General features: G+C 75.0%; 49 protein-coding genes and 1 tRNA gene (1 of these 50 running past the window's edge). 42 read left to right on the top strand and 8 right to left on the bottom strand.

From position 1 onward, the window contains the following. The 3 genes from BMZ16_RS17960 to BMZ16_RS17950 form a co-directional block, all read right to left on the bottom strand. Positions 1–672: the 5' portion of a hypothetical protein gene (locus tag BMZ16_RS17960; protein ID WP_143082891.1), read on the bottom strand. The gene continues 24 nt to the left of window position 1, outside the view; 672 of the gene's 696 nt are visible here — the first part of the coding sequence; it begins with the start codon at positions 670–672; its stop codon lies beyond the left edge, outside the window. Between the two features lie 153 nt (positions 673–825). Then, positions 826–901: transfer RNA gene (locus BMZ16_RS17955), tRNA-Arg, on the bottom strand. Between the two features lie 98 nt (positions 902–999). Continuing rightward, positions 1,000–1,653, bottom strand: coding sequence for a FadR/GntR family transcriptional regulator (locus BMZ16_RS17950; RefSeq protein ID WP_089803083.1), 654 nt, complete (start codon positions 1,651–1,653; stop codon positions 1,000–1,002). A 193-nt stretch (positions 1,654–1,846) separates the two neighbouring features. Between BMZ16_RS17950 and argS the strand changes: the two genes are divergently transcribed. The 7 genes from argS (at position 1,847) to BMZ16_RS17910 (ending at position 10,920) form a co-directional block, all read left to right on the top strand. Next, a complete protein-coding gene (gene argS / locus BMZ16_RS17945) occupies positions 1,847–3,529 on the top strand; it encodes an arginine--tRNA ligase (RefSeq protein WP_089803201.1) in 1,683 nt (560 codons plus the stop codon). Continuing rightward, positions 3,526–4,908, top strand: coding sequence for a diaminopimelate decarboxylase (gene lysA, locus BMZ16_RS17940; RefSeq protein ID WP_089803081.1), 1,383 nt, complete (start codon positions 3,526–3,528; stop codon positions 4,906–4,908). The genes argS and lysA overlap by 4 nt, the downstream gene beginning before the upstream one ends. A gap of 185 nt (positions 4,909–5,093) precedes the next feature. Next, the gene (locus BMZ16_RS17935) at positions 5,094–6,182 is read left to right on the top strand and encodes a heme/hemin ABC transporter substrate-binding protein (RefSeq protein WP_255366796.1); all 1,089 of its coding nucleotides are present in this window, start codon (positions 5,094–5,096) and stop codon (positions 6,180–6,182) included. Further along, entirely contained in the window at positions 6,179–7,255 is a 1,077-nt protein-coding gene (locus tag BMZ16_RS17930; RefSeq protein ID WP_089803077.1) for a FecCD family ABC transporter permease, read from the top strand. Before BMZ16_RS17935 ends, BMZ16_RS17930 begins: the two co-directional genes overlap by 4 nt. Further along, positions 7,252–8,079 (top strand): heme ABC transporter ATP-binding protein, encoded by an 828-nt coding sequence (locus tag BMZ16_RS17925; protein WP_089803198.1) that lies wholly within the window; start codon positions 7,252–7,254, stop codon positions 8,077–8,079. Before BMZ16_RS17930 ends, BMZ16_RS17925 begins: the two co-directional genes overlap by 4 nt. A gap of 49 nt (positions 8,080–8,128) precedes the next feature. Further along, complete coding sequence (locus BMZ16_RS17920) at positions 8,129–8,815, top strand: hypothetical protein (RefSeq protein WP_089803075.1); 687 nt, start codon at positions 8,129–8,131, stop codon at positions 8,813–8,815. An 80-nt stretch (positions 8,816–8,895) separates the two neighbouring features. Next, a complete protein-coding gene (locus tag BMZ16_RS17910) occupies positions 8,896–10,920 on the top strand; it encodes an HtaA domain-containing protein (protein ID WP_177199774.1) in 2,025 nt (674 codons plus the stop codon). A 115-nt stretch (positions 10,921–11,035) separates the two neighbouring features. On the opposite strand, the gene BMZ16_RS17905 is transcribed toward BMZ16_RS17910, so the two are convergent. Further along, positions 11,036–11,692, bottom strand: a complete 657-nt coding sequence (locus BMZ16_RS17905; protein WP_089803070.1) for a biliverdin-producing heme oxygenase — start codon at positions 11,690–11,692, stop codon at positions 11,036–11,038. A 260-nt stretch (positions 11,693–11,952) separates the two neighbouring features. On the opposite strand from BMZ16_RS17905, the gene BMZ16_RS17900 reads away from it, so the two are divergent. The 23 genes from BMZ16_RS17900 to BMZ16_RS17790 all read left to right on the top strand — a co-directional run bounded on the left by BMZ16_RS17900 (position 11,953) and on the right by BMZ16_RS17790 (position 33,730). Further along, the gene (locus BMZ16_RS17900) at positions 11,953–13,269 is read left to right on the top strand and encodes a homoserine dehydrogenase (RefSeq protein ID WP_089803068.1); all 1,317 of its coding nucleotides are present in this window, start codon (positions 11,953–11,955) and stop codon (positions 13,267–13,269) included. Between the two features lie 35 nt (positions 13,270–13,304). Further along, positions 13,305–14,396 carry a threonine synthase gene (thrC, locus tag BMZ16_RS17895; protein WP_089803066.1) on the top strand — a complete coding sequence of 364 codons (1,092 nt, stop codon included), beginning with the start codon at positions 13,305–13,307 and terminating at the stop codon, positions 14,394–14,396. A gap of 5 nt (positions 14,397–14,401) precedes the next feature. Continuing rightward, positions 14,402–15,355, top strand: a complete 954-nt coding sequence (gene thrB, locus BMZ16_RS17890; RefSeq protein WP_089803063.1) for a homoserine kinase — start codon at positions 14,402–14,404, stop codon at positions 15,353–15,355. 347 nt (positions 15,356–15,702) lie between these two features. Next, entirely contained in the window at positions 15,703–17,790 is a 2,088-nt protein-coding gene (gene rho / locus BMZ16_RS17885) for a transcription termination factor Rho (protein ID WP_089803197.1), read from the top strand. Positions 17,791–18,181: 391 nt separating this feature from the next. Next, entirely contained in the window at positions 18,182–18,397 is a 216-nt protein-coding gene (gene rpmE, locus BMZ16_RS17880; RefSeq protein WP_089803061.1) for a 50S ribosomal protein L31, read from the top strand. A 161-nt stretch (positions 18,398–18,558) separates the two neighbouring features. Continuing rightward, a complete protein-coding gene (gene prfA, locus BMZ16_RS17875) occupies positions 18,559–19,623 on the top strand; it encodes a peptide chain release factor 1 (protein ID WP_089803195.1) in 1,065 nt (354 codons plus the stop codon). Continuing rightward, on the top strand, positions 19,620–20,576 hold the full coding sequence (gene prmC, locus BMZ16_RS17870) for a peptide chain release factor N(5)-glutamine methyltransferase (protein ID WP_255366795.1): 957 nt from the start codon (positions 19,620–19,622) through the stop codon (positions 20,574–20,576). Before prfA ends, prmC begins: the two co-directional genes overlap by 4 nt. Next, positions 20,573–21,304, top strand: coding sequence for an L-threonylcarbamoyladenylate synthase (locus BMZ16_RS17865; RefSeq protein WP_255366794.1), 732 nt, complete (start codon positions 20,573–20,575; stop codon positions 21,302–21,304). The genes prmC and BMZ16_RS17865 overlap by 4 nt, the downstream gene beginning before the upstream one ends. Beyond that, positions 21,301–22,413, top strand: a complete 1,113-nt coding sequence (locus tag BMZ16_RS17860) for an MraY family glycosyltransferase (RefSeq protein ID WP_089803059.1) — start codon at positions 21,301–21,303, stop codon at positions 22,411–22,413. Before BMZ16_RS17865 ends, BMZ16_RS17860 begins: the two co-directional genes overlap by 4 nt. Continuing rightward, positions 22,410–22,856 (top strand): hypothetical protein, encoded by a 447-nt coding sequence (locus BMZ16_RS17855; protein WP_089803056.1) that lies wholly within the window; start codon positions 22,410–22,412, stop codon positions 22,854–22,856. The genes BMZ16_RS17860 and BMZ16_RS17855 overlap by 4 nt, the downstream gene beginning before the upstream one ends. Before the next feature lie 161 nt (positions 22,857–23,017). Then, positions 23,018–23,803, top strand: coding sequence for a F0F1 ATP synthase subunit A (atpB, locus tag BMZ16_RS17850; RefSeq protein ID WP_089803191.1), 786 nt, complete (start codon positions 23,018–23,020; stop codon positions 23,801–23,803). A 101-nt stretch (positions 23,804–23,904) separates the two neighbouring features. Continuing rightward, positions 23,905–24,135 carry an ATP synthase F0 subunit C gene (gene atpE, locus BMZ16_RS17845; RefSeq protein WP_089803054.1) on the top strand — a complete coding sequence of 77 codons (231 nt, stop codon included), beginning with the start codon at positions 23,905–23,907 and terminating at the stop codon, positions 24,133–24,135. Beyond that, complete coding sequence (locus BMZ16_RS17840; RefSeq protein ID WP_089803052.1) at positions 24,132–24,713, top strand: F0F1 ATP synthase subunit B; 582 nt, start codon at positions 24,132–24,134, stop codon at positions 24,711–24,713. Before atpE ends, BMZ16_RS17840 begins: the two co-directional genes overlap by 4 nt. Next, positions 24,713–25,525 carry a F0F1 ATP synthase subunit delta gene (locus BMZ16_RS17835; protein ID WP_089803050.1) on the top strand — a complete coding sequence of 271 codons (813 nt, stop codon included), beginning with the start codon at positions 24,713–24,715 and terminating at the stop codon, positions 25,523–25,525. Before BMZ16_RS17840 ends, BMZ16_RS17835 begins: the two co-directional genes overlap by 1 nt. Positions 25,526–25,594: 69 nt before the next feature. Further along, positions 25,595–27,223 carry a F0F1 ATP synthase subunit alpha gene (gene atpA / locus BMZ16_RS17830; RefSeq protein WP_089803048.1) on the top strand — a complete coding sequence of 543 codons (1,629 nt, stop codon included), beginning with the start codon at positions 25,595–25,597 and terminating at the stop codon, positions 27,221–27,223. 2 nt (positions 27,224–27,225) lie between these two features. Next, positions 27,226–28,122, top strand: a complete 897-nt coding sequence (locus BMZ16_RS17825; RefSeq protein WP_089803046.1) for a F0F1 ATP synthase subunit gamma — start codon at positions 27,226–27,228, stop codon at positions 28,120–28,122. A gap of 70 nt (positions 28,123–28,192) precedes the next feature. After that, the gene (atpD, locus tag BMZ16_RS17820; protein WP_089803044.1) at positions 28,193–29,680 is read left to right on the top strand and encodes a F0F1 ATP synthase subunit beta; all 1,488 of its coding nucleotides are present in this window, start codon (positions 28,193–28,195) and stop codon (positions 29,678–29,680) included. A gap of 46 nt (positions 29,681–29,726) precedes the next feature. After that, positions 29,727–30,014, top strand: coding sequence for a F0F1 ATP synthase subunit epsilon (locus BMZ16_RS17815; protein ID WP_089803042.1), 288 nt, complete (start codon positions 29,727–29,729; stop codon positions 30,012–30,014). A gap of 30 nt (positions 30,015–30,044) precedes the next feature. After that, the gene (locus tag BMZ16_RS17810; protein WP_089803040.1) at positions 30,045–30,491 is read left to right on the top strand and encodes a DUF2550 family protein; all 447 of its coding nucleotides are present in this window, start codon (positions 30,045–30,047) and stop codon (positions 30,489–30,491) included. A 27-nt stretch (positions 30,492–30,518) separates the two neighbouring features. Further along, positions 30,519–31,214 carry an endonuclease NucS gene (gene nucS, locus BMZ16_RS17805; protein WP_089803038.1) on the top strand — a complete coding sequence of 232 codons (696 nt, stop codon included), beginning with the start codon at positions 30,519–30,521 and terminating at the stop codon, positions 31,212–31,214. 139 nt (positions 31,215–31,353) lie between these two features. Then, positions 31,354–32,016: a TetR/AcrR family transcriptional regulator gene (locus BMZ16_RS17800; protein ID WP_089803036.1), complete on the top strand. Its 663-nt coding sequence runs from the start codon at positions 31,354–31,356 to the stop codon at positions 32,014–32,016. After that, positions 32,013–32,453 carry a hypothetical protein gene (locus BMZ16_RS17795; RefSeq protein ID WP_089803033.1) on the top strand — a complete coding sequence of 147 codons (441 nt, stop codon included), beginning with the start codon at positions 32,013–32,015 and terminating at the stop codon, positions 32,451–32,453. Before BMZ16_RS17800 ends, BMZ16_RS17795 begins: the two co-directional genes overlap by 4 nt. A gap of 29 nt (positions 32,454–32,482) precedes the next feature. Continuing rightward, positions 32,483–33,730: an N-acetylglucosamine-6-phosphate deacetylase gene (locus BMZ16_RS17790; protein WP_089803031.1), complete on the top strand. Its 1,248-nt coding sequence runs from the start codon at positions 32,483–32,485 to the stop codon at positions 33,728–33,730. Positions 33,731–33,836: 106 nt separating this feature from the next. Here BMZ16_RS17790 and BMZ16_RS17785 read toward each other — a convergent pair whose 3' ends face one another. After that, positions 33,837–36,698, bottom strand: coding sequence for a glycoside hydrolase family 3 C-terminal domain-containing protein (locus BMZ16_RS17785; protein WP_255366793.1), 2,862 nt, complete (start codon positions 36,696–36,698; stop codon positions 33,837–33,839). 324 nt (positions 36,699–37,022) lie between these two features. On the opposite strand from BMZ16_RS17785, the gene BMZ16_RS17780 reads away from it, so the two are divergent. Genes BMZ16_RS17780 through BMZ16_RS17770 form a run of 3 tightly spaced genes read left to right on the top strand, consistent with a single transcriptional unit; the run spans position 37,023 to position 40,716 of the window. Further along, positions 37,023–38,678: an extracellular solute-binding protein gene (locus tag BMZ16_RS17780; protein WP_089803027.1), complete on the top strand. Its 1,656-nt coding sequence runs from the start codon at positions 37,023–37,025 to the stop codon at positions 38,676–38,678. A gap of 5 nt (positions 38,679–38,683) precedes the next feature. Then, positions 38,684–39,709: an ABC transporter permease gene (locus BMZ16_RS17775; RefSeq protein ID WP_369822669.1), complete on the top strand. Its 1,026-nt coding sequence runs from the start codon at positions 38,684–38,686 to the stop codon at positions 39,707–39,709. After that, positions 39,706–40,716 (top strand): carbohydrate ABC transporter permease, encoded by a 1,011-nt coding sequence (locus BMZ16_RS17770; protein ID WP_089803023.1) that lies wholly within the window; start codon positions 39,706–39,708, stop codon positions 40,714–40,716. Before BMZ16_RS17775 ends, BMZ16_RS17770 begins: the two co-directional genes overlap by 4 nt. A 50-nt stretch (positions 40,717–40,766) precedes the next feature. Here the strand turns inward: BMZ16_RS17770 and BMZ16_RS17765 are convergent, their stop codons facing one another. Continuing rightward, the gene (locus BMZ16_RS17765) at positions 40,767–41,774 is read right to left on the bottom strand and encodes a LacI family DNA-binding transcriptional regulator (RefSeq protein ID WP_089803021.1); all 1,008 of its coding nucleotides are present in this window, start codon (positions 41,772–41,774) and stop codon (positions 40,767–40,769) included. A 281-nt stretch (positions 41,775–42,055) separates the two neighbouring features. On the opposite strand from BMZ16_RS17765, the gene BMZ16_RS17760 reads away from it, so the two are divergent. From BMZ16_RS17760 to BMZ16_RS17735, 6 genes are all read left to right on the top strand, one after another. Next, a complete protein-coding gene (locus tag BMZ16_RS17760; RefSeq protein WP_089803190.1) occupies positions 42,056–44,122 on the top strand; it encodes a beta-galactosidase in 2,067 nt (688 codons plus the stop codon). Continuing rightward, a complete protein-coding gene (yicI, locus tag BMZ16_RS17755; protein ID WP_089803019.1) occupies positions 44,119–46,392 on the top strand; it encodes an alpha-xylosidase in 2,274 nt (757 codons plus the stop codon). The genes BMZ16_RS17760 and yicI overlap by 4 nt, the downstream gene beginning before the upstream one ends. 147 nt (positions 46,393–46,539) lie before the next feature. Beyond that, positions 46,540–47,988, top strand: coding sequence for a GH1 family beta-glucosidase (locus tag BMZ16_RS17750; RefSeq protein ID WP_089803016.1), 1,449 nt, complete (start codon positions 46,540–46,542; stop codon positions 47,986–47,988). Positions 47,989–48,097: 109 nt separating this feature from the next. Further along, a complete protein-coding gene (locus BMZ16_RS17745) occupies positions 48,098–48,403 on the top strand; it encodes a hypothetical protein (RefSeq protein ID WP_089803014.1) in 306 nt (101 codons plus the stop codon). Continuing rightward, positions 48,400–49,278 (top strand): HAD family hydrolase, encoded by an 879-nt coding sequence (locus BMZ16_RS17740; protein WP_089803188.1) that lies wholly within the window; start codon positions 48,400–48,402, stop codon positions 49,276–49,278. The genes BMZ16_RS17745 and BMZ16_RS17740 overlap by 4 nt, the downstream gene beginning before the upstream one ends. Positions 49,279–49,334: 56 nt before the next feature. Beyond that, positions 49,335–50,081, top strand: coding sequence for an alpha/beta hydrolase (locus BMZ16_RS17735; RefSeq protein ID WP_089803012.1), 747 nt, complete (start codon positions 49,335–49,337; stop codon positions 50,079–50,081). Positions 50,082–50,103: 22 nt separating this feature from the next. On the opposite strand, the gene BMZ16_RS17730 is transcribed toward BMZ16_RS17735, so the two are convergent. Both BMZ16_RS17730 and BMZ16_RS17725 read right to left on the bottom strand, forming a co-directional pair. After that, positions 50,104–50,625 (bottom strand): hypothetical protein, encoded by a 522-nt coding sequence (locus tag BMZ16_RS17730; protein ID WP_369822665.1) that lies wholly within the window; start codon positions 50,623–50,625, stop codon positions 50,104–50,106. Positions 50,626–50,632: 7 nt separating this feature from the next. After that, complete coding sequence (locus BMZ16_RS17725) at positions 50,633–52,816, bottom strand: coiled-coil domain-containing protein (RefSeq protein ID WP_089803010.1); 2,184 nt, start codon at positions 52,814–52,816, stop codon at positions 50,633–50,635. A gap of 344 nt (positions 52,817–53,160) precedes the next feature. Here BMZ16_RS17725 and BMZ16_RS17720 point away from each other — a divergent pair, with 344 nt between their 5' ends. From BMZ16_RS17720 to BMZ16_RS17710, 3 genes are all read left to right on the top strand, one after another. Further along, complete coding sequence (locus tag BMZ16_RS17720) at positions 53,161–55,122, top strand: hypothetical protein (RefSeq protein WP_089803008.1); 1,962 nt, start codon at positions 53,161–53,163, stop codon at positions 55,120–55,122. Next, a complete protein-coding gene (locus BMZ16_RS17715) occupies positions 55,119–56,180 on the top strand; it encodes a DUF8094 domain-containing protein (RefSeq protein ID WP_255366791.1) in 1,062 nt (353 codons plus the stop codon). The genes BMZ16_RS17720 and BMZ16_RS17715 overlap by 4 nt, the downstream gene beginning before the upstream one ends. A gap of 142 nt (positions 56,181–56,322) precedes the next feature. Continuing rightward, a complete protein-coding gene (locus BMZ16_RS17710) occupies positions 56,323–57,258 on the top strand; it encodes a tetratricopeptide repeat protein (protein ID WP_089803182.1) in 936 nt (311 codons plus the stop codon). The last annotated feature ends 413 nt before the right edge of the window (positions 57,259–57,671 follow it).

The following is a 57,671-nucleotide window of genomic DNA, read 5'->3' as shown; positions in this document are numbered from 1 at the left end:
GAGGGGCGCGACCACCGCGGTCGCGGCCCCCGCCGCGTCGCCCGTGCCGTCCTGCGGGAGGCACGCCTGCAGGGCGTTGTAGAGCAGGACGAACCCCGCGAACGCGGCACCGGCGGCCAGGAAGCGGTTCGTCCGCGGCCGGACGTCCCGGCCGAGCACCTGCCGCTGGGCGTGGGGGTCCAGCACGGCCCCGCGGTGGACGTCCACCACGCCGCCGCCCGCGTCCTGCACGGTCAGCACCACGTCCGGCGCCCGCAGCTCGGCGTGCGCGACCCGGTCGCCCACGGCGAGCGGGTGGCGGGGCGATCCCAGGACGTGGAGGACCTCGGCGACGTCCGCCCGGGCGACCTGCAGACGACGGGGTCGACCGTCCAGCGTGACGAGGACCTCCTCGCCCGCGCGCAGCGTGGCCGGGTCCAGCCGCTCGGGCAGGTCCACGGGGTAGGAGAGCGTCACCGTCCTGGTGCGTGAGCCGTACGTGTAGGCCAGGCGGTGGTCGGCGCCGCCGTCGTCGCGCAGGTGCCACTCCTCCCACGTGGAGAAGCGCCCGGTCGCGGCGTCGCGCGCCCGGTAGCAGACGAAGCCGCGGGCGGTGGCCCGCCAGCCGGGCCGTCGCCCCAGCGGGCGGCCCAGGCGGACGCGGGTACGGGGGACGGGCTGGTGGAGGAGCACGGCCACCGACGGTAGCCACCCGCCCGTGCCCCGGCCTGCGCGGTCACCCGGTCGTGCGGGCGCGTCCCCCGTCCGGTCGCAGGCGCACGGGTCGGTGGGCGGCCCCGGACGCGCGAGAGCCCCACGGCCGGGAACGGCGGTGGGGCTCTCGTGTGGTGCGCCCGAAAGGATTCGAACCTTCGACCTTCTGCTCCGGAGGCAGACGCTCTATCCGCTGAGCTACGGGCGCGCGGCGATGCCCGAGACTACCAGCACCCGCGGGGGCGTGAGGTCACGCGCTCGCGGACCCGGCAACCCCCGCGCGGCGCGCCCCGGTGCCGCGGCCGGTCAGCCGTCCTCGAGGAGGCCGGACAGGTAGCCGCTGGTCTCGGCCGCCGCCCGCTCCGGGTCCCCGGCCACGATCGCCTCGATCAGGGAGTCGTGTGCGTCGGCCGCGTGCACGTCGGTGACGAAGTTGAACCGGATGTTGTCGCCGATGGCCTCGATGAGGTTGTCGTACAGCGAGCGCAGCACCGGGTTGCCGGCCGTCCGCACGATCGCGCGGTGCAGCGCGAGGTCGGAGGCGACCATCTCGTCCAGGTCCCCGCCCTCGTAGGCCGCGGCCCGCGCGTCCCGCTTGCCGAGCAGGTCCGAGGCGTCGTCGGCGGTGCGGCGGCGCGCGGCCAGGCGCGCGGCCTCCATCTCCAGGGCACGCCGCACGGACACGACGTCCCGCTGGCGGGCGTCGGCGATCTGGCGGCCCATCGTCACGGCCAGCTCGGAGGACGACAGCACGTACGTGCCGGAGCCCTGGCGCCGCTCGAGCAGCCCGGCGTGCACGAGGGACTGCACCGCCTCGCGCACGGTGTTGCGGCCCACGCCCAGCAGCTCCACGAGGGACGGTTCGGGCGGGATGCGGGTCCCGACGGCCCACTCGCCCGAGCCGATGCGCGATCGCAACGCCTCGACGGCGGTGTCGATCAGTCCGGTGCGTCGCGCCATGGGCGGTGGTCTCCTCGTCGTCGGCGGCGGGGCGTGCGCCGCCGGCTTCGCGGCCCCGGCGCCCTCGCCCGAGTCAACACGTCCGACGACCGGACGACCAGTCCCTCGGCGCGGGGCACGCCGTGTCGTGCGGGTGGCCGTCGGCGGTGGGCACGGTCACGGTGCGCCGGTCGTCGTCCCCTACCCTGGAACCGTGACTCCCGACCAGCTCGCCGACGCACTGCGCGGCGCTCTCGTGCACGCCGTCGACGACGGCACGTTCACCCTCGACCCGGCCGCGATCCCGGCTCGCGTGCACATCGAGCGACCCCGCCAGCGCGAGCACGGCGACTGGTCGACGAACGTCGCGCTGCAGCTGGCGAAGAAGGCGGGCGTCAACCCCCGCGCGTTCGCCGAGGAGCTCGCGCGGCGCCTCGCCGACGTGCCCGGCATCGCCGCGGTGGACATCGCCGGCCCCGGGTTCCTCAACATCCGGCTCGACGCCGCTGCCGCGGGCGAGCTCGCGCGCGGGATCGTCGAGCAGGGCGCCGGCTACGGCACCAACGACACCTTCGCCGGCCTGCGGATCAACCTGGAGTTCGTCTCGGCCAACCCCACGGGTCCGCTGCACATCGGCGGCGTGCGCTGGGCGGCGGTCGGGGACGCGCTGGCCCGCGTGCTGACCGCGTCGGGCGCCGACGTCACGCGCGAGTACTACTTCAACGACCACGGCGCGCAGATCGACCGGTTCGCGCGCTCGCTCGTCGCCCGTGCCCGGGGCGAGGAGGCCCCGGAGGACGGCTACGGCGGGCAGTACATCACCGAGATCGCGGACCAGGTCGTCGCGGACGCGCTCGCGGCCGGGGAACCGGACCCGCGCACGCTGCCGGACGACGACGCGCGCGAGGCGTTCCGTGCCCGCGGCGTCGAGCTGATGTTCGGCGAGATCAAGCAGTCGCTGCACGACTTCGGCGTCGACTTCGACGTGTACTTCCACGAGGACTCGCTGCACGAGTCCGGCGCCGTGGACCGCGCGGTGGAGCGCCTGCGGGCCGGTGGGCACATGTTCGAGAAGGACGGCGCGCTGTGGCTGCGCACCACGGACCTCGGGGACGACAAGGACCGCGTCGTCATCAAGTCCGACGGTGAGGCCGCATACATCGCCGGGGACATCGCGTACTACCTCGACAAGCGCGAGCGCGGCTTCGACCGTGTCGTCATCATGCTGGGCTCGGACCACCACGGGTACGTGGGTCGCATGATGGCCGTGTGCGCGGCGTTCGGGGACACCCCGCACGTCAACCTCGAGATCCTCATCGGCCAGCTGGTGAACCTCGTCAAGGACGGGGAGCCGGTGCGCATGTCGAAGCGCGCGGGCACGATCATCACGATCGACGACCTCGTCGAGGCCGTCGGGGTGGACGCCGCGCGCTACGCGCTGTCGCGGTCGTCGTCGGACCAGCAGATCGACCTCGACCTCGACCTGCTCGCCAAGGCCACGAACGAGAACCCCGTCTACTACGTGCAGTACGCGCACGCCCGCACCGCCGCGGTGGCCCGCAACGCCGCCGAGGCGGGGGTGCGTCGCGAGGACGGGTTCGACGGCTCGCTGCTCGACCACGAGTCGGAGGCCAAGCTGCTGGGTCTGCTGGCGGACTTCCCGCGGGTCGTGGCCCAGGCCGCGGACCTGCGCGAGCCGCACCGCGTCGCGCGGTACGCCGAGGACGTCGCCGGGGCGTACCACAAGTGGTACGACCAGAAGCGCCGCGTCGTGCCGTGGGGCGACGAGGAGGTCACCGACGCGCACCGCACGCGGCTGTGGCTCAACGACGCGACCCGGCAGGTCCTGGCCAACGCGCTCGGCCTGCTCGGGGTGGGCGCGCCGGAGCGGATGTGACCGCCGGGCCGCTCGGCCCGCCCTGGTCCTGCGGCGTCGTGCGCGGCGCCGACGGTGCCGTGCGGGTCGCCGGCGTCGACGTGCGGGACCTGGCTGCGACGTACGGCACTCCCGCGTACGTCGTCGACGAGGCGGACCTGCGGGCCCGCGCGCGGGCGTACCGCACGGCCTTCGAGGCCGCGTGCGCCGAGGTCGGCACGGGCGTCGACGTCTACTACGCCGGCAAGGCGCTGCTGACGCGCGCCGTCGCGCGCTGGGTGCACGAGGAGGGCCTGCGCGTCGACACCGCCAGCGGCGGCGAGCTCGCCGTGGCGCTGGCCGCGGGTGTGCCGGGCGCGGACATCGGCCTGCACGGCAACAACAAGTCCGACGACGAGCTGCACGCCGCGCTCGACGCGGGCGTGGGGCGCATCATCGTCGACTCGCTGGTCGAGGTGGACCGGCTCGCGGCCCTCGTGCGCGCGCACCGCGGCGCGGACGGTGCACCGGCGCCGGTGATGGTGCGCGTGACGACCGGCGTGCACGCCGGCGGGCACGAGTTCATCTCCACGGCGCACGAGGACCAGAAGTTCGGGCTGTCGCTGGCGGCCGGACCGGACGGCGGCGACAGCCCCGCCCTGGCCGCGCTGCTGCGCGTCCTGGACCACCCCGAGCTGCACCTGCTGGGCATCCACTCCCACATCGGGTCGCAGATCCTCGACGCGTCGGGCTTCGCGGTGGCCGCGCAGCGGGTGCTCGCGCTGCGCGCGGAGCTCGCGGAGCGCACGGGCGTGCTCGTCGACGAGGTGGACCTCGGCGGCGGGTACGGCATCGCCTACCTGCCCGGGGACGTCGCGCTCGACCCCGACCGCATCGCGAAGGAGGTCGCGCAGGCGGTCGCCGACGCGGCGCGTGAGCTGGGCACCCCGCTGCCGCGGCTGTCGATCGAGCCGGGCCGGGCGGTCGTCGGGCAGGCGGGCCTCACGCTGTACACGGTCGGGACCGTCAAGCCCGTGCGCCTCGACGACGGGCGCGTGCGGACGTACGTCTCCGTGGACGGAGGCATGAGCGACAACATCCGCCCCGCGCTGTACGGCGCGCAGTACCACGCGGAGGTCGTCTCCCGGGTCTCGGACGCCGAGCCGGTGCTCGCGCGGGTGGTCGGCAAGCACTGCGAGAGCGGCGACATCGTCGTCCACGAGGTGACGCTCCCGGGCGACGTCCGGGCGGGGGACCTGCTGGCGGTGGCCGCCACGGGGGCCTACGGGCGGTCGATGGCGTCGAACTACAACCTGCTGACCCGCCCGCCGGTGGTCGCGGTGACCGCGGGGGAGTCGCGGGTGCTCGTGCGTCGCGAGACGGTCGCTGACCTGCTCGCCCTGGACGTCGCGGAGTCCTGACCGCCGGTGCACCGCGCGTGCGGTGCACACCGCGGGCGGCGTCGCCGCAGGTCACGGGCGCACGGCAGCAGGACGTGTGTCCTACTCCACGCCGCGGAATCCTTGGTAGGTGAGCCTTACCTGAGTTAGGTTCACCTGGCGGCGCGCTCACGTGCCGCGTCCCCCGGACGAAGGCGGTGAACGGCGTGCGCGCGCGTGCCACCCTGCTCGCGACGGTGGCGGCGCTGGTCGTCACCCTCACCACCGGCTGCGCCGGCACCGCAGGCCCCGTCGCCGCCGCGGCCGACGGCGGACGCCGGCTGGCCGACGTCACCCCCGTCGACGACCCGCGGGCGGTCACCGGCCCGTCCACCGCCGTCGTCGCGGACGCCGCCGTCCGTCCCGTCGTCGAGGACCCCGAGCCGCAGCTGCCCGTCACCGTGACGGACGCGCAGGGCACCGCCGTCACGGTCACCGACGCCTCGCGCATCCTCGCGCTCGACGTCTACGGCACGCTCGCGCGCACGGTCTTCGAGCTGGGGCTCGGCGACCGCGTGGTCGGCCGGGACCTGTCGTCGGGCTTCGCGGAGATCGCCGACCGCCCGCTCGTCACGGCGGGGGGCCACGACCTGTCGGCCGAGGCGATCCTCGACCTGGCGCCGACCGTGATCGTCACCGACACCACGCTCGGTCCCTGGGACGTCGTGCTGCAGGTGCGCGAGGCCGGGGTCCCCGTGGTCGTCGTCGACTCGCACCGCGACGTGCACGGTGCGCCCGACCTCGTGCGGCAGGTCGCCGCCGGCCTCGGCGTCAGCGCCGCGGGCGAGCAGCTCGCGCAGCGCACGCAGACCGAGATCGACGCCAAGGTGGCGCAGGTCGCGCAGGTCGCGCCCGCGGACCCGGCCGACCGGTTGCGCATCGTCTTCCTCTACGTGCGCGGTCAGGCGGGGATCTACTACATGTTCGGCGAGGGGTCGGGCTCCGGTGCGCTCATCGAGGCGCTCGGTGGCGTCGACGTCGCGCACGAGATCGGCTGGCGCGGCATGCGACCCGTCAACGACGAGGGCCTGGTCGCGGCGTCGCCCGACGTCATCCTCATGATGACGGACGGCCTGACCTCCGTCGGCGGCGTCGACGGCCTGCTCGACCGCCTGCCCGCGATCGCCAGCACGCCCGCGGGTGAGCGTCGGCGGATCGTCGACATGGACGGTTCGCAGGTCCTCAGCTTCGGTCCGACCACGGCCGACGTGCTCGACGCCCTCGCGGTCGCGCTGTACGCGCCGGGGCAGCCGTGAGCGCGCCCGCCGGCGCCGTCGCCGCGCCGCAGCGGGGCACGGCCTGGCGCCGCAGCGCGCTGTTCGTCGGGCTGGCCGTGGCGCTCGTGGTCCTCGCGGTCGTCGCCGCGGGGACGGGCCAGCTGCGCGTGCCGCCGGCCGAGGTGCTCGGCTCGGTGCTGCACCGCCTGGGCCTGGACGTCGGGCCCCTGCCCGCGCACGAGCACGGCGAGCAGGCGCTGTGGACGATCCGCTTCCCCCGGGTCGTCATGGCGATGCTCGTGGGCGCGGCGCTGGCCACCGGCGGTGCCGTGCTGCAGGGCGTCTTCGGCAACCCGCTCGCCGACCCCGGTATCGTCGGGGTGTCCTCCGGTGCCGCCGTCGGTGCGTGCCTCGTCATCGTCACCGGGTGGGCGTTCGCCGGGCCGTGGACGATCGCGCTGCTCGCGTTCGTCGGTGGTCTGGCGGCCACGCTGCTGGTGTACCTGACCGCGCGGGGCGGAGGCCGCACCGAGGTCGTCACGCTCGTGCTCACGGGGGTCGCCGTCAACGCCGTCGGCGGAGCCGCGGTCGCGTTCCTGACCTTCCTGGGTGACACGCAGGCGCGCGAGCAGATCGTCTTCTGGCAGCTCGGGAGCCTCAACGGCACGCGCTGGGTGTACGTCGCCGTCGTTGCCCCTCTCGTCCTCGTCGGGCTCGTCGTCGCCGTCCTCATGAGCCACCGCCTCGACCTGCTCGCGCTCGGCGAGCGCCCGGCGCGGCACCTCGGTGTCGACGTCGAGCGGCTGCGCGTCGGTGCCGTGGTCGTCGTGGCCGTCCTCACGGCCGCCGCGGTGGCGTTCTGCGGCGTCATCGGGTTCGTCGGGCTCGTCGTCCCGCACCTCGTCCGGATGCTGGTGGGGCCGTCGCACGCCGTGCTCGTGCCGGCCTCGGCGCTCGGGGGAGCGGTGCTGCTCGTCGGCGCGGACCTCGTGGCGCGCACCGCCGTCCCCTACGCCGACCTGCCCATCGGGATGCTGACGGCGCTCGTGGGCGGTCCGTTCTTCTTCTGGCTGATCCGCCGGACCCGCCGATCGGCCGGGGGGTGGGCATGAGCGTCCTGCGCGCCGAGGGCGTCCGCGTCGCGTACGGCGCCCACACGGTGCTCGACGGCGTCGACCTCGAGGTCGCCGCCGGTGAGGTCGTCGCGCTGGTCGGGCCGAACGGCGCCGGCAAGTCGACGCTCCTGTCGGTGCTCGGCGGCGACCCGCGTCCCGACGCGGGGCGCGTCCTGCTCGACGGCGTCGAGCTGCAGGCGCAGGACCTGCGGCGGCTCGCCCGGCGGCGGGCGGTCATGCTGCAGGAGACGCGGCTGTCCTTCCCGTTCCGGGTCGAGGAGGTCGTGCACATGGGTCGGCACCCGTGGCGCGGCACGCCGCAGGAGGACGGCGACGACGCCGTGGTCGCCGCGGCCATGGCGGACGCGGACGTCGTCCACCTGGCGGCCCGCACGTTCCCCACGCTGTCCGGGGGCGAGAAGGCCCGCACGTCGTTCGCCCGGACCCTCGCCCAGCAGGCGCCCGTGCTGCTGCTCGACGAGCCCACGGCCGCGCTGGACGTCCGCCACCAGGAGGCGCTGCTCGCGCGCGTGCGGCACGCCGCGCAGGAGGGTGCCGCCGTCGTCGTCGTGCTGCACGACCTCACCCTCGCCGCGGCGTGGGCCGACCGCGTCGTCGTGCTCGCCGACGGGCGCGTCCGGGCGGACGGCGCACCGGCGGACGTCCTGACGTCGGACCTGCTCTCGGCCGTCTACCAGCACCCTGTCGACGTGTGGCGCCGACCTTCGGGCGTGCCCGGCGTGCCCGCCGACATCGTCGTCCTCCCCGTGCGCGCGCCCCGCGGTGCCACGCCCTCCGCCTTCACCGAGGAGACCCCATGACCCACGTCCTGCGTCGGCCGCGCCCGCGGCTGCGCCGTCGACGGCGTCCGTGACCGTCGACCGCGTCGACGGCCTGCCTGCCGGCGAGCCCACGTCCCTGCAGGTCACCGGGTCCGGCTTCCAGGTCGTCACCGGCGGCTTCGGCGGTCTGTACGTGCTGTTCGGGTGGGTCGACGACCCCGAGGGCGGCACGTGGCGGCCCAGCCAGGGCGGTGTGACGGGCACGGACCTGCGCTACGCCGTGGACGAGGCGGCGCGCGACAACGCGGGTCACCAGGTCTTCGTCGCGTTCCCCGGCTCGCAGACGGCGGTCGAGGCGAACGGCGGCACCCTCGGCGAGGACGGGTCGTTCAGCGCCACCGTCGCCGTCCCGGGTGCCCGGTTCGCCGCGCCGGACGCCGAGGGCGGCACGAGCGAGATCGACTGCCTGCAGGTCACCTGCGGCGTCCTGACGATCGGCGCCCACGGCGTCGAGAACGCCACCAACGAGACGTTCACCCCCGTGACCTTCGCGACCGACGACGCGCCCGCGACGCCGACGGCGGAGCCGTCCGCGACCGAGCAGGTCGAGCCCGCGGAGAGCCCGACCGCCGAACCGACGGTCGCTGCCGCGGTGGTGGACGGCGACGCCGACGGCTCGACCCTGCCGCCGGCGCTCGCCGCCGGGGGTGCGGTGCTGGTCGCGGCCGCCGGTGCCGTGTGGTGGCGTGCGCGACGTCGCGGCGCCGCCGCGTGACCCCCGCGACCTCCCTGACGCCGGCCGGGCCACGCGCCGCCGGCACCCGCTCGCACGTCCGTCCCCGAGAGAGGAACACGATGTACCCACGAAGGACGGTTCGCGCCGCGCGCGCGGCCACCGGAGCGCTCACCGCGCTCGTCCTGGCCGCCGGAGGCCTCGCCGCCGCCGCGCCCGCGTCGGCCGAGCCGAGCCCCGCACCGGCCCCTGCGGTGCAGGTGTCGCGGACGGAGCTGCCGGTCGAGGGCGTGACGACGGTGACGGTCGAGGGCACGGGCTTCCTGCCGTCGCTGGCGACCGGTGCGCGTCCGCCGCTGGCGGGTCGTGCGGCCGGTGCGTACGTCGTGTTCGGTGCGTTCCCCGAGGTGTGGCAGCCGTCGGTGGGTGCGTCGTCGGGCGCGCGGAAGGCCGCGGCGACGAGCTGGGCGGTCCCGGCGGACTCGATGGCCCTGATCGGTGGTCCGGCCGCGGGTGCGATCGAGCTGCGGGAGGACGGGTCGTTCACCGCGACGCTGCAGGTCGACAAGGCGGAGCTGGACGCGAAGTCGCCGGTGGCCGGTGCGCGGTACGGGATCTACACGTACGCGGGTTCGGGTGCTGCGGTGGCGGCGTACGAGACGTTCACGCCGCTGACGTTCGTCGAGCCCACCCCCGAGCCCACCCCCACCCCGGAGCCCACGCCGACGCCCGAGCCCACCCCCACCCCCACCCCCACCCCGACACCCGCCCCGGAGCAGCCCGCGGGCCCGACGGTGACGGTCGACCGCGTCCTGCGGACCGACGGCTCGCTCGACCTGACGGTGCGCGGCACGGGGTTCGGCGCGGGAGTCGCGGCGAACGGCCTGTACGTCGCGGTGGGCCCCAAGCTGGGCGACGCGTGGTACCTCGACGCCTCGACGTTCCAGGCCGCGACGTGGGTGAACCCGCGCGTGACGACCTCCGTGGGTGACATGGCACCGCTCGCCGCGGACGGCACCTTCGCGGTCCGGTTCACCGGCGTCCGCCCGGCCTACGCCAGCGACGGCGTCACGTACGACCACGCCACCACGCCGTTCCACGTCGTCACGATGGCGGCGCACGGCTCGAGCGACCGGTCGCTGGACACGAGTACGCCGCTGTCGTTCGACGGCCTGCCGCAGCTGCCCGCTGTGCCGCCGGCACCCACGCCGGCTCCGGCTGCGCCCGCGCCGCTGGTCGTCGAGGGGCTGACGTCCGGGACCGTCACCGCGGGCGGTGAGCTGAGCCTCACCGCCGGCGGATTCCGCCCGGGCGAGACGGGCATCCGGCTGGAGCTGCACTCCACCCCCGTCGTGCTCGCGCGCGGGCTGACCGCCGACGCCTCCGGCGTCGTGACCGTCCAGTTCACCGTTCCCGCGTCGACCCCCGCCGGGCGTCACACGCTCGTGCTCGTCGGTGCGGACCAGACGCTGCGGCAGTCGATCACGGTCACGGCCGCGCAGCCCCGGTGCGTCGCGCGCTCGGTCAGCGGGGCCACCCTGACGTGGGGCGTGCGGGACAGCTTCCGCACGTACGTCGCCGGCCCGGTGGCGCGCGGCACCGTCACGCCCTCCGGCGTGTCGGGCAGCGGGCCGTGGACGTGGTCCGGCGGCACCGGCCGCTTCAACGCCGACGCCCCGGCGGGCGCCGCCGCGTGGTCCGGACGCGTCGCGTTCTCGGGTCACGGCGGCACCCTGGCGCTGACGATCGCCGACCCGCGGGTGCAGGTCACCAGTGCCACGTCGGCCGTGCTCACCGCCACGGTCACCAACGGCGACGGCACGTCGCGCGTGACCCTCGCGACGCTCGCACTGTCCGCGGGGCAGCGGACCGTGGGTGACGGCCGGGTGGCGTACAGCGGCGTCCCGGCGACGCTCACGGCGGCCGGTGCGGCGGGCTTCGCAGGCTTCTACACGGCCGGCGAGGCGCTCGACCCGGTGTCGTTCACGCTGCCGCTCGGCGGGCAGGTGGAGTGCGACGCGAGCACGGGGCTCGCGACGACCGGTGCCGACGCGCTGTCGGGCGTCGGTGCGTCGGCCGCGTTCGTGCTGCTCGGGGCTCTCATGGTCGGCGTCGCGCGCCGGCGCCGGGGGACGACGACCGCCTGAGGTCAGGACGACTGACGGGGGTGGCGCCGCTCGGCGCCGCCCCCGTCCGTCGTCCGCCCGCGGACGCGAGGACCCCGGCGCGTCGAGCGCGCCGGGGCCCTGCGGGGCGCCGGGCTCAGCCGAGGTGCACGGCCGCGAGGTCGGCGAACACCGCCCGGTTGAGCCGGAAGGCGATGCGGGCCTCCTCGACGACCTCGTCGCGCTGCGCGGGCGTCAGGGGCAGGGCGTCGAGCCGGTCGCGGTACACGTCCTTGAACGGCTTGAGCTTGTGGATCTGGGGGAAGTCGTAGAACGACACGCCCGCGCCGCTCAGGCCGTGGTGGCGCTCGATCATGCGCTTGAGGATCTGGCCGCCGGACAGGTCCCCGAGGTAGCGCGTGTACGCGTGCGCGGCGTAACGGGGCAGGTCGTCGCCGACGGCCTCGAGACGCGCGACGTAGTCGGCGGTGGCGGGCAGCACCCGCACCTGGGCGCGCCACCCGTCGCCGAGCAGGTGCGCGAGGTCGGCCTCGATGGCGGGCACGCGGACCAGCTCGGGGAAGACGAGGTCCCCGTGCGTGCCGGCCGCGACCAGCCGGTCGCCGGCCGCCTCCAGCGCCCGGTACACGGCGTGCTGCTGGGCGGCGAGGTCGACGTACCCGGCCAGCGGGAGCGTGCCGCCCATGAGGTGCTCGACGAACGCGGACCGCTCGGCGTCCTCGTGGTCCTGCCGGGTGCCGGCGCGCAGGGCGGCCGACAGCGTGTCGACGACCTCGGGGGTGGTGGCGGTCATGGATCGGCTCCTGGTACGCGGCGTGGTGCCCGGACTTGCTGACACTCTGTCAGGACGCACCGTAGCCGAGGTGAGCCTCACCTAACAAGATCGCCGTCCAGGTCCGTGGCGTGTCCGCGACGCCCGGAGCGCGGACCTCCGGGACGGCGTCCGTCGCGTGCGCCCTATCCTGGGCCTCGACCGGCCCCGAAAGGCCGGTCGGACGCACGACCCCCACGACCTCCGGCGGCCGTCGGCCGCCCCGCTCGGAAGGCACCTGCGTGGCCCTCACCCCCGGCACCCACCCGCCCCTGCGCGTCGCCGTCCTCGGCTGCGGCGTCGTCGGGACGGAGGTGGTCCGCCGCCTGGTGACGGAGGCCGACGAGCTCGCCGCCCGCGTCGGTGCCCGGCTGGAGCTGGTCGGCGTCGCGGTCCGCTCGCTCGACGTCGAGCGCGACGCCGTCGTCGACCGGGCGCTGCTGACGACCGACGCCGAGTCCCTGGTCGCCGAGGCCGACGTGGTCGTCGAGCTCATGGGCGGCATCGAGCCCGCGCGCACCCTCGTGCTGCGGGCCGTCGAGCACGGCGCGTCGGTGGTCACCGCCAACAAGGCCCTGCTCGCGCAGGAGGGGCCCGCGCTGTACGACGCCGCCGACACCGCGGGCGTCGACCTGTACTTCGAGGCCGCCGTCGCCGGTGCCATCCCGATCGTCCGGCCGGTGCGCGAGTCGCTCGCGGGCGACACCGTGCAGCGGCTCCTCGGCATCGTCAACGGCACCACCAACTACGTGCTCGACTCGATGACCACCACCGGGCAGGGCCTGGACGAGGCGGTCGCCGAGGCGCAGGCCCTGGGCTACGCGGAGGCCGACCCGACAGCCGACGTCGAGGGCTACGACGCCGCCGCCAAGGCCGCGATCCTGGCGTCGCTCGCGTTCCACACGCGGGTCGCGCTGGACGACGTCGACCGCTCGGGCATCACGTCCCTCACGGCCGACGACGTCGCCTGGGCCGGGCGCACGGGGCACGTCCTCAAGCTGCTGGCCGTGGCCGAGCGCGCCCGCACCGCGGAGGGTCGCGACGGGGTGCTGGTCCGCGTGCGTCCCACGCTCGTGCCCGAGGGTCACCCGCTCGCCGGGGTCCGGCAGGCGTTCAACGCCGTCTTCGTGGAGGCCGAGGCCGCGGGCGAGCTCATGTTCTACGGCCGCGGTGCGGGCGGTGCGCCCACGGCCTCGGCCGTCCTCGGCGACCTCGTCTCCGTGGCGCGGCACCGCGTGCTGGGCGGCAAGGGGCCCGTCGAGTCCTCGCACGCGGACCTGCCCGTGCTCGACGGCGGCGAGGCCCGCTCGCGGTACCAGGTCCGCCTCGAGGTCGACGACCGCCCGGGCGTGCTCGCCCGGGTCGCGGCCGAGCTCGCGGCGCAGGACGTCTCCATCGAGTCGGTGCGCCAGACGCTGCAGGCCACGGCCGGCGACGCGGCGGCCACGCTCGTCATCACGACCCACACCGCACCGGAGCGTGCGCTGCGCTCGACCGTCGACGCGGTCGCCGCGCTGGACGTCGTGCGCGCCGTCGTGTCCGTGCTGCCGGTGCTCTGAACACCCCACCCCACCCACCCGAGGAATCGCATCCCATGGCCCACCAGTGGCGCGGCGTCATCGCCGAGTACGCCGACCGCCTGCCCGAGCACGTCCAGCAGCGCATCGTCACGCTGGGGGAGGGCGGCACGCCGCTCGTGCCCGCACCCGCGCTGTCGCGGCTCACGGGCGCCGACGTGCACGTCAAGGTCGAGGGCATGAACCCGACCGGCTCCTTCAAGGACCGGGGCATGACCACGGCGATCTCCGCCGCGGCCGCGCGGGGCGCGCAGGCGGTGGTGTGCGCGTCCACGGGCAACACCTCGGCGTCCGCCGCGGCGTACGCGACCCGTGCGGGCATGGTCTGCGCCGTCCTCGTGCCGGACGGCAAGATCGCGATGGGCAAGCTCAGCCAGGCGATCGCGCACGGCGCCCGGCTGCTGCAGGTCGACGGCAACTTCGACGCCTGCCTGATCGCCGCCCGCAAGCTCGCCGAGGCGTACCCGGTCGAGCTCGTCAACTCGGTGAACCCCGACCGCATCGAGGGCCAGAAGACCGCCGCGTTCGAGATCGTCGACGCGCTGGGCGACGCCCCCGACATCCACTGCCTGCCGGTCGGCAACGCCGGCAACATCACGGCGTACTGGCGGGGCTACCGCGAGTACGCGGGCCTCGACGCGGGCGCGGCCCTCCCGGCCGTCGCCGGCCGCACCCCGGCGATGTGGGGCTTCCAGGCCGCGGGCGCCGCCCCGATCGTGCTGGGTCACCCCGTCGACGCCCCCGAGACGATCGCGACCGCGATCCGCATCGGCAACCCCGCGTCGTGGCAGCAGGCCGAGGAGGCACGCGACGTGTCGGGCGGTGTCATCGAGTCCGTCACGGATGAGCAGATCCTCGCCGCGCACCGCGTGCTGTCGGCCGAGGTCGGGGTGTTCGTCGAGCCCGCGTCGGCCGCGGGCGTCGCCGGGCTGCTCGCGCGCGCCGAGCGCGGTCTGGTCCCGGCCGGTGCGCGCGTGGTCGTCACGGTGACCGGCCACGGTCTGAAGGACCCGCAGTGGGCGCTGCGCACCGCGGACGGTGACGAGGTGCAGCCCGTGCGCGTGTCGGCGGACGTCGTGTCCATCGCCGACGCGCTCGGTCTGGGCTGAGCGTCGTGCGGCTGCGCGCGGCGCACGTGCGGGTCCGGGTCCCCGCCACCTCCGCCAACCTCGGTCCGGGCTTCGACGCGCTCGGGCTCGCCCTGGGCCTGCACGACGAGCTCGAGGTGCGCGCCCTCGGTACCCCGGGCGTGCGCGTCGAGGTCGAGGGCGAGGGTGCCGGGACGGTCCCGGACGACGAGACGCACCTGGTGGTCCGGGCGCTGCGGGCCGCGCTCGACCACGTCGGCGCGCCGCAGACCGGCCTGCACCTGGTGTGCCACAACCGGGTGCCGCACGGCCGCGGGCTCGGTTCGTCGGCCGCGGCGGTCGTGGCCGGCGTGCTGGCGGCCCGCGGGCTCGTCGCCGACCCGGACGCGCTCGACGACGACGTGGCGCTCGCGCTGGCCACGGGCCTCGAGGGGCACCCCGACAACGCGGCGCCCGCGCTGCTGGGTGGGCTCACGGTCGCGTGGGCCGACGACGCCGACGACGCGTCGGTCCCGCGGGTGCACGCGGCGCGCCTGGCCGTCCACCCCGACGTCGCGCCCGTGGCGATCGTCCCGCCCGGGCACCTCTCGACCCGTGCGGCGCGCGGGGTGCTGCCGGCGCAGGTGCCGCACGTGGACGCCGCCTGGCAGGCCGGCCGCTCGGCGCTGCTGGTCGAGGCGCTCGGCAAGCGGCCGGACCTGCTGCTGCCGGCGACGGGCGACCGGCTGCACCAGGAGTACCGGCGCCAGGTGATGCCCGCGTCCCTCGCGCTCGTCGACGCGCTGCGCGCGCAGGGCGTCGCCGCTGTCGTCTCCGGTGCCGGCCCGACGGTGCTGGCGCTCGCGCGGCGCGTCGGGGACGGCGCGACCGACGCCGACGCTGCGGTGTCGGCCGCGTTCGGTGGCGTCATGGCGGGGTGGCGCGTGCTGCCGCTGCCGGTCGACACGCGGGGTGCGTCGGTCGTCACGCTGCTGGACTGAGGGCGGGGGCGGCGGGGACGCGCGCGGGTGAACGCCGCCGGACCCGGCCCGGGGGCGGTGTGCCCGGTGCTACGCTTTCTCCCGTTCCCCGGACCTCGTCCTCCGGCCCCCTGTGGATCCTGTCGGTGACTCGGCGTGGACCGCCCACGGTCCTCGACTCCCCGTCCACCTCCTGGAACCCCGCCGGACGGTCCATCGAGTCGACGACGAGGGGAACATCCAGCCCGCGCGAGCAGACGTCGTCGTACGCAGCGCGCGTGGCACCGCTCCGCCTGGTCTTGCACGACCGGGCGCAGGCCTCCTCCCGGGCGGACCGGGTGGGCCCCGACGAGGGGGAAGGATCCTTCGTGACAGACACCATCGACGCCGCCGCGGCCACCGCGGGCGGCTCGGGTTCCGGCAGCATCTCCGCGATGCGCCTGCCGGAGCTCCAGGCCCTGGCAGCACAGCTCGGCGTGAAGGGCACGAGCAAGATGCGCAAGGGCGACCTGGTGCAGGCGATCTCCGCCGCGCGCTCCGGTGAGCGCCCGCAGGCCGCGGAGCCCCGTGCGACGACGCGCCGGGCGCAGGCCGTCGCGCAGGAGGCCCCCGTGACGTCGGAGCCCGCGCCGCAGCGCGCGGAGCCGTCCGTGCCCGTGGACGTGCCGGCCGTCGACCTGGCGCCCGTGGAGCGGCCGGCACGTGCCCGGCAGCGCACCGGGGGCCGGGACGCGCTCGCCGGGCTGGAGGCCGCGCTCGACGCGCGCCTGACCCCGCCGGAGCAGCGCGAGGAGCGCGGGTCGCGCGCGGAGGGCGCCGGCGAGCGCCGGTCCCGCCGGGCCGGACGCGGGGCGGGTGCGCCCGTCGCGGTCGAGCCCGCGGACGACGCCCCGGTCGAGCGGCAGCGCGCCGAGCGTCGCCCCGACGACCGCGTGCGGGACGAGCGGCAGGACGACCGTGCGGCGGACCGTCAGCGCGGCGACCGGCAGCGGGACGACCGGTCGGCGGGGGACCGCCAGCAGGCGGAGCGCGCCTCGGCCGACCGCCAGCAGGCCGACCGTCAGCAGGCCGACCGTCAGCAGGCCGACCGTCAGCAGGCCGACCGTCAGGGCGGCGACGACCGGCAGGACGACGAGGAGCGCGGCGGCCGGCGCCGCCGGTCGCGCGACCGGTTCCGTGATCGCGACCGTGACCGCAAGCGCGGTCGCACGGGCCGCGGCACCCAGGGCGACCTGGGCGGCCTCGACGAGATCGAGGTCACCGAGGACGACGTCCTGGTGCCCGTCGCGGGCATCCTCGACGTGCTGGACTCCTACGCCTTCGTGCGGACGACCGGCTACCTGCCCGGGCCGAACGACGTGTACGTGTCGCTCAACCAGGTCAAGAAGCACGGCCTGCGCCGCGGCGACGCGATCACCGGCGCGGTCCGGCAGCCGCGTGAGGGTGAGCAGGCGCCGCAGGGCGGCCGACCCAACAAGTTCAACGCGCTGGTCCGGCTCGACACGGTCAACGGCATGGACCCCGAGGTGGCGCGCCAGCGTCCCGAGTTCACCAAGCTGACGCCGCTGTACCCGCAGGAGCGGCTGCGTCTGGAGACCGAGCCCGGTCGCCTGACGCCGCGCGTCATCGACATCGTCGCGCCCATCGGCAAGGGCCAGCGCGGCCTCATCGTCGCGCCGCCCAAGGCCGGCAAGACGATCGTCATGCAGCAGATCGCCAACGCGATCTCCGCGAACAACCCCGAGGTCCACCTCATGGTCGTGCTCGTCGACGAGCGCCCCGAGGAGGTCACGGACATGGAGCGGACGGTCAAGGGCGAGGTCATCGCCTCGACGTTCGACCGCCCCGCGTCGGACCACACGATCGTCGCGGAGCTGGCCATCGAGCGGGCCAAGCGGCTCGTCGAGCTGGGTCAGGACGTCGTCGTGCTGCTCGACTCGCTCACCCGCCTGTCGCGGGCGTACAACCTCGCGGCGCCCGCGTCGGGTCGCATCCTGTCCGGTGGGGTGGACGCCTCGGCGCTCTACCCGCCGAAGCGGTTCTTCGGTGCCGCACGCAACATCGAGAACGGTGGCTCCCTGACCATCCTGGCCTCCGCGCTGGTGGAGACGGGCTCGAAGATGGACGAGGTCATCTTCGAGGAGTTCAAGGGCACCGGGAACATGGAGCTGCGGCTGTCGCGCTCGCTCGCGGACAAGCGCATCTTCCCGGCGGTGGACGTCAACGCGTCCGGCACCCGCCGCGAGGAGGTGCTCATGAGCAACGACGAGCTGAAGATCGTCTACAAGCTGCGTCGCGTGCTCGGTGCGCTCGACCAGCAGCAGGCGATCGAGCTGCTGCTCGGCAAGCTGCGTGAGACGAAGTCGAACGTCGAGTTCCTGCTGCAGGTGCAGAAGACGACGCCGGGCCACAACGGCCCCACCCTCGAGGAGGGCGTCAGCCGCACGGTCGTGTGACCGGCGACCGTCGCCGGACGGCCCCGCACCCCCGAGGTGCGGAGCCGTCCGCGTCCCGTCCCGTCGTGCCAGCTGGATCGACCTGCGACCCCGGACGCTGCCCGTCGGGGCGTCGGGGCGTCGGGGCGTCGGGGCGTCGGGGCGTCGGGGCGTTGCGGCGGTGGTCGGGCCGTCCCGGGGACGCGCTGGTCACCTGGTACCGGGAGGCCGCCGCCCAGGGGCGGAACACCCGCGGCGCGGCCTCCTGACGGCACCGCGGACGGCTGCCGGGTGCCGCGTCCGGGAAGTTTTCGCGCTCGCCCACGGTTCTGGCACAATGGTCCGTCGGTCTGCGGTTCACCGGCGCGGGACGCGCGTCCGGACCCGGAGACAAACCCCAAGGAGAACTCCCGTGAAGTCTGGCATCCACCCGGAGTACGTGGTCACCGAGGTCACGTGCACCTGCGGCAGCTCGTTCGTCACGCGCTCGACGGTGACGAGCGGCAAGATCCACGCCGACGTCTGCAGCGCCTGCCACCCGTTCTACACGGGCAAGCAGAAGATCCTCGACACCGGTGGCCGCGTGGCCCGGTTCGAGGCCCGTTACGGCAAGAAGTCGGCCAACTAGCTCCTCCGCAGCGCCGGTGCACCCGGCGGACGACGGCCCTCCATGGTCGTGTCCGCCGGCGCACCGGCGCTGTCGCTTTGCGCGCGCCCGTCCGGTGCGCGCGCCGGGGGCCGGTCGCAGTGGGAAGGCAGCACGTGGAGCAGCTCGACGCCGTGGAGGCGATGCTCGCGGAGCACGCCCAGATCGAGCGGGACCTGTCGGACCCCGCCGTGCACGCCGACGCCGCCCGTGCCCGGCGGCTCGGACGCCGGTACGCCGAGCTGGGGCGCGTCGTGCAGGCCTACCGCCAGTGGCGCGCCGCGGCCGACGACGCCCAGGCGGCCGGCGAGCTGGCCGCCGAGGACCCGGCGTTCGCCACCGAGGTGCCCGCCCTGCAGGCGGCGGCCGACGAGGCTGCGGAGCGGCTCCACCGCGTCCTGGTCCCGCGGGACCCCGACGACGGCCGTGACGTCATCCTCGAGATCAAGGCGGGGGAGGGCGGCGAGGAGTCCGCCCTGTTCGCCGGTGACCTGCTGCGGATGTACACCCGGTACGCCGAGCGGCAGGGCTGGAGCGTGCAGGTCCTCGACGCCACGCCCTCGGACCTGGGCGGCGTGAAGGACGCGCAGGTCGCGGTCAAGGCCCGCACCGCCGGCCCGCCGGAGGACGGCGTCTGGGCGCACCTGAAGTACGAGGGCGGGGTGCACCGCGTGCAGCGGGTGCCCGTCACGGAGTCCCAGGGCCGCATCCACACGTCGGCCGCGGGCGTCATGGTCTTCCCCGAGGCCGACGACGAGGGCGACGTCGACATCGACCCGAACGACCTGCGCATCGACGTCTACCGGTCGTCCGGGCCGGGCGGGCAGTCCGTCAACACCACGGACTCCGCGGTGCGGATCACCCACCTGCCCACGGGCATCGTCGTGTCGATGCAGAACGAGAAGTCGCAGCTGCAGAACCGTGAGCAGGCGCTGCGGGTGCTGCGGGCCCGGCTGCTCGCGGCCCGTCAGGAGGAGGCGGCCGCGGCGGCGAGCGAGGCGCGCCGCTCGCAGGTGCGCACCGTGGACCGCTCGGAGCGGATCCGGACCTACAACTTCCCGGAGAACCGGATCGCGGACCACCGCACCGGCTACAAGTCGTACAACCTCGACCAGGTGCTGGACGGTGACCTGGGTGCGGTGATCGCCTCGGCGGTCGAGGCCGACGAGGCGGCCCGCCTGGCCGCGGCCGGCGGGGGAGCGGCGTGACGGGCGCGACCCGGGGCGCCGACGCAGCACCGCAGGGTGCCGCGTCCCGCGACGCGACGCCCGGCCTGCGCGCGTACGTCGACGGCGCGACGGCGGTGCTCGCCGAGGCCGGTGTGCCGTCCGCGCGGCACGACGCGCTGGCGCTGGCCGCCCACGTGCTCGGCCTGCCGCGCGTCGAGCTGGTGCTGCCCCCGCCGCTGCCGGCCGGGTTCGCGCGCGACTACGCCGCCGTGGTCGAGCGCCGCCGCGGGCGCGAGCCGCTGCAGCACATCGTGGGCAGCACGGTCTTCCGCTACGTCACGCTGCGGGTCGCGCCCGGCGTCTTCGTGCCGCGTCCCGAGACCGAGACGGTCGCGCAGCTCGCCGTCGACGAGGCCGCGGCCCTGGCGGCCGAGGGCCGGCAGCCCCTCGTCGTGGACCTGTGCACGGGGACCGGTGCGATCGCCGTGTCGGTGGCGACGGAGGTCCCCGCTTCCCGCGTGGTCGCGGTCGACCTGTCCGCCGACGCGGTCGCCCTCGCCGGTGCCAACGCCCGCGCCGCGGGCGCCGACGACCTGCGCGTGCTGGCCGGTGACGTGCGGGACCCGGGGCTGCTGGCGGAGCACGACGGAGCCGTGGACGTTCTGGTGTCGAACCCGCCGTACATCCCGCCGGACGCGGTCCCGCTGGACCCCGAGGTGCGCGACCACGACCCGGACCTCGCCCTGTACGGCGGCGGGTCCGACGGCCTCGACGTGCCGCGTGCGGTCGTCGCGGCCGCGGCCCGGCTGCTCGCGCCGGGGGGCCTGCTCGTCATGGAGCACGCCGAGGTGCAGGGTCCCGCCGCGCGCGCCGCCGCGCAGGCCACCGGGGTCTTCGAGGACGTACGGACCGTGGCCGACCTCACCGGGCGCCCGCGCACGCTCGTGGCACGGCGGGTCGGGCCCGCGGTCGTGGGAGACTCGCCCGCGTGAGCCTCATCCGGATCAAGGACGCGACCGACCCCGCGACCTGGGGCCCCGCGATCGACGAGGCGGTCAACGCCGTCGGCCGCGGTGAGCTGGTCGTCCTGCCCACCGACACCGTCTACGGCATCGGCGCCGACGCGTTCGCGCCGCGCGCCGTGCAGGCCCTGCTCGACGCCAAGGGGCGCGGCCGCCAGATGCCCCCGCCGGTCCTCATCCCCGACGTGCGGACGCTCGACGGCCTGGCCACCGACGTGCCGGACGGGGTGCGTGCGCTGGCCGAGGCGTTCTGGCCCGGCGGCCTCACCGTGATCCTGCGCGCCCAGCCGTCGCTGGCGTGGGACCTGGGGGAGACCAACGGCACCGTCGCGCTGCGGATGCCCGACCACCCGGTCGCGCTCGCGCTGCTGCGTCGCACGGGACCGCTGGCCGTGTCCAGCGCCAACCTCACCGGCCGCCCGGCCGCCACCACGGCGGCCGAGGCGTACCGCCAGCTGGGCGCCAAGGTCCCCGTGTTCCTCGACGGCGGCACCAGCCCCGGCGGGGTGGCGTCCACCATCGTCGACGCGACCGGTGACGCGCTGCGCATCGTGCGCCTCGGGGCGCTGGACGTCGCGACGCTCGCCGCGGTCGCCCCCGTCATGGCACCCCCGCCGCCCGAGCGCCCGGGCACGGCCACGGACGGTCCCACCGGCACGGACGGTCCCACCGCCGCCCCGGAGGCCCCCGCACCGTGAGGGTCTACCTGCTCATCATGGTCATCGCGGCCGTGGTCACGTACCTCACGACGCCGCTCGCACGCTGGTGCGCGCTGCGGTGGGGTGCGATCACGGCGGTGCGCGACCGTGACGTGCACGCGATCCCCACCCCGCGGCTGGGGGGCATGGCGATGTTCGCCGGGCTGCTGGTGGCGCTGCTGATGGGATCCCGGCTGCCGTTCCTCGAACCGGTGTACGCCAACCCCCGGCCGATCTTCGGGGTCGTCGGCGGCGCGGCCCTGGTGTGCGCGCTGGGGGTCGCCGACGACATCTGGGACCTGGACTGGCTGACCAAGCTCATGGGCCAGGTGCTGGCCGCCGGGTTCCTCGCCTGGCAGGGCGTCCTGCTCTACCAGCTGCCGATCGGCGGGGTGCTGACCGGGTCGTCGCGCATGGCGTTCTTCGTCACCGTCGTCTCCGTGATCGTCGCCATGAACGCCGTCAACTTCGTCGACGGGCTGGACGGTCTCGCGGCGGGTGTGCTGGCGATCGGCGGCGTGGCCTTCTTCCTCTACGCGTACCTGCTGACCGTCGACACCAGCAGGGACGACTACTCCAACCTGGCGGCGCTGGTGGTCGCGGCCCTCGTGGGCGTCTGCCTCGGCTTCCTGCCTCACAACCTGTACCCGGCGCGCATCTTCATGGGCGACTCGGGGTCGATGCTGCTCGGCTTCGTGATGGCCGCCGCCGCGATCGTCGTGACGGGGCAGATCGACCCCGCCGCGGTGGTCGACCGCGTGCAGTTCCCGGCCTACGTGCCGATCCTGCTGCCCGTCGCGGTGCTGGTGCTGCCGCTGCTCGACATGGGACTGGCGATCGTGCGGCGCGTCCTCAAGGGGAAGAGCCCGTTCCACCCCGACCGCCTGCACCTGCACCACCGGCTCCTGGCGCTGGGGCACAGCCACCGGCGTGCGGTGCTCATCATGTACATCTGGACGGCCGTGCTCGCCTTCGGCGTCGCCGCCCTCGCCGTCCTGTCGACCACCACCGTGATCGTCGCCACCGGCGTCGGCGTGGTGGTGGCGACGGCCCTGACCCTCGGCCCGCTGCGCGGGCGCACCCCGGAGCCCGTGGAGGCCCAGCCATGACGACCAGCAACTCCGCCACACCCCCGTCGGACCCGACCGCGGCGGTGTTCCGCCGTGCGCTGCGCGACACCGGCCTGCTGCTCGGCGGGCTCGCGGTCGTCGGTCTGGGTGCCGGTGCGCTGCTGGCCGGTACGCCCGGCGTGTGGGGCGCGCTGATCGGCGTCGGCCTCGCGCTGGTGTTCTCGGGGACCACGGTCGTCGCGATGCTGCGGACGCTGCACTCCCCGCCGGCCACGATGGCGGCCGTCGTCATGGGCACCTGGCTCGCCAAGGTGCTCGTCGTGGTGGTCGTCCTCGCGCTGCTGCGCGACCACGACTTCTACTCCCGCGGTGTGCTCGCCGCGGTGCTGGCGCTGGGCGTCGTGGGGGCCGCCGTGCTCGACTTCCGGGCGGTCCAGACGGGCCGTGTTCCCTACGTGGAGCCCGACGCCCCGGCACGGTGACCTGCGTCACCACATCGAGCGTCCCTGCAGGCCGGACCTAGGTCATGCATGGGTTAGGCTTCCACCATCCACGACGGCCAGGTGCTGCTGGTGTGCCCGCGACGAGGCGGCACCGGCCATCACGACCACAGGAGACCGCCCTGTCCAGCATCGCGACGATCCTGCCGCTCGCCGCGGACGAGAACGTCTTCCACACGCCCTCGATCGCGGACTTCTTCCCCCCGGCCATCCTGTTCGAAGGCACGATCTTCGAGTTCAACAGGATGCAGCTGGTGCGGGTCGTGGCCGTGGTCGTTCTGCTGACGATCATGATCGTCGCCGCCCGCAAGGCGCGGCTGGTGCCGAGCCGCGGGCAGAACGTGATCGAGCTGCTGCTCGACTTCGTCCGCGTCAACGTCGCCGAGGACATCATCGGCAAGGAGAAGGCGCACAAGTACGTCGCCTTCCTGACCACGGTGTTCTTCGCGATCCTCGCGTTCAACATCACGGGGATCATCCCCGGGCTGAACATCGCCGGGAGCTCGCTGATCGGCCTGCCGATCATGCTCGCCCTGTGGGTGTACGTCATGTACCTCGGTGCGGGGATCCGGGCCCACGGGTTCGGCGGCTTCCTCAAGGTCAGCCTGTTCCCTCCGGGTGTCCCGCCGTTCCTCTACGTCCTGCTGACGCCGGTGGAGTTCCTCACGGTCTTCATCCTGCGACCGGTGACGCTGGCCATCCGACTCATGGCGAACATGGTCGCCGGCCACCTCATGCTCGTGCTCTGCTTCGCGGCCACGGACTACTTCGTCCGCTCCATGTCGGGCATGACCCTGTTCGCCGTCCCGAGCCTGCTCGGTGGTTTCGCCATCACCCTGTTCGAGGTGTTCGTCTCGGCGCTGCAGGCCTACATCTTCGTCGTCCTGGCGGCTGTGTACATCAGCCTGTCGATCTCGGACGAGCACTGACACCACGCCCCGCGGGCGCGTGGTCCCGCACGTGATACGAGCCCCCGGCCGACCGGCCGGGGACCCAACGGAAGGAACGAGCCACCGTGGCAGACACCAGCATGATCCTTGCCGCCGCTGACGCCGTCTCCGGGAACATCGCGACCGTCGGCTACGGCCTCGCGGTGCTCGGCCCCGGCATCGGTCTGGGCATCCTCATCGGCAAGACCGTCGAGGGCATCGCGCGCCAGCCCGAGGTCGCCGGCCAGCTGCGCACCACCATGTTCATCGGCATCGGCTTCGTCGAGGTCCTCGGCCTCCTCGGCCTCATCACCGGGTTCCTCTTCACGTGAGCGGCGCCGCGGTCCCCGCGGGCGTCGTGACGGCCGCGGGGGAAGAGGTCGAGGGCATCCGGCTGCTCATCCCCGCCGGCTACGACCTGTTCTGGTCGACGCTCGTCCTGGTGGTCATCGGCGTCGCGTTCTACAAGCTGGTGCTGCCGAAGTTCCAGGCGGTGCTGGACGAGCGCACGGCGAAGATCGAGGGCGGGATCGCGAAGGCCGAGTCGGCCCAGGCGGAGGCGGCAGCGCAGCTCGAGGAGTACCAGAAGCTGCTCGCCGACGCTCGTGCCGAGGCTGCACGCATCCGCGAGGACGCGCGCACCGAGGCCGGGCAGATCCTCGCCGAGTCGCGCGTGCGCGCCCAGGAGGAGGCGGCTCGCATCGCCGAGACCGCCCAGCGCCAGATCGAGGCCGAGCGCCAGCAGGCCGCGGTGTCGCTGCGCGCCGACGTCGGCACGCTCGCCACGCAGCTCGCGTCCAAGATCGTGGGCGAGTCGCTCGAGGACGAGGCGCGCCGCTCGCGCGTCGTCGACCGGTTCCTCGACGAGCTCGAGGCGGGCGCCACCACGAGCGCAGGCAAGGGGAACTGATGCGCGGGACCAGTCGGGCCTCGCTGGAGGCGGTGGAGAACCGGTTCACGCCGGTCGTCCGCGCCGCCGGCGGTCAGGCACGCAGGATCAGCGAGGAGCTCTTCGCCCTCGTGGACGCGCTCGACTCGTCGAGCTCGCTGCGTCGCACCCTCGCCGACCCGTCGGTCGAGGGCGACCCGAAGAGCGCGCTGGTCGCGCGGGTGCTCGACGGTGCGGACCCCCGCACCGTCGAGATCGCCCAGGCGCTCGTGCGGTCCCGGTGGTCGTCGGACGCCGACCTCGCGGGCGCGACCGAGCGGATCGCCTTCCGGGCGCTGCTGTCGTCCGCGGAGGCGGACGGCACGCTGGGCCTGGTGGAGGACGAGCTGTTCGGGTTGACCCGGTCCCTGGCCGGTCAGCGCGAGGTGCGTCGCTACCTGCTCGACGACGCGTACCCCGCGCAGGCCCGCGGCGAGCTGGTCGACCGGATCCTCGGCGACCAGGGCACCGCGACCACCCGTGCGGTGGCGCGCCGCGCCGCGGTCGCGCCGCGCGGACGCCGGTTCGTCACCACGCTCAACCACGTCGGTGACCTGATCGCGGAGCTGCGCAGCCGCGAGGTGGCCACGGTCGTGGCGGCCGCACCGCTCACCCCGACGCAGACGGACCGTCTCGCCGCCCTGCTGGGGCGCGCGCTCGGGCGGCCCGTCCAGGTGAACGTCGTCGTCGACCCCCACGTCGTGGGCGGACTGCGCGTGCAGGCCGGTCCCGACGTCATCGACTCGACCGTCCTCTCCCGACTCGCCGACGCCCGCCGGCAGCTGGCCGGCTGACCCACGCCGGAGCACCGGCCCACGACACACCGCACGCGCGAGGCGCGTGCGTCAGATGAGGAGAACGCCATGGCTGAGCTGACGATCCGGCCGGAGGACATCCGCTCCGCGCTGGACAGCTTCGTGAAGTCCTACGAGCCGAAGGGACCGGCGACCGAGGAGGTCGGCCGGGTCGCGCTCGCCGGCGACGGCATCGCGCAGGTCGAGGGCCTGCCCGGCGCGATGGCCAACGAGCTGCTGAAGTTCGAGGACGGCACGCTCGGCCTGGCGCTCAACCTCGACGTCCGCGAGATCGGCGTCGTCGTCCTGGGCGAGTTCACCGGCATCGAGGAGGGCCAGGAGGTCCGCCGCACGGGTGAGGTGCTCTCGGTCGCCGTCGGCGACGGGTACCTCGGTCGTGTCGTGGACCCGCTCGGCCAGCCGATCGACGGCCTGGGCGAGGTCGCGACCGACGGTCGCCGCGCCCTGGAGCTGCAGGCGCCCGGCGTCATGGCGCGCAAGTCGGTGCACGAGCCGCTGCAGACCGGCCTCAAGGCGATCGACTCGATGATCCCGATCGGGCGCGGGCAGCGTCAGCTGATCATCGGCGACCGCCAGACCGGCAAGACGGCCATCGCGATCGACACGATCATCAACCAGAAGGCCAACTGGGAGACGGGCGACCCGAGCAAGCAGGTCCGCTGCATCTACGTCGCGATCGGCCAGAAGGGCTCGACCATCGCCTCGGTGCGCAGCGCGCTCGAGGAGGCCGGTGCGCTCGAGTACACGACGATCGTCGCCGCCCCCGCGTCCGACCCGGCGGGCTTCAAGTACCTCGCCCCGTACACCGGCTCGGCCATCGGCCAGCACTGGATGTACCAGGGCAAGCACGTCCTCATCGTGTTCGACGACCTGTCGAAGCAGGCCGAGGCGTACCGCGCCGTGTCGCTGCTGCTGCGCCGCCCGCCGGGCCGCGAGGCGTACCCCGGTGACGTCTTCTACCTGCACTCCCGCCTGCTCGAGCGTTGTGCGAAGCTGTCGGACGAGCTCGGCGCGGGCTCGATGACGGGTCTGCCGGTCATCGAGACCAAGGCGAACGACGTCTCGGCGTACATCCCGACCAACGTCATCTCCATCACCGACGGCCAGATCTTCCTGCAGTCGGACCTCTTCAACGCCGACCAGCGCCCCGCCGTCGACGTCGGCATCTCGGTGTCCCGCGTCGGTGGTGCCGCGCAGGTCAAGGCGATGAAGCAGGTCTCCGGCACGCTGAAGCTCGACCTGGCGCAGTACCGCTCGCTCGAGGCGTTCGCGATGTTCGCGTCCGACCTCGACGCGGCGTCGCGCGCCCAGCTGACGCGTGGTGCGCGCCTCATGGAGCTGCTCAAGCAGGGCCAGTACTCGCCGTACCCGGTCGAGGACCAGGTCGCGTCGATCTGGGCCGGCACCAAGGGCAAGCTCGACGACGTCCCGATCGAGGACGTCCGTCGGTTCGAGACCGAGCTGCTCGACCACCTGCGTCGCAACACCGACGTCCTGTCCACCATCGCCGACTCGGGCAAGCTCGACGACGCGACGGAGCAGGCGCTGGCCGGTGCGATCGACGAGTTCCGGCTGGGCTTCCTGAAGTTCGACGGCACGCCGCTCGTCGGCGGCGACGTGGAGGACGCTGACGTCGAGGTCGAGCAGGAGCAGATCGTCCGCCAGAAGCGGGCCTGAGCGTGGCCGGTCAGCAGCGCGTCTACAAGGCGCGGATCAAGAGCACCCAGTCGCTGAAGAAGATGTTCCGCGCGCAGGAGCTCATCGCGGCCTCGCGGATCGGTCGTGCGCGCGGCCGGGTGACCATGGCCACGCCGTACTCGCGGGCGATCACGCGTGCCGTGTCGGCCGTCGCCACGCACTCCGACGTGTCGCACCCCTTCCTCGTGGAGCGGGACGACACGAAGCGGGTCGCGGTGCTGCTCATCGCGTCCGACCGCGGCATGGCCGGCGCGTACTCGGCGAGCGTCATCCGCGAGACCGAGCGCCTCGTGCAGCAGCTGGAGGAGTCGGGCAAGGAGGTCTCCCTCTTCGTCTCCGGGCGGCGTGCGGTGGCCTACTACACCTTCCGGCAGCGTGAGCTCGCCGGCCGCTGGACCGGCTCCTCGGACGCGCCCACCCCCGAGGTGGCCGACGAGATCGCGGACGCGCTGCTCGCGGCGTTCCGTGCGCCGGCCGACGAGGGTGGCGTGGGCGAGGTGCACGTCGTGTTCACGCAGTTCGTGAACATGGTGACGCAGCGGCCGCGCGTGATCCGGATGCTCCCGCTCGAGGTCGTCGAGGGCGTGGAGCCCGCCGGCGAGCACGACGCCCTGCCGCTCTACGAGTTCGAGCCGAGCCCGGAGGAGGTGCTGGACGCGCTGCTGCCGCGGTACGTCCGCACGCGGATCTACGCGAACCTCCTGCAGGCGGCGGCCTCCGAGCTCGCGGCACGCCAGCGGGCCATGCACACGGCGACCGAGAACGCCGAGGACCTCATCCGCACCTACACGCGACTGGCCAACCAGGCGCGTCAGGGCGAGATCACGCAGGAGATCAGCGAGATCGTGTCGGGAGCCGACGCCCTCGCGTCCTCCTGACCCGAACGACAGCACGACACCGACCCCAGCCGGGCGCCCGAGCCGCCCGGACGAGCGAAGCGAGGCAGACATGACCGCCACCACCGTCGACGCGACGGCCGCGAACGCCGGCACGCCCGGCGTCGGCCGGGTCGCGCGGGTCATCGGGCCCGTCGTGGACATCGAGTTCCCGCCGGACCAGATCCCCGAGATCTACAACGCGCTCGAGGTCGACATCGACCTCTCGGCGCAGGGCGAGGGTGAGGCCTCCGGCGGCTTCACCATGACGCTCGAGGTCGAGCAGCACCTGGGCGACTCGCTGGTGCGCGCGATCGCGCTCAAGCCGACCGACGGCCTGGTCCGCGGCGCGCAGGTGCGCGACACGGGTCTGCCGATCTCGGTGCCCGTCGGTGACGTCACCAAGGGCAAGGTCTTCAACGTCACGGGTGAGGTGCTCAACCTCGCCGAGGGCGAGACGCTCGAGATCACCGAGCGCTGGCCGATCCACCGCAAGCCCCCGGCCTTCGACCAGCTCGAGTCCAAGACGCAGATGTTCGAGACCGGCATCAAGGTCATCGACCTGCTCACGCCGTACGTCCAGGGCGGCAAGATCGGCCTGTTCGGTGGTGCGGGCGTCGGCAAGACGGTCCTCATCCAGGAGATGATCCAGCGCGTCGCGCAGGACCACGGCGGTGTCTCGGTGTTCGCCGGTGTCGGTGAGCGCACGCGTGAGGGCAACGACCTCATCGTCGAGATGGAGGAGGCGGGCGTCTTCGACAAGACGGCCCTCGTCTTCGGCCAGATGGACGAGCCCCCGGGCACGCGTCTGCGCGTCGCCCTGTCCGCCCTGACGATGGCGGAGTACTTCCGCGACGTGCAGAAGCAGGACGTGCTGCTCTTCATCGACAACATCTTCCGCTTCACGCAGGCGGGCTCCGAGGTCTCCACGCTGCTCGGCCGCATGCCGTCCGCGGTGGGCTACCAGCCCAACCTCGCCGACGAGATGGGTCAGCTGCAGGAGCGCATCACCTCGACGCGTGGTCACTCGATCACGTCGCTCCAGGCGATCTACGTGCCGGCCGACGACTACACCGACCCGGCGCCGGCCACGACGTTCGCGCACCTCGACGCGACCACGGAGCTCAGCCGTGAGATCGCCTCGCGCGGTCTGTACCCGGCCGTCGACCCGCTGGCCTCGACCAGCCGCATCCTCGACCCGCGCTACGTGGGCCAGGAGCACTACGAGGTCGCGACGCAGGTGAAGCAGATCCTGCAGCGCAACAAGGAGCTCCAGGACATCATCGCGATCCTCGGTGTGGACGAGCTCAGCGAGGAGGACAAGACGATCGTCGCGCGTGCGCGTCGCATCCAGCAGTTCCTCTCGCAGAACACGTACATGGCCGAGAAGTTCACGGGCGTCGTCGGCTCGACGGTGCCGGTGTCCGAGACGGTCGAGGCGTTCAAGAAGATCGCCGAGGGCGAGTTCGACCACATCGCGGAGCAGGCGTTCTTCAACATCGGTGGCCTCGAGGACCTCGAGCGCAACTGGGCCCGCATCCAGAAGGAGTACGGCGTCTGAGCCTGCGGGCACAGACGACGTACCGTAGGACTCAGGAGGCAGCACGGTGGCTCAGCTCGAGGTCGACGTCGTGGCGGCGGACGGCAAGGTGTGGTCCGGCGCCGCACGTCTGGTGTCGGCCCCCGCGGCCGACGGTGACATCGGCATCCTCGCCGGGCACACGCCGATCCTGTCGGTGCTGCGGCCCGGCGCGGTCCGGGTGGTGCCCGCCGGCGGCGGCGCGCCGCTGTCGTGGCACGTCGACGGGGGCTTCCTGTCCGTCGACTCGGACCAGGTGACGGTGGTGGTCGACGCGGTCTCCGGGTCGGGCGGCACCGCCCCGACCGGGCACTGACGCGGCGGACGTCGGCGTGGAGGTCACGGCGTGAGCGGTGCGGCGTGGATCACGGTCGTGGCGGCGCTGCTGCTCCTCGCCGGCGTCGTCGGGGTGGCGTGGCTGTCCCGCACGCGGACGCTGTCGCGTCGGGTCGGGTCGTTCTCGTGCCGCCTGCTCGAGGCGGCGCACGACGGCAGGACCCCGTCCGCCCGTGGGGTCGCGCAGTACGGCTCGGTGACCCTCTACTGGTGGCGGCGGGCGTCCGTCATGCCCCGTCCCGCCCGGACGTGGTCGCGCGGCAGCATCGTCGTGCTCGAGCGCACGGTGCTGCCGCCCGTCCCGGGCAAGCCGCCGGCGGTGGTGGCCCGGTGCCAGGTCGCACCGGTCACGGGTGGTGCGCTGCAGGAGGTCCGGCTGCAGATGTCGGCCGACGCGTACGCCGGGTTCACGTCCTGGCTGGAGGCCACCCCCTCGCGGGTCGGCAAGGTGTTCTGATCCCCCCGAAGCCATGAAGGAGCGTCCATGCGTCTGGTGGTCGCCGAGTGCGCGGCGCGGTACACGGGGCGGCTGTCGGCGCACCTGCCCCGGGCGCGCCGGCTCGTCGTGGTCAAGGCCGACGGGTCGGTGCTGCTGCACTCCGACGGCGGCTCGTACAAGCCGCTGAACTGGATGAGCCCGCCGTGCTCCCTCGCGGTGGGGGAGCCGGACGACGAGCAGCGCGCCGCCGGCGTCACGCAGGTGTGGACGGTGCAGCACGCCAAGACCGACGACCGGCTCGTGATCGACCTGTACGAGGTGCACCACGACTCGGCGCACGAGCTGGGGGTCGACCCCGGGCTCGTCAAGGACGGCGTCGAGGCGCACCTGCAGGAGCTGCTGGCCGCCCAGATCGCGTTGCTCGGGTCCGGGCACACGCTGGTGCGGCGTGAGTACCCGACGGCGATCGGGCCGGTCGACATCCTGGCGAAGGCGCCGGACGGCGGGAGCGTGGCCGTGGAGATCAAGCGGCGCGGCGACATCGACGGTGTCGAGCAGCTGACGCGGTACCTGGAGCTGCTCAACCGTGACCCGCGCCTCTCGCCCGTGCGGGGCGTGTTCGCCGCGCAGGAGATCAAGCCGCAGGCGCGGGTGCTCGCCACCGACCGCGGCATCGCGTGCCTGGTGCTCGACTACGACGCCATGCGGGGCGTCGACGACGTGGACGCTCGCCTCTTCTGATTCTTGAACGGGTTCAGGTGAACGTGTTCACTTGTCCCATGGACAGGACCCGGTCAGGCGGACCCACCGGCTCGACGAACGGCCGCGGTGCCGGACGGGCCCGCCACGTCGCGCCGGGCGCTCCCGCGGCGGTCGCGGCGTGAGCCCGCGACGTACCGCGGACGAGACCCGCGAGCTGATCCGGTCGACGGCCCTGCGCCTCTTCCGCGAGCGGGGGCACGACGCGACGACCATGCGCGTGGTCGCGCAGGAGGCGGGCGTGGCCGTGGGCAACGCCTACCACCACTTCGGGTCCAAGGAGGACCTGGTGCAGGAGCTGTACCTCGAGGTGGTCCGCGCCCAGGACGAGCGGGCGCGCGAGCTGCTCGCCGGCGGTGGTGACCTCGCGTCGCGGCTCCGGACGACCTGGCACGTGGGGATCGACGCGTTCCTGCCGTACCGGCAGTTCGGCGTCGAGTCCATCGGGGTCGCGATCCGCCCCGGGTCGCCCGCGAGCCCGTTCTCGCCGGCCTCCGCTCGGACGGCCCAGCGCAGCCGGGCGCTGTTCCGCGAGGTCGTCGAGGGTGCGTCGTCCGGTGTGCCGGCGGCACTGCGGGCCGACCTGCCGGAGCTGCTGTGGCTCGCGCAGCTGGGGCTCACCGTGTTCTGGGTGCACGACGACTCGGAGGGTTCCCGCCGCACCCGCGCGCTCATCGACGGGGCGGCGCCCGTCGTCGGTCGCCTGGTCTCGCTCGCGCGACTGCCCGTGGTGTCCGGTGCGGCGCAGGACGTGCTGCGCCTCGTCGCGGCGGCGCGGACGTGATCCGGCACTGGACGGCGCCGGCCGTCGTGGGCGTGGTCGTCGCCGTGGTCACGGCCTGGGTCGTGCGCGCCGTGGGGTTCGTGCTGGTCGACGGCATCGGCGTCGAGGCCCTGACCGGTTCGGCGACCTGGCTGCTGTACGCCGCCGGGCCCGCCGTGCTCTGCGCGGTGCCGCTCGTGGTGCTGGCGCGCGCGGTGCTGGGGCGGTTCGGGCCGCGGCCGGGCGTGTACGCGGGGCTGGGCCTGGTCGGGGGTGCGCTGGTCGGTGTGGTGCAGACCGGGGTGCTGCTGTCGGCGTGGCCCTGGCAGGTGGGCTCGGCAGGGTGGGACCTCATCGGGCTGCCGGCCGTCGCCGGGCTGGTCGGCGGGCTGGCCGCGGGGGCCGTGCGGGCGCGCCGCGGGACCGACGCACCCGCCGCGCCGCGGGATCGGCGCTGACGCGTCCCGCACCGCGCCATGATGGGCGCATGGTGAGCCACGCCCCCGACCCCACCGGTCCGCTGCTCGTGCGGGGAGACGTCGTGACGCCCACCGCGGTGCTGCGCGACGCCGTGGTGCGGGTGGTGGACGGCCGCGTCGACCGGGTCGAGCCCGCCTCGCAGGTGCCCGCGGGGCAGCGGCCGGACGCCCCGGCGCCGGGAACGCTGGTGCTGCCGGGCCTGGTCGACCTGCACTGCCACGGCGGTGGTGGTGCCGGCTTCCCCGACGCCAGGGGGCCGCAGGACGTGCAGCGGGCAGCGGGCGAGCACCTGCGGCACGGCACCACGACCCTGGTCGCGTCCCTCGTCACCGCCCCGCGCGCGGTGCTGCTGGAGCGGACGGCCCTGCTCGCCGACGCCGCTGACGACGGTGTCGTCGCGGGCATCCACCTCGAGGGGCCGTTCCTGGCGCCCGCCCGCTGCGGTGCGCAGAGCCCTGCCGACATGCTGCCGGGCGACCCCGCGCTCGTCCGCGACCTCGCGGCGGCCGCCCGGGGCCACCTGGTGACGATGACGGTGGCCCCCGAGGTCCCCGGTGTCGCGGACGGCGGGCAGGACGTGCTGGCCGCCCTCGTCGCGGCCGGTGCGCTGCCCTCGGTGGGCCACACGGACGGGACGGCCGAGCAGGTCGAGGCGGCGGCCGCGCGGGCGTTCGACCTGCTCGCCACGTCGCCGGGGGCCCGCGGTCCGCGGCCGACCGCGACCCACCTGTTCAACGGCATGCGCCCGCTGCACCACCGGGACCCGGGGCCCGTGGCCGCGTGCCTGGCCGCCGCCGCGCGCGGTGAGCTCGTGGTCGAGCTGGTCGCCGACGGAACCCACCTGGCACCGGCGACCGTCCGTGCGGTCATGGAGCTCGTCGGCCCGGACGGCGCCGTGCTCGTGACCGACGCGATGGCCGCGGCCGGCATGCCCGACGGCGACTACCGGCTGGGTCCTGCCGCCGTCCGGGTCGCCGACGGCGTCGCACGCGTGCTGCAGCCCACGGCCGACGGCGAGGTCCGCACCGGTGCCATCGCCGGTGGTGTCGCGCACCTGCTCGACGTCGTGCGGGCGACCGTCGCGGCGGGTGTGCCGCTGGTCGACGCGGTCCGGGCGGCGTCCGCGACGCCGGCCGACGTGCTCGGCCGGCACGACGTCGGTGCGCTCGTGCCCGGGCGGCGCGCGGACCTGGTCGTCACGACGCCCGACCTGCGCCCGCTCCGCGTCGCGCGCGGCGGAGCCTGGGTCGCCTGACGCTCGCCTGACGCGCGCCCGACGCTCGCCCGACGCGCGCCCGACGCGCGCCCGACGCGCGCCCGACGGTCGTCCGCCCGGGTGGGACGCCCGCCCGGGGTGCTGCTCAGGTCAGTCGCACGTCGGCCAGACGCGCGGACCCGAGCAGCCGCAGCCGCAGGTCGCGCGGCCCGTCCGCACTCGTCAGGGAGGACCCCGGGGCCAGGGGTGCCGTGAGCGTGCACCAGTCGTACCGGCCGCCGTCGGCGGGCACGTCGACGCGCGCCTGGAGCGACCCGTCGGCCGCGTCCAGCAGCTCGACGGCCGCGGCGCCCGGGCGGGTGCGCGCCACGGTCAGCTCGACCGCGGTCGCCCCGGCCACGTCGCAGCCCCGCAGCAGCACGCTGCCGGACGGGCGGCCCCGGCGGACCTGCACGCACGTGCCGGTCGCCGGTGCGAGGTCCGCGGGGTCGACGCCCGTCAGCGCGTCCGCGTCGACCGCGCGCGCGGCCCGGGTGCGCAGGTCGCGCGGGGGCACGGGCTCGCCCGCCACCCACAGCTCGGCGCGCCGCCCGTCGTGCGCGCTCGACGGCGCGGCGGTCAGGACGTAGCGACCCGGCTCCACGACCCACCGGTCGCGGGTGACGTCCCACACCGCGAGGTCGGCGACGGGCACGCGCAGGGTCGCGACGGTGGTGCCGCCCGGCGGCACGACGACCCGCGCGTGGGCGACCACCCGGTGCGGGTACGGCAGCCGGTGCGCGGGCGCGTCGACGTACAGCTGCACGAGCTCGTGCGCCGGCCGGGCGCCGGGGTTGGTGACGGTGACGTGGGCGACCACCTCGTCGCCGTCGCGCAGCGGGCCCGGGGTGCACCGCAGGTCGGCGTAGGTGGGGGCACCGTACGTCAGTCCGTGCCCCAGCCCGTACCGGTGGGCGGTGCGCGCGAACCAGGGCGTGGCGTGCGTCGCGATGACGTCCTGGTCGAGCAGGTCTCCCGCCTGCGACGCGTCCGCGGGCCACTCCTGGGCGAGCCGCCCGGTCGGTTCCGCCTCGCCCAGCAGGACGTCCGCCAGGCCGTTGCCGAGCTCCTGCCCGGCGTGGCACGACCAGACGACGGCGTCGGCCTCGTCACCGGTCGGGCCGAGCACGTACGGGTACGACGAGACGACGAGCAGCACGGCCCGCGTACCCGCGGCCCGCGCGGCCCGCCACAGCGCGACCTGCGGTGCGGGCAGGTCCAGGTGCGGGCGGTCCTCGGTCTCGCGTCCGTGCAGGTGGGGGTCGTTGCCGACCGTGACGAGGACGACGTCGGCGGCGGCTGCGGCGTCGGCCACCGCGGCGGCACCGGTGCGCAGCACGTCGACGCGGAAGCGCTCGGCGTGCGCGGCGTCCGGTGCGTCGGCGACGAGGGTGCCGGCCTCGTCGTGCTGCACCCGAAGCCACCGGCCGGACCCGGCGTGCTGCAGCGACCACGTCCCGTCGTCGTGCCGCGCACGGCGGAAGGACTCCTGGGCGACCCAGCCGCCTACGCGCGTCGCGTCGGCGCGCACGACCCAGCGGGCCCCGGACCACAGCAGGTCGCGGTCGACGTCGCGCAGGGTCAGCAGCCCGTCACCCCAGTCGGTGAGGTCGTGCGCGGCCGGCTCGTCGGCGTCGGCCACCAGCGTGCCGTCCGTCAGCGCGCGCACCCCGCGTCCGGTGGTGGTCGCGGTGAGCGTGATGCGGTCGGCGCCGTCGGCGACGTGCACGGCGTGCGCACCGAGGCGCGCCGCCAGCGCCGGGGCGAGGCCCACCAGGTAGGGCGGCGTGCCGGAGTACCAGTCGTGCAGCACCCGGGCGGCGTGCGGCCCGACCACCGCGACGGACGCCTGGGGGTCCAGGGGCAGCACCCCGTCGTTCTCGAGCACGACGACCCCCCGGGCGGCGGCCTGGCGTGCCAGGGCGCGGTGGGCGGGCAGGTCGATCGCGTCGGGGCCGACCCGCCAGGGGTCCAGGTCGGGGTCGAGCTCACCGGTGCGCAGGCGCAGCTCGAGGTGGCGCAGCACCGCGCGGTCGACGTCGGCCTGCTCGAGGAGACCGCGGTCGAGCGCCGCGGTGAGCCGGGCGACGGTCGGGCCGGCGTCGGCGTCGTTGTCGGTGAACGAGTCGACGCCCGCGCGCAGCAGCGCGGCGTGGGAGGTGACGTGGTCGTCGAGGTACCGCTGGAACGTCACGACGTTGCCCGGCGCGGCGGCGTCCGAGACGACCAGCAGGGACTCGTCCGCCCACGAGCGCAGCTCGTCGAGCAGCTCGCCGGACAGGTGGGCGGGGCGCCCGTTCACCAGGTTGTAGGACGGCATGAGGGCGCCGACGACGCCGGCGCGCAGCGGTCCGAGGAACGCCGGCAGCTCGTACTCGCGCAGCACGCGCGGGGGCAGGTTGCTGCTGGTCACGGCGCGGTCGGTCTCGTTGCCGTAGCCCAGGACGTGCTTGAGGGTCGGCACGGTGCGCCAGTACACGGCGTGGTCGCCGCGCAGGCCGCGGGCGTAGGCGGTGCCCAGCAGGGCGGTGACGTGGGGGTCGCTGGAGAACCCCTCCTCGGTGCGGCCCCACGCGGGGTGGCGCAGCGGGTTGACGACCGGGGCCCACACGTTGAGTGAGACCGTCGGGTCGGCCGCGTGCTTGGCCCGCAGCTCGGTGCCGACGACCGCACCGACGCGCTCGAGGAGGTCGGTGTCCCACGACGCGGCGAGCCCGACGGGCTGCGGGAAGACCGTGGCGGTGCCCAGCCAGGCCACGCCGTGCAGCGCCTCCGACCCCGTGCGGAAGGCGCCCAGGCCGAGCCGGGGGACGGCCGGGGCGTGCTGGTGCAGCAGCGCGAGCCGCTCCTGGGGGGTGAGGGCGGCGAGCAGCGCCTCGGCGCGCTGCCGCACGGGGAGCGTCGCGTCGCGCCACGGCGGTGGGGCGTCGGCGACGAGCAGGTCGGGGGTGGTGACGTCGTCGGCCACGTCGCTCCTCGTCGTCGGGGGCGTAGCAGGGGTGCGGCGCGCGGGAGGGTCGCTGGTGCGCGCATGGTGGTCGAACCGTTTCGACGACCTGGCGGTGCGTCGTGGCCAGCCATCGTGGCTGAATCGTCCGGCGGTGACAAGTTCCCCGTGTCCGGTGTGGGGGTCTTGCCTGAATCGGCGCCGTCCCCTAGATTCCCGAGCACGCACTGAATCGAACCGCTTCGACTGCGCAGCGCCCGCCGGGGTCATCGACGACCCGGAGCACCGCGTGCCTGCCCCGTCGACCGCAGCACGTCCACATCCACGAGGGAGTGAAGGGCGCTGATGAACACCACCACCTCCGCCGGGAGCCTCGCCGACCGGCCCGTGCGTCGTCGCTCGTTCCTCGGCATGGTCGCCGCCGGTGCGGCCGTCGTCGGCGTCCCGTCGCTGCTGACGGGCTGCGGCACGGGCGACGCGCCGGCCGCCGCGCCGGGCGCCGTCCCGTCGGGCGACGTCCTGCCGACGTACGTGCCGATCGACTACGTCGAACCCGACTTCCCCAGCGTGAACGGGTCGACACCCGGCTACGCGACGCTGCCGGCCGAGCTGGTCCGGTCCGTCCCCGACGCCCCCGGCAGCGGTGCCACCTTCACGGCGATGACGCCGCTGTGGGGCACCATCCCGCCCACCAGGGGCAACCAGTACTACGAGGCCGTCAACGGGATCCTCGGGTCGACCATCGAGTTCCGGATCACCGACGGCAACACCTACGGCGACAAGCTCGCGACCGTGCTCGCGTCGGCCAAGGACGTGCCCGACTGGGTGTGCGTGCCGACCTGGAACATCCCGCCGCGGTTCGGCTCGGAGATCGTCCCGAACCTGTTCCAGGACCTCACGGCGCACCTGGGCGGGGACGCCGTCAAGGACTACCCGAACCTCGCGAACATCCCCACGGACGCCTGGAAGTTCTGCGTGTTCGACGGCCGGCTCTACGGGCTGCCGTTCCCCGGGGAGACCATCACCGACGCGACCTTCGTCCGCAGCGACGTGCTCGACGAGCTCGGGATCACCCTCGACGTGCGCAACGGCCAGGACCTGCTCGACCTGGCCTCCGAGCTGACGGGCGGCGGCCGGTGGGGGGCCGAGGACCTCTGGAACACCTCGGCGATCATCCACTCGGTGCCGCCGAGGTGGCGGCTCGACGGGGACCGCCTGGTGCACCGCGTCGAGACCGAGGAGTACCGCGCCGCCCTGGCGTGGAACGCCGAGCTGTTCGCGTCCGGCGCGGTCCACCCGGACGCCGTCGCCGACCAGCAGGGGGAGGCCAAGACCCGATTCCAGTCGGGCGCGTCGCTCCTCATGAGCGACGGCCTCGGCGGGTGGCACGAGGCGCTGCGCGACAACCTGGCGAGCAACCCCGGGTACTGGCAGCAACCGCTCGACCCGTTCGAGGTCGACGGCGGCACGCCCGTCCTGTGGAAGGGCAACCCCGCCAACATCTTCTCGTTCCTCAAGCGCAGCGACGACGAGGAGCGGGTCCGTGAGCTGCTCGCGCTCGCGAACGTGCTGGCCGCGCCCTTCGGCACCACCGAGTTCGACCTGGTGCAGAACGGTGTCGAGGGCGTGCACTACACCAAGGGGGAGGGCGGGGTACCTGTGCCCACGGCGCTCGCGGCGACCGAGCTGCAGCCGACGTACATGTTCCTCGTCGACGGCCCGATCGCGAACACCCGGGTGCAGTACCCGGGCTACGTCGAGGCGTCCTCGACGTGGCAGCAGAAGGCGGCCGAGTTCATCACGGAGCCGCTGTTCTACGCGCAGCAGATCGTCGAGCCGGCGCAGTTCGCGTCGATCGGTCAGCCGTTCGTCGACCTCGAGAAGGACATCTCGCGCGGCCGCAAGTCGCTCGACGACCTCGATGCGGCGGTCGAGACCTGGCGGTCCGCGGGAGGCGAGGAGCTGCGCGCCTTCTACCAGGAGATCCTGGACGCCCAGTGACGGGGATCGGTCAGATCGTGCGTCGCGGTGGAGGGAGGGCCGCCACGGCGCCGGACCCGGTCCGGGACCCCGCGGGCACGTCCGCGGGGTCCCGGCCGGAGCCCCTCCCGGTCCGACGGCTGTCGGTGCGCACACGCCTGCGGCGGGACGGCGCGCTGCTCGTCATGACGCTGCCGGCGGTGGTCCTGCTCGCCGTGTTCGCCTACGTGCCGATGCTCGGCAACGTCATCGCGTGGCAGACCTACTCGCCGTACACCGGGTTCCTGCGCAGCCCGTTCGTCGGGTGGGCGAACTTCGAGCGCGTGCTGTCGAACCCGCTGTTCCTCGACGCCGTGCAGAACACGCTCGTCATCACGGCGTTCCAGCTCGTCTTCTTCTTCCCCGTGCCGATCGTGCTGGCGCTGCTGCTCCACAGCGTCGTGACACCGCGCATCCGCACGACGATCCAGTCGATCGTGTACCTGCCCCACTTCTTCTCGTGGGTGCTGGTCGTGACGATCTTCCAGCAGATCTTCGGGGGTGCGGGCCTGGTCAACCAGACGCTGCGCGACGCGGGGCTGGGCACGGGCTTCGACCTCATGACGAACCCCGACACGTTCCTCGTGCTGGTCACCATGCAGTCGGTCTGGAAGGACGCCGGCTGGGGGATCATCATCTTCCTCGCCGCGCTGTCCACCGTGTCGCCCGAGCTCTACGAGGCGGCGGCCGTCGACGGCGCCAACCGCTGGCGGCGGATGTGGCACATCACGCTGCCCGCGCTGCGCCCCGTCATCGTGCTGCTGCTGATCCTGCGGCTGGGCGACGCCCTGACCGTCGGGTTCGAGCAGCTCATCCTGCAGCGCGGCGCCGTGGGCGCCGACGTCGCCGAGGTGATCGACACGTACGTCTACTACCAGGGCGTCATCTACGGGGACTGGGGCTTCGCGGCCGCGGCAGGCCTCGTCAAGGGCGTCGTCAGCCTGGCGCTGGTGCTCGGCGCCAACAAGCTCGCGCACGTGTTCGGTGAGTCGGGGGTGTACCAGAAGGCATGAGCATCGGCAGCGGTCAGACACCGGAGATCGGCTCGGACGTGCTCCTCGTCCCACGGGACGCGGTCCCCGAGGGGGCGTCGCGCGTCCCGCGCCGCCCACGCCCGCGGCGCTCGCGGCACCGGCCCGCGTGGGAGGAGCCGCCGTCGCGGGCCGGTGCGCTCGTCAAGGCCCTCGTCCTGACGGGCGTGGTCCTGGCGGTCGTGCTCCCGCTGTGGACGGTCGTGCTCACCAGCCTGTCCACGCAGGCCGAGACGATCCGGGTGGGCGGGCTCGTGCTCGTCCCCGGCGAGCTCACCCTCAACGCGTACCGGCAGATCCTGTCCGGCGGCATCGTCACCCGGGCGGTCCTGGTGAGCGTCGGCATCACGGCCGTCGGCACGGTCCTGTCGACGGTGGTGTCGGTGCTGGCTGCGTACGGGCTGTCGCGCCCGTCGTCGCTGTGGCACCGCCCCATCCTGTTCGTCTTCCTGGTGACGATGTTCTTCGGGGCGGGCCTGATCCCGACGTACCTGCTGGTCAGCAGCCTGGGTCTGATCGACTCGTACTGGGCGCTGATCCTGCCCGGCGCCGTGTCGGCCTTCAACGTGCTGATCCTGCGCAACTTCTTCATGGGGCTGGAGCCGGCGATCCTCGACGCCGCCCGGATCGACGGCGCGGGGGACTGGCGCATCCTGGGCGGCGTCGTGCTGCCGATGTCGCGGGCCGTGGTCGCGGTCGTCGCCCTGTTCTACGGGGTGGGGTACTGGAACGCGTTCTTCAACGCGATCCTCTACATCAACGACAACGCCAAGTGGCCGCTGCAGCTGGTGCTGCGCTCCTACGTGCTGCAGGGCGTGACGCTGCCGGGGTCGGGCGTCGGCCAGGTCGACGTCGCGACGGGCGCCGTGACGGGCCTGCCGGTCAAGATGGCGGTCATGGTGCTGGCGATCGTGCCGATCCTCGTGGTCTACCCGTTCGTGCAGCGGCACTTCACCAAGGGCGTCATCTTCGGCGCCATCAAGGGCTGACGCCGGTGGCGGGCGCACGACGCACGCCGGCGGGCGGGCAGGGCGGCCGGTCAGGCGGTGGGCGGCACCGTGCTGGCGCGCTCCACCAGCTGCGGGGTGAGCAGCCGCGTCTCCGCCGGGGCGGACTTCTCCACACGGGCCATCGCCATCTCCACGGCCACCGCCCCGATGGTGTGCGCGGGGATGTCGATGCTCGTCAGGGGCAGCGGCTGGCCGACGGCCACGTCGGGCGGGCAGACGGCCAGGACCGAGACGTCGTCCGGGACGCGTCGCCCGCGCTCGCGGAGGGTCGCCAGCACCCACGGCAGCGCGACCTCGTTGTGGACGACGAGCGCGGTCACGTCCGGCTGCCGGGCGAGCACGCGGTCGATCGCGTCGACCGCGCCGACCATCGACGACTCGCACGGCTCGACGATGCCCTCGATGCCGGCGTCGGAGGTCGCCTGCGTGAACCCGCGGATCATGCGCTCGGCGTACGACGTGTGGCGCTCCAGCACCGCGCGCGGGGAGCCGACGAGGGCGACCTGCCGGTGGCCGAGCCGGGTGAGGTGGCGCACGGCCAGCCGGCCCGCGGCGTCGAAGTCGAGGTCCACGCACGACAGCCCCTCGGGGTCCCGCGGCAGCCCGATGAGCACGGCGGGCTGGCTGAGGCGGGCCAGCACGGGCACGCGCGGGTCGTCGGCCTCGATGTCCATCATCACGAGGGCGTCGACCATCGAGCCGGTCGCGACGCGCTCCATGCCGGCGATCTCGTCGGCGGTCAGCAGCAGCACGTCGTGGTCGTAGGTGCGCGCGGCGGTGACGACGCCGGTGACGAACTGCATGATCACCGAGACGTTGACGTCGACGCGCAGCGGGGCCATGAGGGCGAGCACGTTGGTGCGGCTGGAGGCCAGGGCGCGGGCGCCCGCGTGCGGGCGGTACCCCAGGTCGCGGATGGCCCGTTCGACGCGCTGGCGGGTGGGCGCCGAGATCGGCCGCTTGCCCGACAGCACGTAGGAGACGGTGGAGGTCGACACCCCTGCCGCTCGTGCCACGTCGTCGATGGTGCTCGCCACGTCGCTCCGTCCGTCAGGTGCCGAGGGCTCGCCGGATCGCGCTCCCGCCCGCTGGTCCGGCACACCCTAGCGCGCGGTCGCGGTGCCCCGAGGGGTGCTGCGGCGCGGGTTCACCCGCACGGGAGGGCCTGGTCGGCGCGCAAGCGCTTCGCCGTCCACCTGGTCGGACGTCCGGCTTGCCGTGCGGGCGGCACTGCGAACGTAGAACGATATCGACGCGCTACGCTGGTGAAGCGCTTCGACGACCAAGGCGCCCCAGGGTGCGGCGGGAGGCGGACCTCGTGACGGACCGTCCGAACCCCCACGCGACCGCCCACGCGGCGCCCGCCCCCACCCGGCCGCTCGCACGGCTCACCGACGAGGTCGGTCTGCTCCTCGGCGCGGACTGGAACCCCGAGCAGTGGTCGCCCGACGTCTGGCGCGAGGACGTCGCGCTCATGCGCGCGGCGGGCGTCAACCTCGTCACGGTCGGCGTCTTCGCCTGGGCCGCGCTCGAGCCCCGGCCCGGGTGCTTCGAGCTCGGCTGGCTGGAGCAGGTCGTCGACCTCGCCGCCGACCACGGCGTGCTCGTCGACCTCGCGACCCCGACCGCCTCGCCCCCGCCGTGGCTCGGGGTGCTCTGGCCCGGCACCCGGGCCGTGACGCGGGACGGCGTCCGCCTGTCGCACGGGTCCCGCAACCACTTCTGCCCCTCCTCCCCGCAGTACCGCGAACGGTCCCTGTCGGTCGTGCGGACGCTCGCGGCGCGGTTCGGCGGTCACCCGGGCGTGCGCCTGTGGCACGTCGGCAACGAGTTCGGTCAGGTGTGCTGGTGCGAGCACTGCGCGCAGGGGTTCCGCACGTGGCTGCGGGCGCGGTACGGCAGCCTCGACGAGCTGAACCGGGCCTGGGGCACCACGTCCTGGAGCCAGCGCTACGACGAGTGGTCCGAGGTGATCCCGCCGCGGACCGCGCCCTATTTGGTCAACCCCACCCAGGTGCTCGACCACCGGCGGTTCGCGTCCGACCAGCTCCTGGCGCTCTACCTCGAGCAGCGCGAGGTCGTCCAGGAGCACGCGCCGGGCGTGCCGGTCACCACCAACCTCATGGGCTTCCACCACCCCACCGACTACTGGCGCTGGGCCCCGCACCTCGACGTCGTCGCCGACGACGTCTACGGGGACCCGGCCGACCCGGACGACGTGGTGCGGGTCGCGCTCACGCACGACTTGGCGCGCGGCCTCGCCGGCGGCGCGCCGTGGATGGTCATGGAGCAGGCGGCCGGTGCCGTGAGCTGGCGTCCCCACAACGTGCCCAAGCCGACCGCCCGGCTGCGCCTGGACTCGTTGCGGGCGATCGCACGCGGGGCCGACGGCTCGTGCTTCTTCCAGTGGCGGGCGTCCGTGGTCGGCGCCGAGCGCTTCCACTCGGCGCTCGTCCCGCACGCCGGCCCCGACACCGCCCGGCACCGTGCGGTGGTGGCGCACGGTGCCGAGCTGGGCCGGCTGCGCGGCGTCGTCGGCACACGGGTGCCCGCACGCGTCGCGCTGGTGGTGGACTGGTCGAGCTGGTGGGCGGCCGAGGAGCCGGGCGGCCCGTCGCAGCGGCTGCGCGTGCTGCCGCAGCTGCTGGCCTACTACCGGCCGCTGTGGGAGGACGGCGTCGCGGTGGACGTCGTGCCGCCCGGTGCGGACCTCGACGCGTACGACCTGGTGGTGGCCCCGCAGCTGTTCCTCGTCGACGACGCCCACGTCCCGGGCCTGCGCCGCGTGGTCGAGCGCGGCGGCGTGCTGCTGGTCGGGCCGTTCTCCGCCGTCGTGGACCGCGACGCGCACGTGCGCACCGGCCGGTTCCCCGTGCCGTTCGCGGACCTGGTCGGCGGCTCGGGGGAGGAGCACGTGCCGCTGCCCGACCCCGGGGTGCGTGTCCGGTCCGACCTGCTCGGCGACGTCGTGGTGCACGACTGGGCCGAGCACCTGCGGCTCGACGACGGCGAGGCCCTCGCCACGGTCGACGGCGGCGACCTGGACGGCTGCCCGCTGGTCGTGCGCCGCCGGCACGACGGGGGCGGGCAGGGCTGGTACGTCGGCGCGCTGCTGGCGCCGGACGCCCTGGGGGCGGTGGTCCGTGCCTGTCTGGCGGCGGCCGGTGTCGCGGGCCCCGTCGGCGTGCGGCCGGACGCGGGGGTCGAGGTCGTGCGCCGCGGCGACGTGCTCTTCTGCCTGAACGCGAGCGACCGGCCGCGTGCCGTCGAGCTCACCGACGCCGGGGCCGGACCCTGGCACGACCTGCTGACCGGCACGGACGTCACCGGCCGGGTGCCGCTGGCGGCGCACGGCGCCCTCGCCCTGACCGAGAGGACCCCATGAAGTTCACCGACGGCTACTGGCAGCTGCTGCCCGGGGTCACCGAGCTGCGTCCCCGTCACGTCGACGACGTCGTCGCCGGCGAGGACACGCTCACCGTGTACGCCTCGACGGCGCCGATCGTCACGCGCGGGGACACGCTCAACCGCCCGCTGGTCACCGTGACCCTGCACTCGCCCATGGACGGTGTCGTGGGCGTGACCATCGAGCACTTCCAGGGTGGGCTGGACCGCGGTCCCCGGTTCGAGCTGCACCGCAGCGTGGGCGACGTGAAGATCACGACGCCGCAGCTCAACGGGGCCCCGGTGGCGATGCTCCGCTCGGGTCCGCTCGAGGCGCGGGTGGCGACCGAGGGGGACTGGTCCGTCGAGTTCGTCGCGGACGGGCGCGTGCTCACGTCGTCCGTGGCCCGCAGCGTCGGGGTGCTGACCGACGCCGCGGGGCGGCACTTCGTCCGCGAGCAGCTGACGCTGGGCGTGGGGGAGCACGTCTACGGCCTGGGCGAGCGGTTCGGCGCGCTGGTGAAGAACGGCCAGACGGTGGACATCTGGAACGCCGACGGCGGCACGGCCAGCGACCAGGCGTACAAGAACGTGCCGTTCTACCTCTCGGACGCGGGGTACGGCGTGTTCGTCGACCAGCCGGAGCGGGTGTCCTTCGAGATCGGGACGGAGGTCGTCTCGCGCGCACAGTTCTCGGTGGAGGGGCAGTCGCTGACCTACTACGTCGTGGCCGGGCCGACGCCCAAGGACGTGCTGCGCCGGTACACGGCGCTCACCGGCCGCCCGGCGCGGGTGCCCGACTGGTCCTACGGCCTGTGGCTGTCCACCTCGTTCACCACCAGCTACGACGAGGCGACGGTCACCCACTTCGTCGACGGCATGGCCGAGCGCGACCTGCCGCTGAGCGTCTTCCACTTCGACTGCTTCTGGATGCGGCAGTTCCACTGGAGCGACTTCGTGTGGGACCCGGGCACGTTCCCGGACCCCGAGGGGATGCTGCGCCGGCTCAAGGAGCGTGGCCTGCGCATCTGCGTCTGGATCAACCCGTACATCGCGCAGCGCTCGGCGCTGTTCGCGGAGGGCAAGGAGCTCGGTCACCTGGTGCGCAACGCCGACGGCTCCGTGTGGCAGTGGAACCTGTGGCAGGCGGGGATGGCGCTGGTGGACTTCACCAGCCCGGACGCGGTCGCCTGGTACCAGGGCAAGCTGCGCACGCTGCTGGACCAGGGCGTCGACTGCTTCAAGACCGACTTCGGCGAGCGGATCCCGACCGACGTGGTGTGGCACGACGGGTCGGACCCGCAGCGGATGCACAACTACTACACGCACCTGTACAACCGGTGCGTCTTCGAGCTCCTGGAGGCCGAGCGGGGCGCGGGCGAGGCGGTGCTGTTCGCGCGCTCGGCCACGGCGGGCGGCCAGCAGTACCCGGTGCACTGGGGCGGTGACTGCGAGTCGACCTTCGTGTCGATGGCGGAGTCGCTGCGGGGCGGGCTGTCGCTGGCGCTGTCGGGGTTCGGGTTCTGGAGCCACGACATCGGTGGGTTCGAGGGTGTGCCGGACGCCGCGGTGTTCAAGCGGTGGCTGCCGTTCGGGCTGCTGTCGTCCCACAGCCGGCTGCACGGGTCGGACTCGTACCGGGTGCCGTGGGCGTTCGACGAGGAGGCGGTCGAGGTCACGCGGCGCTTCACGCGGCTGAAGCTGTCGCTCATGCCCTACCTGGCGCAGGCCGGCCGGGTGGCGCACGAGGAGGGGCTGCCCGTCATGCGGCCGATGGTCCTGGAGTTCCCGCACGACCGCGGCGCCGCGACGGTCGACACCCAGTACATGCTGGGGGAGTCGCTGCTGGTGGCACCCGTGTTCTCGGCGGACGGGGACGTCGACGTGTACGTGCCGGAGGGGACGTGGACGTCGCTGCTCACGGGTGAGCAGGTCACCGGGCCCCGCTGGGTCCGCGAGCGGCACGGGTTCGACTCGGTCCCCCTGTACGTGCGCCCGGGCGCGGTGCTGCCCGTCGGCGCGCGCGACGACCGCCCCGACGGGGACCACGCCGACGGCGTCACGCTGCGGCTGTTCGGGCTGGCCGACGGCCACGTCTCGACGCTGCGCGTGCCGAGCGGTGACGGCGAGGCGACGTTCGAGGTGCGGCGCACCGGGGCGACGGTCCGGGTGCGCGCGGCGGGGGCCCCGGGGGCGTGGGCCGTGCACCCGTGGGGTGGCGAGCGGGTGGACGTCGCGGCGGGCACGGCGGAGGTCGAGGTGCGGGTGTGAGCGCCCCGCGCTGAGTCGTCCCAGGGGTGCGGGAGCGGTCCCACTCCGTGTATCGTATCGATTCGACCCGTGGGGCACCGATGCCGCACGGCCGCGGCGGGCGACCGTTCCGGTCCCGCCGGACCACGTGCACCCACGGAGGCCAGCATGACCAGCACGACGAGGCCGTCCGGCCGCCCCTTCCCGGCAGACTTCCTGTGGGGCTCGGCCACCGCGTCCTACCAGATCGAGGGAGCCGTGCACGAGGACGGCCGCGCCCCGTCCATCTGGGACACGTTCTCCCACACCCCCGGCAAGGTGCTCAACGGGGACACGGGTGACGTGGCCGTCGACCACTACCACCGGGTGCCGCAGGACGTCGCGATCATGAAGGACCTCGGTCTGCAGGCGTACCGGTTCTCGATCGCGTGGTCGCGGGTGCTGCCCACCGGCACGGGCGAGGTCAACCAGGCGGGCCTGGACTTCTACGCCGACCTCGTCGACCGGCTGCTCGCCGACGGCATCAAGCCGGTCGTCACGCTGTACCACTGGGACCTGCCGCAGACGCTCGAGGACGAGGGCGGCTGGACGAACCGGGCGACCGCGGAGGCGTTCGCCGAGTACGCCCGCGTCGTCGCCCGCGCGCTGGGGGACCGGGTGCACCTGTGGACCACCCTCAACGAGCCGTGGTGCTCGTCCTTCCTCGGCTACGGCTCCGGCGTGCACGCCCCCGGCGTCACCGACCCGGCCGCGGCGCTCGCGGCGGTCCACCACCTCAACCTCGCGCACGGCCTGGCAGCCCGCGCGATCCGTGAGGAGCTCGGTGCGCAGACGCCCGTGTCGATCACCCTCAACCTGCACGTGACGCGCGCCGCGTCCCACGACCCCGCGGACGTCGAGGCCAAGCGCCGCATCGACACCATCGCCAACGAGGTCTTCCTCGGCCCGCTGCTGGACGGCGCGTACCCCGAGCGCGTGTTCGCGGACACCGCCGCCATCAGCGACTGGTCGTTCGTGCAGGACGGGGACCTCGACCTCATCCGCGTCCCGATCGACCTGCTGGGCGTCAACTACTACTCCACCGGTCGCGTCCAGCACGGCACGCCGCCGGTCGGCGACGGCACGCCCGGACCCGACGGCCACCGGTCGTCCGTCGTCAGCCCCTGGGTCGGTGCGGACCAGGTCGAGTGGCTCCCGCAGCCCGGTCCGCACACCGCGATGGGCTGGAACATCGAGCCCCAGGGCCTCGTGGACCTGCTGCTCGAGCTGCACGAGCGCTACCCCGGGCTGCCCCTGGCCATCACCGAGAACGGTGCGGCGTTCTACGACACCGTGACGCCGGACGGCCGGGTGCACGACGCCGAGCGCGTCGCGTACCTGCACGACCACCTCGACGCCGTCGGCGAGGCCATGGACAAGGGTGTCGACGTGCGCGGGTACTTCGTGTGGTCGCTGTTCGACAACTTCGAGTGGGCCTACGGGTACGACCGCCGCTTCGGGGTCGTGCACGTCGACTACGACACGCAGGTGCGGACCCTCAAGGACTCCGCGCGGTGGTACCGCGAGCTCGTCCGCACGGGTGTCATCCCGACGCCGGAGTCCGCGGCGACCCTCTGACGCACCGGACCGCCCTCGCCCCGCCCACCGCGACCGCGGCCGGCGGGGCGTCGGCGTCCCCGGGGTCCCGTGGGCGCGAGCGGGTCGGCGTCCGGGTGAGGATGGTGCCGTGCCCCGCTCCCGCCGCTCGTCCCGTCGCCCCTACGGGACCGGTCACGTCCCCCTGGACCTGGACCGCGCGACGGGCGGACGCCGCGCCGAGAGCGGGCCCGACGGCGAGTGGGTCGTGCAGCGGGTCGCGGGCTCGGACCGCGAGTACCGCTGCCCCGGCTGCGACCAGACCGTGGCGGTCGGCACCGCGCACGTCGTGGCGTGGCGCACCGACACCTGGCGCGGGGACGGCGTCGACGAGCGTCGGCACTGGCACACCGCGTGCTGGCAGGCGCGCACCCGACGCGGACCGACCCGCCGGTGAGCGCCGCACCCGCGCAGGACGCCGGCACGGGCGACGACGTCCGGCTGGTCGCCAGCGACCTGGACGGCACGTTGCTGCGCCCCGACGGGACGGTCTCGGACCGCACCGCGGCCGCGCTCGCGGACGCGGAGGACGCGGGCCTCGACGTCGTCTTCGTCACCGCCCGGCCGCACCGCTGGCTCACGGACCTCGCCGCCCACGTCGCCGGCCACGGGGTCGCGATCTGCGCCAACGGCGCGTCGGTCGTCGACGTCGCGGGGCTGCGCGTGCTGGAGGAGCACGGCATGGACGCCCGGCGCGTCGCTGCCGTCGCCGCGCGGCTGCGCGCGGCGTGGGGCGCGGACCGCGTGCACCTCGCCGTCGAGTCCGCCGCCGGCTTCGCCTCCGAGCGCGGCTTCGTCTCCGAGCACGACCTGCCGCCCGGCAGCCCGCGAGCCGAGCGCATCGAGGACGTCCTGCCGCCCACGACCCTCAAGCTGCTGCTGCGGGCGACCGGACGCCCGACGGACGCGGACGCCTTCGTGGCGGACGCGCAGCGGGTCGTCGGCGACCTCGCGCACGTCACGTCCTCCGCCGCCGGGGCGCTCGGCGAGATCGCGGCGCCCGGGGTGACGAAGGCCGCCACGCTCGGCGACTGGTCCGCGCGCCGCGGGATCGCGCCCGCCCAGGTGTGGGCGGTCGGCGACGCCCCCAACGACCTGCCGATGCTGCGGTGGGCCGGGCGCGCCTTCGCGGTCGCGAACGCCCACCCCGCCGTGCGCGCCGCGGCGCACGCGACGCTGCCGTCCAACGCGGACGACGGGGTCGCGGTGCTGCTGGAGCGGGCGGCACGCCTCGCCCGCGCGCGCGGGGCGGGGCGCCCACCCGCTCGATAGTGTCGTCAGCGGGCGCCCGCACCGGCGGTTGCCCGGCCCCACCTCCTGGAGGACGCATGACCGCGAGCCCGATCGTCCTGCTGCACGCCTTCCCGCTGGACCACCGCATGTGGGACGACGTCGCGGGCGCGCTCGCGCGGACCCGCCCGGTGCTCGCCCCCGACCTGCCGGTCGCCGTCGGCTCCGACCTGCCCGAGCCCGCGCTCGAGGCGGCGGCGGACCACGTCGCGCAGGTCGTGCGCGACGCGGGCACCGGACCGGTGGTGGTCGCCGGGCTCTCGATGGGTGGCTACGTGGCGCTCGCGCTCCTCGAGCGCCACCCGGAGCTCGTGGCCGCCCTCGCGCTGGTCGACACCAAGTCGACCGCGGACACCCCCGAGGCCGCCGCGAAGCGCGAGGGCGTCGCCGCGGAGGTCGAGGCCGCCGGCTCGGTCGACCCCGTCCGCGGCATGGTGGGCACGCTGCTGGGGGAGACCACCCGCAGCGCCCGCCCCGAGGTCGTCGAGCGCGTCACCGCGTGGATCGGCGAGCAGGACCCGGCGCGTGTCACCTGGGCGCAGCGCGCCATGGCGGCGCGGCCGGACCGGACGGAGGTGCTGCGGCTCTTCACGGGGCCGGTCACCGTCGTCGTGGGTGACGAGGACTCCGTGACGGGCACCGACGCGGCCGAGCACATGGTGGCGACGGCCGCGGACGGGCTGCTGGTCGTCGTGCCGCGGGTCGGTCACCTGTCGGCGGTCGAGGACCCGGCGGCCGTGGCGACGGCGCTGTCCGAGCTCGCCAACCGCGTGGACGCCGGCTGACCGGAGGACGTCGTGGCCGGCGTCAGACCTCGCCGGCCAGCACCCGTGCGAGGGCGTCGGGCAGGTCGATCGACTCGCCGTCCTTGCCGCCCGCACCGATGACGAGCGGCGGGTCCTGCGGCACCGGCTGCACCCCACGGAAGCGGGCCGTGAGGCTGGGCGGGGCCGTGAGCACGTAGAACTCCCCGGCGGTGTCGACGCCCACCGTCTCGTCCCGGCGCAGGTACCAGCCCTGCAGCGGCGTGCGGTAGCGCGCCCGGCCGTCGTACGACCGCACGTGCAGCGGGCCGGGGGCCACGCCGCGCGCACGGGCCTCCGCGAGGAAGTCCGCGATGATCGCCCGAGCCCGCGTCGACTCGGCCCGCTGCCGCGCGGCCAGCGCGTCGGCGTGCACGCGTGCGGCCTCGCGGCGCTGCTCGCGCCACTGCGCGGCGCGGTCCGGGGTCCCCGGCTCCGACGGTGCGGGCGCGTGCGGCGGGACACCGGGCGCGCCGCTCGCCGGACGGTCGGCGCGACCGTCCGGCGCGGGCTGCGGGGTGCTCATCGGGTGGTCAGCGACCGTCGGACGAGGCGTCCGCAGCCGTGTCGCCCTGCTGCTCGACGGCGGGGGAGGGCACGACGGGGACGGCGGCCGAGACCGGTGCCGGGCGAGCCTTCGACGTGCGCGCGGGCCGGGCCGGACGCGCCGGGCGAGCGCTCTCGTCACCGGTCGGCCCGGTCTGCGAGGCGGCGGCGTCGTCCGAGCCGGTGGACCCGGCCGCGCCGGAGCGGTCGTCGGTGGCGCCGGCGGCCTCCTTCCCGGCGGGGCGGGCCGGCGTGGCCGGCTGCCGCTCGGCGCGCTGCGCGGGTGCGGCGTCGCCCGACTGCTCCTTCGCGAACTTCTCCTCGATCCTGCCCGCCTTCTCCAGCGCGGCCCGGTCGGGGTTCGTGCCGAGCAGGTGCCGCAGCTCGTCCAGGTAGGACGTGATCGACTCGCGCTGCCGGTGCAGGTCCTCGACCTGGCGCGTCGCCGTGGTCCGCTCGCGCTCCGCCTCGGTCATCGCGTCGGAGATCTGCTTCTCGGCGTGCTCCCGTGCCTCGGCGACCACGCGGTCCGCGTTGCGGCGCGCGTTCGCGAGCAGCTCCGCGGCCTGCCGCTCGGCGTCGACCCGCACCTTCTCGGCGTGCGCGAGGGCCTTGGCCACCCGCTCCTCCGCCTCGGAGGCGTGCGCCTCGGCGTCCGCGACGAGCCGCTCGGTCTCGGCCCGCGCGGCCTCGTGGCGCTCGGCGTCGTGCCGCTCGGCCGCCTCGTGCTGCGCCGCGATGGCGAGCTCGGCGTCGGCGAGCTGCTGCTCGGCGCGGCGCACCAGGTCGTCGGCCTGGGTGCGGGCCTGGGTCACCGCCTCGCCGATCGCCCGGCGGGCCTCGTTCTGCAGCCGCTCGACCTCGAGGCGCGTGCGCTCGCGCAGCTCCGTGGTCTCGCGGTCCGCGGCGGCCCGGGCCTCGGAGGTCTCCCTCTCGGTCGTGGACCGCAGCTCGTCGGTCTCGCGCTGGGCCGTCTCGCGCAGGTGGGCGACCTCGTAGCCGGTGCGCTCGCGCAGCTCGGCCGTCTCGCGGTCGGCGGACGCCCGCAGCTCGGCCGCGTACTGCTCCGACTCGGTGCGCAGCGTCGCGACCGCGTCCTCGGCCTCCGCCCGGACCTGGGCGATCTCGTCGTGCGTCGCGGCGCGCAGCTCGCCGGCCTCGCGCTCGGCGGTCGCACGGACGTACGCCGCGTACTGCTCGGCCTCGGTGCGCAGCGCGGCGACCTCCGTGGCGACCCGCTGCTGCAACGCGGCCGCGTCGCGCTCCGCGGCAGCGCGCGTCGCGTCGGCGTACTCGGCCGCCGAGGCGCGCAGCGCCGTGGTCTCCTCCGCCGCGGCCTGGCGCCACGCGGCGACCTCCGCGTTGACCTCGGAGCGCAGGCGGGCGGCGTACCGCTCCGCGTCGCTGCGCAGCGCCGCGACCTCGGCCTCGGCGCGCTGACGCAGCTCGGTGGTCTCCTGGTCCGCGCTCTGGCGCAGGTCCTGCGCGTACCGCTCGGTCTCCTCGCGCAGGGCCGTGGTCTCCGCCTCGGTGCGTGTCCGCAGCTCGGTCGCGGTGCGCTCGGTGGCGACGCGCAGCTGGGTCGCCTCGTGCTCGACGCGGGCCCGCAGCGTCCCGAGCTCGCGCTCGAGGGACGTGCGCCGCTCGCTCTCCTCGGTCGCGACCGCGCTCTGGATGCGCGCGGCCTCCCGCTCGGCCGACCCGACGAGCTCCTCGGCGCGGCGGTGGGCCGCCAGCACCGAGCTCTCCGCCTCCGCCGCCGCGGTGGTGCGGACCTCCTCGGCCTCGCGCCGGGCGGTGGCCAGGAGCTCGGCCACCTCGTTCTCCGCGCGTGCACGCAGCTGGCCCGCCGCCAGCTTGGCCCGCGCCAGGGAGTCCGCGGCCTGGGCGTTGGCCTGGGTCATGACGTCCGACGACTGCTCCTCGGCCGAGCGCAGCAGCTGCTCGATGCGCGAGCCCAGCCCCGCGTACGTCGGGCGCTCCGCCTCGCGCAGCTGCCGGTGCGCCTCGGAGAGCTCGCCCGCGACCTTCATCTTCTCGGCGTCGAGCGCCTCGACCTGCGACCGTGCGTCGGCCAGGGCCTTCTCGAGCGCACCGATGGTCTCGTCGACAGCATCACGGTCGTAGCCGCGGAAGTTGACGACGGGAAACGGGTTCCGGGCTTCGGGCACGGGTGATCCTCCTGGGAGAGGGGCCCGGCGGGCGGCGGTGGCCGAGGTCCTCCTCGGTGGGCCGGTGCCCCGCGGCCAGGATACGCGGCGCACGGTCCCTGAACAGGACGGACCGTGCGCCCGGTGGCGCCCGTCGGTACGGACGTCGGTGCTGGTGAGCGGCCTGCGCCCCCACCCGCTGCCGCGTCTGTCCCGGTTCGTCCGGTAACGTCCGGCGCTGTCGTCCCGACGTGATCGGGAGGTGGAGGTCGGGTGACGATCGGCCCGTCACCCCTCGTCCGGGTTCGGCCCGTCGTGACCCGTCTGCCTATCCTGGGGCCGTTCGCGACCGGAGAGGACTGTGCGTGCTGAAGCGACTGATCGTCGCCCTGGTGGGATTCCTGGGTGTCGTGGTCGTCGCCCTCGGGGTGGCCTCTGCGACCGTATGGCGTGCTGACGACGTGCTCGTCGCCGAGCTGCGGGCTGACGAACCCCTGGTGGTGACCGACCCCGGCGTGCTCGAGATGGCGGGCGACGAGGTGACGGTCCGGGCCGAGGCCGACGGACCCGTCGTGCTCGCCGTGGGCCGGGACACCGACGTGGCGGGCTGGGTCGGGGCCGACGTCCACCAGCGCGTCACCGGTCTCGCCGGCTGGCACGAGCTCGCCGCGGAGGACGTGGCCGCACCGACCCCCGACCCCGCCGAGGGTGAGGCGCCCGCTGAGGGTGAGGCGCCCGCGGAGGGTGAGGCGCCCGCCGAGGGCGAGGCCGCCGTGACGGTGCCCGACCCGACCGGCTCCGACCTGTGGGTCGTCGAGGCGACGGGCGACGGCTCCGCCGAGATCACGTGGACCGCGCAGCCCGGCCGGTGGAGCGTGCTGGCCGCCGGCCCGGGCGGTTCGCCCGTGACCCTGTCGCTCGCCTGGCCCCAGGTCGTCACGACGCCCTGGCTGTGGCCGTGCGTCGTCGTCGGAAGCCTGCTCGTGCTGGCCGCCGCCGCCCTGCTCGTCCGTGACCTGCGTCGTGCGCGGCGCGGTGCCGACGCGGACTGGACCCCCGTGCTCACCGGGTCCATGCCCGTGGTCGGCCCCGACGGGACGCCCACCGGGCTCACCCGCCGGCAGCTCCGCGAGCTCGCGGCGCAGGGGGCGGCCCGTGCGTCGGGCGCCCCGGGCGCGGACGAGCCCGTGCACGCGTCGCCGGGACGGGACGACGCCGCGACGGCACCCGCCCCGTCCTCGCCCGCCGCTTCCGCCGCCGCCGGTGCCCCTCGTGAGCCGTCCGCCTCCGACGGCGCCCCCGGTGTCGCCGACGCCGAGAGCACTGACCAGGCGGCGCCGGCCGAGCCCGCCCGGGCCGCGGGGGCGCTCGCCGCGATGGCTCCCGCGACGCGGCGTGCGCTGCGCGCCGTCACGTCCCTGGGCGCGAGCAGCCGGGAGGGCCGCGCGGCCGGGCAGCCGGACGACGCGCGGACCCCCTCGGGTACCCCCGGGGCTCCCGACGCCGCGGAGCCGCGGACGCCTCGCGGCCCGGCCGTGCCCGTCGGCGGGCGCCCTGACGCCGGTGGGCCCACCGGCGACGCTCGACCGACCGGTGGCCCGCGACCGACCGGTGGCCCGCGGCCGACCGGTGACGACGCGCCGACCGGGTGGATCCCGGCCGCCACGGGCGCGCGGACGACCGCGACCCCGGTCGCCGCGCCGACGGCGGCGTCGCCGACCGCCGCGACGCCCGGCCCGGCGCCGGAGCACCCGCACGGTCGCCCTGCCTGGCTCGTCGGCGAGCGCGCGGCGCGCCCGGCCGGCAGCCCGCAGCTCCCGCCGCCGGGCCCGCGCACCGCGGGGCCGCAGTCCGCACCGGGGCTCCCCACCGGGACCCCGCAGCTCCCGCCGGGGCGTGCGGGTGCGAGCCCGCAGCTGCCCCCGGGACGTCCGACCGGGAGCCCGCAGATCCCCCCGCCCGGAGCAGCAGGCTCGCCCGACGCCCCCGGCGGGCGCCGCCCGGCGTCCACGCGCCCCGGCTGGGCCTCCGGTCCGGACGGGCCGGGCCGCGGTCCGTCCGCGGGCCCCGCGGCCTCCCGTGCCGCTGGTCCCGACGGGCCGCGCCCCGCGACGGGCACCGGCACGGCCGCGGGTCCCGTCCCCGGACGCGGCGCAGCCGCGGCACCGTCCGACGCACCGCGTCCGGCCTGGCTCCGCGACGCCCCGGTCCCGACCGGACCCCGGGCGGCGGGGACCGAACCCGCTGCGGGCCCGCGCGCCGACGCCTGGCGACGCGCGTGGGGCCTGCCGGCCGACGACGACCCGACCACGGAGGAAGGACGATGACCCTGAACCGCACCCGCGCCCCGCAGCCCGCCCAGGGCGTCGTCGGCACCGCCCGGCCCACGCGCCGTCCGCGGCGCGCGCTCGTCGCGGCGGCGGCGCTCCCGCTGCTCCTGCTCACCGGCTGCGGGACACCGCTGCCGACGGCGCAGCCCGACCCCGTGCCCGCCGTCGCGCCGCCGGCCCTGTCGGTCGCCCAGGCGCAGCACGTGCTCGGCGCCGTGTCCGAGGTGGTCGCGGCCGGTGACGCGGGCAACGACCCCGCGGGTCTGGCAGCGCGCCTCGAGGGTCCCGCCCTGGCCATCCGCACCGCCGAGTACGTGCGCAACACCGCCAACGGCGGGACGAAGCCGCCGACGGCGCTGCCGTTCGACGAGCAGGCGCTCGTCGTGTCGGAGACGGACACCTGGCCCCGTACCCAGCTGGTCGTGACCGAGCAGCCCGACGACCTGCAGGCGCCGCGCGTCCTCGTGCTGCGCCAGGCGTCCCCCCGCGAGCAGTACAAGCTGTGGGGCTGGGCCAAGCTCATGCCGTCGGCCCAGACGCCCGCGACCGCGGCGCCCGAGGAGGGCAGCCCCACGCTCGCACCGGACGCCGACGGGCTGGTGCTCACCCCGCTCGACGCGGTCGCGCAGTACACGGACGTCCTGGCCAACGGTGACGCGTCGCCGCACGCCGGCGCCTTCGCGCCCGACGCGTTCCGCTCCGCGATCGAGGCCGAGCGGGCGCAGGTCGTCTCGCAGCTCGCCGACGCTGCCACGCTGACCCAGACGTACACCCCGGCCGCCGAGCCGGTGGTCACCGTCGGCACGGTCGACGGCGGGGCGATCGTCGTGAGCGAGATCGCCACCACGTCGACCGTCACCCTCGCGGCGCCCGGCGGCACGATCACGGTGGAGCCGTTCTACTCCGCGCTCGCGGGCGGGGCGACCACGGCGGGGTCGAGCCTGACGCGCACGTTCACGGGTGTGGTCGTCATGTACGTGCCGCCGGCCGGCAGCGACGCGCAGGTCCAGGTGCTGGCGGGGGAGCAGTCGGTCACCGCGGCGTCGGCCCAGTGACGCGCGGGGTGCGGACGCCGCTGCGCCCCGGGCCTGCGACGATGGACAATGCCCGGACGGCACCGCACCCACGCCCGTGGGGTCGACCCGCGGTGACGTCCTGACCGACCTGAGCACGCACGACCACACCGAGGAGCTCGTGATGTCGCAGCCGTCGCAGCAGCCCCGCCCCCGCCTCGACGCGCGCGGAGCAGTCGACCTGTCGACCCTGGCCCGTCCGGCCACCCCGCCCCCCGGGAGCCCGGGCGGTCTGCCGACCGCCGGCGGGTACGTCCGGGACGTCGACCAGGAGACGTTCGCCGACGTCGTCCAGTCCTCGACCCAGCACCCGGTGGTCGTGGTGCTGTGGGCGCCGTGGAGCGAGGTGAGCCAGCAGGTCGCGGCGGACCTCGCGGCCCTCGCCGACGAGGATGCGGGGCGCTGGCTCCTGGCACGTATCGACGCGGAGGCCAACCCCCAGGTGGCCGCGGCCTTCCAGGCGCAGTCGGTGCCGACGGTCGTGGCGGTGCTGGGCGGGCAGCCGGTGCCGCTGTTCCAGGGGGCCTACCCCCGCGAGCAGGTGCGCGCGGTGCTCGACCAGCTCCTCGCGGCGGCGGAGGCGAACGGCATCACCGGTCGCGTCGCGGCGGGTGCGCCCGCCCCGGAGCCCGAGCCCGAGCCGGCCCTCCCGCCGCTGCACCAGGCGGCGTACGACGCGATCGAGCGGGACGACCTCCCCGCCGCACGCGCGGCGTACGAGCAGGCGCTGCGGGAGAACCCCCGTGACGCGATGGCGAGTGCCGGCCTGGCGCAGGTCGGGCTCATGGAGCGCACCGCGGGAGCGGATGTGCGCGCCGTGCGCGAGGCGGCCGCCGCCCGGCCCGACGACGTCGACGCGCAGCTGGCGGTCGCGGACCTGGACGTCTTCGCCGGTGCCGTCGAGGACGCGTTCGCGCGCCTCGTCGAGCTCGTGCGTCGCACCGCCGGGGACGACCGGGAACGGGTCCGGCTGCGGCTGGTCGATCTCTTCGAGGTCCTGGGCACGGACGACCCGCGTGTCGTCGCGGCCCGCCGCGCCCTCGCATCGGCCCTGTACTGAGCGAACGGCGTACCGAGCGAACGGCGTACCGAGCGCGGTCGGGCACCGTGCCACCACGGCGATCCCAGCGCCGCCGGCCCCCGGGCCGGCGGCGCTGCCGCGTGCCGGGGACGGCTCGCCGGGCGCTCGCCGGTGGCCCCGGTCACACCTGCTCCCGCGACTTGCGTGGCAGTCGGGTGCTGCGTAATGTTCCCCCGGCCGCCCGGCAGGGAGGAACGGACACCGAGCTCGATCAGGTGGTCGGTCCCCGCGGGTGGCACCCCCTCGAACTCCTCCTCCGGCGCTGAGCGCCGGCTGGATCGTGGCCTCGCGGGGCGATCGGACCGGGTCGCAGGATCGGGTACGGTCATCCAGCCGCTCAGCCCTCCGGGGCCGGGAGGCGGGTGTCGGACCGGGTCGCAGGATCGGGTACG

The organism is Cellulomonas sp. KH9, from assembly GCF_900114185.1.
Lineage (GTDB): Bacteria > Actinomycetota > Actinomycetes > Actinomycetales > Cellulomonadaceae > Cellulomonas.
The sequence above is the reverse complement of the archived record's forward strand: the minus strand, read 5'-3'. Positions and strand labels throughout refer to the sequence as shown.

Excerpts from the sequence above, each read along its gene's own strand:
- BMZ16_RS17950 (WP_089803083.1), bottom strand. The coding sequence starts at position 1,653 with ATGGCGCGACGCACCGGACTGATCGACACCGCCGTCGAGGCGTTGCGA.
- BMZ16_RS17925 (WP_089803198.1), top strand. The coding sequence starts at position 7,252 with ATGAGCGTCCTGCGCGCCGAGGGCGTCCGCGTCGCGTACGGCGCCCAC.
- BMZ16_RS17910 (WP_177199774.1), top strand. The coding sequence starts at position 8,896 with ATGTACCCACGAAGGACGGTTCGCGCCGCGCGCGCGGCCACCGGAGCG.
- BMZ16_RS17905 (WP_089803070.1), bottom strand. The coding sequence starts at position 11,692 with ATGACCGCCACCACCCCCGAGGTCGTCGACACGCTGTCGGCCGCCCTG.
- thrC (WP_089803066.1), top strand. The coding sequence starts at position 13,305 with ATGGCCCACCAGTGGCGCGGCGTCATCGCCGAGTACGCCGACCGCCTG.
- prfA (WP_089803195.1), top strand. The coding sequence starts at position 18,559 with ATGCTCGCGGAGCACGCCCAGATCGAGCGGGACCTGTCGGACCCCGCC.
- BMZ16_RS17855 (WP_089803056.1), top strand. The coding sequence starts at position 22,410 with ATGACGACCAGCAACTCCGCCACACCCCCGTCGGACCCGACCGCGGCG.
- atpE (WP_089803054.1), top strand. The coding sequence starts at position 23,905 with ATGATCCTTGCCGCCGCTGACGCCGTCTCCGGGAACATCGCGACCGTC.
- BMZ16_RS17835 (WP_089803050.1), top strand. The coding sequence starts at position 24,713 with ATGCGCGGGACCAGTCGGGCCTCGCTGGAGGCGGTGGAGAACCGGTTC.
- atpA (WP_089803048.1), top strand. The coding sequence starts at position 25,595 with ATGGCTGAGCTGACGATCCGGCCGGAGGACATCCGCTCCGCGCTGGAC.
- atpD (WP_089803044.1), top strand. The coding sequence starts at position 28,193 with ATGACCGCCACCACCGTCGACGCGACGGCCGCGAACGCCGGCACGCCC.
- nucS (WP_089803038.1), top strand. The coding sequence starts at position 30,519 with ATGCGTCTGGTGGTCGCCGAGTGCGCGGCGCGGTACACGGGGCGGCTG.
- BMZ16_RS17790 (WP_089803031.1), top strand. The coding sequence starts at position 32,483 with ATGGTGAGCCACGCCCCCGACCCCACCGGTCCGCTGCTCGTGCGGGGA.
- BMZ16_RS17780 (WP_089803027.1), top strand. The coding sequence starts at position 37,023 with ATGAACACCACCACCTCCGCCGGGAGCCTCGCCGACCGGCCCGTGCGT.
- BMZ16_RS17770 (WP_089803023.1), top strand. The coding sequence starts at position 39,706 with ATGAGCATCGGCAGCGGTCAGACACCGGAGATCGGCTCGGACGTGCTC.
- yicI (WP_089803019.1), top strand. The coding sequence starts at position 44,119 with ATGAAGTTCACCGACGGCTACTGGCAGCTGCTGCCCGGGGTCACCGAG.
- BMZ16_RS17750 (WP_089803016.1), top strand. The coding sequence starts at position 46,540 with ATGACCAGCACGACGAGGCCGTCCGGCCGCCCCTTCCCGGCAGACTTC.
- BMZ16_RS17735 (WP_089803012.1), top strand. The coding sequence starts at position 49,335 with ATGACCGCGAGCCCGATCGTCCTGCTGCACGCCTTCCCGCTGGACCAC.
- BMZ16_RS17730 (WP_369822665.1), bottom strand. The coding sequence starts at position 50,625 with ATGAGCACCCCGCAGCCCGCGCCGGACGGTCGCGCCGACCGTCCGGCG.
- BMZ16_RS17715 (WP_255366791.1), top strand. The coding sequence starts at position 55,119 with ATGACCCTGAACCGCACCCGCGCCCCGCAGCCCGCCCAGGGCGTCGTC.
- BMZ16_RS17710 (WP_089803182.1), top strand. The coding sequence starts at position 56,323 with ATGTCGCAGCCGTCGCAGCAGCCCCGCCCCCGCCTCGACGCGCGCGGA.